Genomic DNA, 57,671 nt, shown 5'->3' with positions numbered 1-57,671 from the left:
TGGTTGCTCACGCAACGCGATCTGAAGGTTCGGTATTCGACCTCGGCGCTCGGCTACCTCTGGTCGATCCTCGATCCGCTCATCATGGCGGGCATCTACTGGTTCGTGTTCACGGTCGTGTTCCAGCGCCTCGTGGGAACCGAGCCGTACATCGTCTTCCTTCTCTCCGCGCTCCTGCCGTGGATGTGGTTCAACAGTGCGATCTCCGACTGCACGCGCGCCTTCCTCCGCGAGGCCAAGCTCATCCGCTCGACCAAGATCCCGCGCACGATCTGGGTCAACCGGCTCGTGCTCTCGAAGGGCATCGAGTTCCTCCTCGCCCTGCCCGTCCTCGCGCTCTTCGCGGTGATCTTCGGCGCCGAGGTCAACATCGAGATCCTGTACTTCCCGCTCGCGATCATCCTGCAGACGATCCTGCTCGTGGGCCTCGGGCTCATCGTCGCGCCGCTCGTCGTGTTCTTCCGCGACCTCGAGCGGGCGACGAAGCTCGTCCTCCGCTTCCTCTTCTACGCCTCCCCCGTCGTCTACGGCACGACGAACCTGCCCGAGAGCCTGCACTTCTGGGCCGCGTTCAATCCCCTGACGGGTATCTTCAGCCTGTATCGCGCCGGCTTCTTCCCGGGCGAGCTCGACCTCTTCAGCGTCGTGGTCGCCGCCGTCATGTCGGTCGGTTTCCTGTTCGTCGGCCTGTGGGTGTTCCGCACCTCGATCCGCAGCGTGCTGAAGGAGATCTGATGACGGATGTCACGCAGGGCGACGTCGCGATCCGGGCCGAGGGTCTCGGCATCCGGTTCCGACGCAACCGTCGCGGTCGCCGTTCCTTCAAGGACCTGCTCTCCGGAGCAGCCGCACGCCGATCGCGCCCCGACGAGTTCTGGGCGCTCCGCGACGTGTCGATGGTGGTCCACGCGGGCGAGGCGATCGGCGTCGTCGGCCGGAACGGCCAGGGCAAGTCGACCCTCCTGAAGCTCGTCGCGGGCGTGATGATCCCCGACACCGGAAGCGTCACGGTGCACGGCGGCGTCGCCCCGCTCATCGAGATCACCGGCGGATTCGTCGATGACCTCACCGTGCGCGACAACGTGTACCTCACGGCGGGGCTCCACGGCATGACCCGCGGGCAGATCGATGCGAAGTTCGCCGAGATCATCGCGTTCGCCGAGATCGGCGACTTCCTCGACACCCCCTACAAGCACCTCTCGAGCGGCATGAAGGTGCGCATCGCGTTCTCGGTCATCGCGCAGCTCGACGAGCCGATCGTGCTCGTCGACGAAGTGCTCGCGGTCGGCGACAAGCGATTCCGCGAGAAGTGCTACGCGCGCATCGAAGAGATGCTCGCCGCGGGGCGCACGCTCTTCTTCGTCTCGCACAACGAACGCGACCTGCGTCGCTTCTGCACGCGTGGCCTCTACCTCGAGGGCGGTAGCCTCGTGCTCGACGGCCCCATCACCGAGGTGCTCGACCGATACAACGGAGATCACGGCTGATGACGATCCTGCCCGACGGCTACTTCGCTCCCGACGTCTTCGACGTGCCGAAGCGACGCCGCCCGAAGGCGCGGGGCATCGCGTTCGCCGGAATCCTCATCGGGCTCGCGATCATCGTCATCGCGATCGTGCTCCTGAACGTCGTGCGTGACGATTCGCACCGCGTCATCCCCTCGCTCGTGCTCATCGTCGGGCTCGTGCTCGCCCTGTCGTCGAGCGCTCTCCTCGCCTGGGCGCGTCCGGCGCTCACGAGCGAGCCGACGGATGACCCGCGCGTCGCGGCCCTCACCGGGTGGGCGTCGACACGCTACGGGGTCGACGTGTCGCGACGGAGCGCCCTCGTGCTGCTCGGCGAGATCCCCGAGGGCAACACGATCGAGGTCGACGGGCACGACGTGATGCTCGGTACACCGGCGTCGCTCCGCCCTTCCGAGCGCTTCGCACTCATTCGCGTGGTCGACGGCAGCGAGCTTCCCCGATCGGGCGCAGCGGGATGACCCGCACGGGATCGTCGCGACTCTGACAGTCTGGTGGGATGAGCGAGCCGAACCCTACGCCGGAGAATGTCATCCACCCGGGTAGTCCCCTGTCGCCGACGCGCACGGTCTGGGACTACGTGAAGCCGACCGTCTCGCCCACTCCCTCGGCACCGATCAGCGCCGGCAACAGCCCCGCGCCGATCACCCAGGTCGTCTCGTCCCTGCCCGGCCTGACGACCGAACCGGCGCAGCAGCCCGACACCCCGCAGCTCGGCCAGTCGCTCGCCGCCTCGGTCGCAGCGGTCGCGGGAAGCGAGGCGACGGCAGCGATCGCTGATGCACACAACGAGGCATCGACCGCCCTCCGCGCCGAGGTCGCCGAACGTGCGACGTCGACCATCGGCCGCGTGCCCGAACCCGTTCGACAGCAGGCGCAGAACGCGTACGCCGCACTGCCCGACGAGCACAAGGCACGCCTCGCCGACGTCGCGCGTGTCGCGACGGAACGCGTGCAGGCCGCGGTTCCTGCGGCCGCAGCACCCATCGCTGCCGCTCGACAGGCCGTGCCGGCGCCGGCGCCCGGCACTGCGCAGACGGGCGTGCCGCACTACGCGACACTCTCCGGCCCCGGAGTGAGTGCGCCGAACGGACGCCGCCAAGGCGGCACCTCTCTCGCACTCGCCATCATCGCGGGCGTCTTCTCGTTCATCCCATTCCTGTCGTATGCCGCGATCGGCATGTCGATCGGCGGATGGGTGCTCGGCAGTCGCGCACGGAAGAACGGATCGGCCGGGCTCGGCACGACGGGGCTCATCCTGTCGATCTTCGCCTTCGTCGGCAGTGTGTTCTTCTCCTTCATCTATACGATCGCCTTCATCTTCATCCGCTGAGTTCGGGGCCGCACCCGGTCGCCGACGCGCGCACTGTCAACCCCCGACGTTTCGCCAGCCTCGCCGCCTACACTCTCCTTCATGGCAGAGCCCGTGCACAGCATCACGTCGATGACGACGGACTCGTACACCGCATACCCCGGCCCCGGGACGGTGAACGACGAGTCCCGCGAGAACGCCGGCGCGCGCGTCGACGGCGCCGACCCGGCATTGCTGCGCGGCATCGATCGTGTGCTCGCCGTTCAGCGTCCCGTCGTACTCGCGCACCTCCGCAGCATCCGCCGTCGGCATCCCTCGGCGACTCCCGCTGAGCTCACGCGCATCCTCGAGAGGCGATACCTCACCGCCGTGACGACGGGCGGCGCAGCGGTCGGCGCGACCGCCGTCATCCCGGGAATCGGCACGGGCGTCACACTCGCCCTCTCGGGGGTGGAGACCGCGGGCTTCCTCGAGGCGACGGCCCTGTTCGCGCAATCGGTGTCGGAGGTGCACGGCATCGCGATCGAGAACCCCGAGCGCGCCCGCGCACTCGTGATGACTCTCATTCTCGGGCGCGAGGGCAGCGACCTCGTGCGCCAGTTCGCCGGTCAGGCCGTCGGCAACGGCGCCGCGCGCAACGCCTACTGGGGCGAGCTCATCACGAACACGCTGCCGAAGGCGCTCATGTCGACGGTGACCGACCGGTTGAAGAGCGTCTTCCTCAAGCAGTTCGCCGTGCGCGGCGGCGCGAGCATCGTCGGCAAGGCGATCCCGTTCGGCATCGGCGCCGCGATCGGCGGAACGGGCAACCACATCCTCGGGCGACGCGTACTGACCCAGGCACGACTCGCCTTCGGCACTCCGCCGGCCGTGCTGCCCACGGAACTCGAGCCGACCGGGCTCTCCTCGGTGGATGCCGCGAGCCAGGGCATCACACGACTCGGCGTCGCGTTCGGTGGAGCGATCGTGCGCGCGGCAGGGTCGACAGGGCACGCGATCTCGGGAGCGGCCGGCTCGACGGCGCGCGCTGCGAGGAAGGCACTTCCGAAGGGTAAGCGCGATCGAACGACGGATGACGCGGGCAGCGACGTCGCGGAGGAGTGAGGTCGCTTCGTCGCGCTGATGGGTTGTCGGAGGTAGTCGTGTCTCTCGTGAAGCGGCGTGCGCGATTCTGATCTTCGATACTGAACTGTGGATAACTCGGTCAGTGTCGTACCTGTCTTCTACAATATGAGTATGGCCATCACCGCTCCCGCTGCCGCTCTCTGCGGCATCGACGAGGCGCTCACCGCGCTCGTCGCGGAGTGGGACGGTGCGCTCGTCGGGGTCGTGCGCGGTGCTGTCTCGGGTTCGGGTTCGGGTGCTGCGTCGATGGATGTGCGGTCGATGAGTGACGCCGGGCTGGTGCGGGTCAACGACGCGATCGCGTCGGCGCGGCGTTCTCTGGCGACGGTGCATGCGCGGGTCGCGGCCGAGCTCGCCGAGCGCTCCACGACGGTGGGTGAGGAGAACATCGCGAAGACGCAGGGGTTCGCCTCGGTCGAACGGTTGATCGCGCACTCCACCGGTGACGGGTTCTCTGCCGCGAGTCGCCTCGTCTCGGTCGGGCGCGCGACCGCCCCCCGTGCGTCGTTCACCGGCGAAGTGTTGCCCGCCCGCTACCCGCACATCGCGGCCGCGCTCGACGCGGGCACGATCAGCATCGACGCGGCCGCCGCGATCACCAGCTTCCTCGACAGCGTCCGGGTGAAGGCCACCCCGAACGATCTCGACGACGCCGAACGATTCCTCATCGACCGCGCCCCGCACGTCGGCGTCGACGGCCTCACCCGCCTCACGAAACGACTCACCGCGCACCTCGACCCCGACGGAGTGAAACCCCGCGAAGACGAACTCCGCGCCGGCCGCAACCTCCACATCTGGGAAGACCACCGCGGCTATATCCGCATGAAAGGCGCCCTCGACCCCGCCACCGGCGCCCCGATCAAGATCGCCATCGACGCCCTCGTCACCGCCGAACTCCACCGCACCCGCGGCACCTGGACACCCACACCCGACCACACCACGCCCGACAGCACCACGCCCGACAGCACCACGCGCGGCACCGCCCGCCCCACACCCGACCCCGCGACTGCCGAGACCCGGTCGATCCCGCAACTCAACGCCGACGCCCTCGCCGACATCGCCCGCCTCGCCCTCGGCTCGGCCGACTCCCCGCCCGCACTCCGCACCACCACCGTCGTCGCCCGTATCCACCTCGACGACCTCCTCGAACGCGCCAGCGCCTCAGACTCCGGCGACGGTGCACACTCCGCCGCCGCCTCCGGCACTGCCTCGACCTCCGGCACTGCCTCGAACTCGGGCGCTGCCTCGAACTCCGCCTCTGGCTCCGACTCTGGCTTCCGGTCCGGGTTTGAACGCACCAGCACGCCCGCCGGGTGGGGCACGATCGACGGCATCGACCACCCCGTCAGCGCCGCGACGATCCGTCAACTCGCCGCAGCCGCGGGCGTCATCCCGATGATCCTCGGCGGCCCCAGCGAAGTCCTCGACCTCGGACGCACCACCCGACTCTTCACCACCGCACAAAAACTCGCCCTCACCGAACGCGACGGCGGCTGCGCCTTCCCCGGATGCACCCGACCACCCGGCTACACCCAAACACACCACATCCACTGGTGGAAACGCGACACCGGCCCCACCGACCTCACCAACGGCATCCTCCTCTGCGCCTTCCACCACCACCGCATCCACGACGACGGCTGGACCATCACCATCCACAACAACCACACCTGGTTCACCCCACCCCCACACATCGACCCCACCCAAACACCACGCCCCGGCAACACCAACCCCACACTCAACCCACCCACGCCCACGCCCGCACCCGCGCCTGCACCTAAACCCGCGCCCGCACCCGCACTCGCACTCGCACCCGCACCCGCGCCTGCACCCCCGCACGCGCCTAAACCCGCGCGCACACCCGCGCCACCGCCACCCCTCACGCCACCCCGCCCGCCCCGGCACGAATCACCACCACGACCAGTCGACGACACCCCGACACGCCCCCGGCACGGCACCCCACAGCGCCCGCAGCGGGCACGCAGAGACACAATCACCGCCGCGGCACGATTATGCGTCGGCACGCTGATGTGACCACCGAGCGGAGCCTTGAAACCGCGCGACACGGGGCTGGCGGCGCGGAAGTCCCGCGGCGACACATACGCGCGCATCGCCTCGGGTGACGAGGAGATCCTCGGCAACCGACCTCCACGCGGCTGACGACGCACGGAGAAGTTCAGTGCAGAGCTGACACAGAGCCGAGTAGCGAGGGACCCAGCGGATCACTCGGGAGCGGGCAGGTGCTCCTCTTCGGCCTCGCCGTCGGCATCGTGGTCATCGATCTCGGGGTCGGCCGCGTGGATCGCGGCAAAGCGATCCCACTCATCCATGAGGTGCGACACGGCCTCGTGGAAGCGGCGTGTGGCCGCGCCCGGAGTCGGATCACCGAAGTAACGCTCAACCCAGAAGTCGAGACGGGCCCGCGCGTCGTCGTCGTGCGCGAGGCCGTCGACGAGGTCGACGATCGACCCGGCTTCGTCGACGGTCAACCACTCGCAGGCGGAGAGGTAACCGCTCGTGTCGATCTCGGCCGCGGGGTTGGCGGGTCGCGTGATCATGAGCGGCTTGCCCGATGCCAACCGGTCGTAGACCATCGCCGAGATGTCGACGATCGCGACATCCGCCGCCGACAGCTGCCAGCCGAGTTCGCCACCGGTGTCGTGCACGTGCTGAGCACGCGGATCGCTCGCATTCGCCGCAGCGAGCAGACGCACGATCTCCGCATTGGCCGCTCCGTACGCGTCGTCGACGACTCCCGACCGCGGGTGCGGCCGGTAGATCACGCGGTGCCGCCCCGTCGCGAGCAACGCCTGTACGAGCGGCACGCCATGCGATGCGATCGAGCCGTACGCCGCGGCGGCGCGGTCGCCCTCCCACGTCGGCGCGTAGAGCACGACGGTGCGCTCGTCGGGAACGTAGGGCACCTCACCCGAGTAGTGATCGGCCTGCGGGCGTCCGATGGGGATCGCGCGCTTGTCGAAGTCGTAGTCCCAGAGCACCTTGTCGAGTCGCGACCGTGCCGCATCTCCGGCGATGAGCGCGTAGTCGTACGCCTTGAACTGGTTCGTCGTCATGTACATCTTGTCGGACTCGCCGTGGTTGATGAAGACGTGCCAACGCCGGCCATACCGCATCATCTGGAAGTTCTTCGCGTTCTGGTTCACGTAGAAGATGATCTGCAGATCCTGCTCGTGGATGATGCGCTCGAGGTCGACGACCTTGCGCACATAGGCGACGGGCAACGGCGCCTCGTTCAGCAGGGTGATCGCCGAGCCCGACGCACGGCTCAACAGGAGCACAGGCCACGTCTTCGAGAGTTCGGCGAGCGGCTTGTACCACTGGCGCATCTGGTAGATGTTGACCTTCGGGTCGGCGAAGTAGACGCCGATACGGAAGCGGTGCGGTTCGAGGGGGCCCTGCTCGAGGAGCTTCGCGGCGAGGGACGACTGCGCACGGCGCGAGTTCGCGACCTCGCGCAGCATTCGAAGTCCGAGCTTGATGTCGCGCTTGATTCCCACGACTCCAGGCTAACCAGGGCTCGACGCCATCGGGCGACGATCTCGGGAGATCGAAACGATCTTGATACCTGCGTCAGACGACGGGAGGGCGGCCCGCGAGCGTCATCCGTGCGATCGTCCGCCACCGCAGCGGCACACGCCCGCCGGGGTCGACCTGCCAGCCCTCGCGCCATCCGCCGAACCATGCACGGAGGACGGCGGGCTGGCGCGCCCACCGCAGCACCTGGATGCCCGTCCACGATGCGACGTAGGCGAGGGCGAACGGCGCAGGCAGATTGCGTCGCGCGAGCCACACGCGATTGCGCGCGTTCAGCCGGTAGTAGTAGTCGTGGCGCGTCGGCTCGATCACGGGGTGCGCCGCGCGCAGGTCGCCCGCGTACCAGGCGCGGTGGCCGGTGTTCCACACCCGCCACGCGAGCTCGATGCCCTCATGCGCGTAGAAGAACGGGTCGGCCCAGCCGCCGGCTCGCTCGAAGACGGCGCGGGGCAGCACCACGGCACCCTCCCAGCACGAGAAGACGTCGCTCGAATCGGTCGCCTCGCCCTTGCGGATGCGCGGAATCCAGCGCCGCGGCGACTCCTGCCCCGTCGGGTCCTCGACGCGCGGTTGGATGAGCCCGATCGTGAAGTCGGCACGCAGCTTCGCCACCGCCGATGCGAGGAAGTCGTCGTCGGGCAGGAACGCGTCGTCGTCGAGGAAGAACAGGTACTCGCCGCCGACATGCGGCACACCGCGGTTACGGCCCGCCGGAATACCGAGGTTCTCGGGCAGCGCGACGAACGTCACGCCGTCGGGCAGCGCGGGGTCGGCGGTCGCCGGGTCCCAGCCGTTTCCGACGACGGCGACATCGACGTCGACGTCCCGTTGGGCGAGCACGGAACGGATGCCGCGGACGAGGTCATCCGGCCGCGTGCCCTGCGTGAGCACGACGACACCGACCACGGGCCGCTCAGGCACGTACCCGCCGGGAGGCCATGATCGCGACGAAGTGGCCGACGAGGGCGAGGAACGCGAGCGGCACGAGGGCGATGAGCACGAACCGGTCGACGAACGGCTGCCCGACGAAGAGACCGACGACGGCCGCAGCGAGCATGATGAGCGTCAATTCGACCGAGTGGTACAGGCGGTGGAACGGCACGAAACGCGCGGCACGGCGGAGCTTCGCGACGAGGCCGCCGCGCGGAGCCGACTCGCCCTCGGTATCGGCGAGCTTCGACAGTCCGGCGTTCGCGCGAGCGACGTGCACCATGTCGTTGAGCGCCTTGTTGAGCACGATGAGGAGTGCGAGCAGCATCGCGAGCGTCGTCCAGAGGAAGTCCTCGGGGAATTCGAGCGGGTACGCGGCGGCGCGGATTCCGATCGCGATCGGGATGAGCGCTTCGGTCGTGTAGTGGCCGACCTTGTCGAGGAAGACGCCGGCGGGCGACGACGTGCGACGCCAGCGCGCGACCTCGCCGTCGCAGCAGTCGATGAGCATCTGCAGCTGACCGAGCACGACCGCGAGGAGCGCACCCCAGATGCCCGGGATGAGGAGCGCGGCCGCCGTCGACCAGCCGACGAGGATCATGAGACCCGTGACGCCGTTCGCGGAGATCCGCGTGCGGAGGAGCAGCCACGTCAGGTAGGGCGAGAGGTCGCGGAGATAGAGCGACGCGACCCAGTGCTCGGCGTTCCGACGCAGTCGCACCTCGGGGGGCTGTGCGACCGCTCGGAGCTCGGCGATGCTCGACGGCGGTCGACCGGGTCCCGCCGTTGCGTCAGCCTGTGGCATCCACTGCCTACCTTCCCGTGTGTGCCGCGATGTTGCGGGTGAGCGAGAGGTAACCGAGCACGAAGCCCGTGCCCCAACTCACGTGTATGCACGGCAAGACTACGAGAAAGCGACCGCGAGTTCGCGCGCCGCGGGCGTACACGACGTACGCGGCGACGACGAAGAGCGCGTAGACGAGGGGAACCACGAAGCCGACGAGTAGCCAGGGAGTCGCCCCCGCGATGGCCTGCACGACCCCGATGAGGCCGAGGATGAGGCCGAGGGCGACGCCGACGACCATGGCCGGCGGGATGAGATAACGGATGCCGGTCGCCGACGGGAAGCGCCGAGCGAGCTCACCACGCCAGAGCCCCGTCGAGAGCATCTGCCGCGCGAGCCGCGAGAGGTTCGCGCGCGGGCGATACGTGACGCGGAGGTCGGGCGTGAACCAGATGAGCCCGCCGCTCTCGCGGATGCGGAGGTTCAGCTCCCAGTCCTGACCGCGCTTGATGTCTTCGTCGAAGAGGCCGACGCGCTCGAGCGCCGTGCGGCGGAACACGCCGAGGTACACGGTCTCGGCCGGGCCCTCGCCGCCGCCGACGTGGAATGCGGAACCGCCGAGACCGACCTTCGTCGTGTAGGCGAGAGCGACGGCGCGTTCGAAGGGCGTCGTGCCGCGGGCATCCATGATTCCGCCGACGTTGTCGGCGCCCGTCCGCTCCATCGTCTCGACCGCGATCCGCGTGTAGTCGACGGGGAGGATCGAGTGCGCGTCGACGCGCACGACGACGGGGTGGGATGACGCACGGATCGCGAGGTTCAGGCCCGACGGGGTCGACCCGACCTCGTTGACGATGACGTGGATGCGGTCATCCGTTCGTGCGAGGTCTTCGACGAGCTCGAGCGTGCCGTCGATGCTCGGACCGACAGCGATCGTGATGTCGAAGGGGCCGGAGTACGACTGCGCGAGGATCGAATCGACGGCGTTCCTGACGTTCGACACGTCGTTCAGAACGGGCATCACGTACGAGACGCCGCCCAGGGCCGGAGCGTCGCTCCCGGCGTGCAGATCTGCCATCATCCCCGCTTGTTTCCAGTCGTCCGAGCCTAGCAGCGAAGCGCCGCCGATCCGTGGATCGACGGCGCTTCGAGGCCGGGAAGGAGGCGGGGTCAGAGCGTGCCGAGCTCCACCGTCGCGGTGGCGGCCTTGCCGTCGCGCACGAAGCTGAGTTCAGCCTTCGCGCCGCCGGCGAGGAAGCGCACCTGCGCGGTCAGATCGGTCGCATCGGTGATGCGCACGCCGTTGAACTCGGTGACGACGTCGCCGGCCTGGAGGCCGGCGGCCTCGGCTGCACCGCCGGCGGTCACGTCGGAGATGAGTGCGCCGACCGTGTCGCTCGAGGCATCCGCTGCCGCGTCGGAGACCATCGCGCCGAGGAGGCCGTGGGTGGCCTTGCCGTTGTCGATGAGCTCCTGCGCGACGCGCTCGGCGAGGTTCGCCGGAACCGCGAAGCCGACGCCGATGTTGCCGGCCTCGGTCGTGGAGCCGCCCGCGCTCAGGATCGCGACGTTGATGCCGATGAGGTTGCCGTCGCCGTCGAGCAGCGCACCGCCCGAGTTACCCGGGTTGATCGCCGCGTCGGTCTGGATGACGGAGAGCGAGATCGAGCTCGACGCCTGGCTCTGGCCCTGGCCCTGCGAGCCCTGGTCCTCGGTGCCGCCCTCGTTCGGGAAGTTCCAGAAGTCGAAGGGATCGGTGGGCTGCTCGCCCTGGTTCTCCTGCTGCTGCTGGTCTTCCTCAGGGACGGCCGACGACGCGACCGTGATGCTGCGGTTGAGCGCGCTCACGATGCCGTTGGTCACGGTGCCCGAGAGGCCGAGGGGTGCGCCGATCGCGATCGCCGTGTCACCGACGTTGAGCTTCGACGAGTCGGCGAACTCGAGCGGGGTCAGACCGCTCGCGTCGTCGAGCTTGATGACGGCGAGGTCGGAGTACGGGTCGGTGCCGACGATGGTCGCCGTGAACAGACGCCCGTCGTCGAGCTTGACCGAGATCGTGGGGCTCGCGGTGCTGCCGTCGAGCGTCACGACGTGGGTGTTGGTCAGCACGTAGCCGTCTTCGCTGAGGATGACGCCCGAGCCGGTTCCGCCGCTCGCCGAGCCGGTGACCGAGATCGTGACGACGCTCGGCGAGGCCTTCGCCGCGACGGCGGCGATGCGGTTGACGTCATCGGTGTCGTTGATGACGATGTTCTGCGCGCTGCCTTCGCTGACCGGCACGGATGACGGCTGGTTAGCACCGGCGAGAGCGAATGCACCCGCGCCGGAGACGCCGCCGATGATCGCTGCCGCGACGGCGACACCCGCGAGGAGGAGGCCCGTGTTGGACTTCTTCGTCTTCGTCGCGGTGTCGACGCCCGCGAGGGGAACGGTCGGCTGCGTGTGGTGCTGCGAGTAGGGGTTCTGGGTGCCCGAGGGGCCGCCGAACGCGGGAGGCACGGCCGAACCCGGCGCCGGGGGCGCGTAGGAGTTCTGCTGGCCGTAGGCCGACGTGGTGTTCTGGCCGGAGCCGTAGGGAGCGGTAACGCCCGTGTAGGCGGGCTGCTGCGGGGCGGTGTGCTGGCTCGCGGACTGCGGGGCCGTGGCCTGCGGGGTCGTGGCCGTCGGCACAGCGGGGGTGGCGGGCTGGCCGTAGGCGTGGGGAGCCTGACCGGGCTCGTACACCGTCGCCTGCGGGGCGGGCGGGGCCACGGCGGGCGGCGGCGTCACGGGGGCGACGGGTGCGACGACGTCGGTGTCGGCTTCCGGCGTGTTCGCCGCGGGCGCGTTCGGCGCTTCGGTCTCGCTACGCGTCTCGGTCGCACCGGACGCGTCGTGCGCCTGTGCGTCGGCCGGTGCCGTGTTCGCTGCGGGGGCTGCACTGCTCGCGGCATCCGTTGCGGGGGTCTCGACGGCGTGGTTCTCGGGTGCCGATGCGGCGGACTCCGGATCCTGCTCCGGTGCGGCGCCGTTGATGTTCTCTGTCATGGTGCTCCTTCCAAGCACGCTCAGCCTGACCCCTCAAGCTGTGCGGCCAATCGACGGAACCTATGAACTTACTATCGCTCAGCCGAATTCTCGTTGAGAACTCTCAGCAACCGGGCCCGCCGGGCGAGGAATCGCAATCGCGATCGACCAAAACGGTCTTCGCGCTCCGCACGATGACGGTGTGGGTGTCGCTCCGGACCTCCAGGCTACCGAGGATGGGCACCCACGCTCCGCCGTAGCGGTACTGCGCGGAGTACTCGACGAAGACGTCGACCGTGTAGCGGCCGCGCTCCTCGAAGGTGCGACTCGTCGGAGTCGTCGAGAAGTCGGAGAGGCCGAGCGACGCCCACGTCGCTCCCCCGTTCGATGAGGTGATCGTCGGGCCGTCGCTGTGCGCCCAGCGGTACCCGATCGGCGTGAAGCGCACGGTCGCCGGGGCACCGAGGAGCGTTCCGGTCACGTCGTCGACTCCCGCATCGGCGACGAAGTTCGCCGGGAGGCCGGTGACAGCCCACCCGTTCGGTTCCATGCGCGCCGAGCCGGTGTCGGGGCGGAACGAGGCTATGTCGCTGAGCGTGATCGGCGCGGAACCCCCGCAGTCAGGGTTGTCGGGCGGACACGGACCGAGGTCGTACCGGTACTCCCCCGAACACACATCGGAATCGCACGGATCTGGCTCGGACTCCCCGCCGCCGACGCTCGGCCCGCCGGTCGCGTCGTCGCCGTTACCTCCGCCCGCGTCTTGCCCTCCACCGAGAGTCACCTCATCGTCACCGATGCTAGATCCGCAGTCACCTGTCCGAATACCGGATGCACTGCAAGCAAGCGCGGCACTAGTAGCTGGGAGGACTAAGGCTGCGACGAATGCGAAAAGACCAATGCTCAGCAGGAGTCGGCGCCGTCCCAACGTTCACTCCCCCCAACGATGAGCCGATTGGAACCGGCTGTATCCGACTGAAAGTTGACGACGAGCGGCACTCGCGTGGGACGGTCTTTGGGAGTCTGGTCGCGGCCTTCCGAATCCAGAACTCGAGAGTCGCCGACGTCCGCGCAAAGGTAAATCTCGACGACCTCCATCAATATTGGGTCTGTGTAGCGGTCGAGCAAACGTGCCGAATCGAATGTCGTTGCGCCTGAGCCGCGGAAGCCCTGGAGCCGGAACGACTCGAACTCTTTTAGTAGCTGCTCTCCATATTGTTCGCTCACTAGGCGCAGAACACGTTTGGGGTCCTTCCCGCCTTCGTTGAAGATCACGTTGGAAGCGGCGTTGTACGCCTCGTAAGCCTCAATGGCCGCGGCGAGCGCGTCGGCGTCGGAGTCGAACACCGAATCGGGCGCGGGGGTCGCGGATGACGTGCGCGGCGGCGGCTCGGGCTCGGTCACGCAGGCACTGAGGCTCACGGCGACCGCGAGCGACAGGGCGGCGGCGATCCATCGCGACGTTCGGGGCGTGCGTTTCACGCTAAGACACCGCGAACGCGCAGAGACGGTTATCCACAGACATCCTTCGGCGCCGCTCGCGAGGCGATACGCGCCCGTGGACCGTTCCGGCGGAACTCCGCGCGACACACCGCCTATGGGCGCCCGTTCCGCGGCGAGTCACCGCGACATCCGCCGGAACGGTCACCGCGCCCACCCGTGCCCACCCACGTCCACCCGATAGCGTGAGGACACGAGGGAAGGACGACGATGACTCGACACGAGCCGTGGCAGCGCGCCGCTGACGGAGCCGGACTGCTCGCCCCCGACGGGTCGGTCGCACCGACGATCTTCGCCGAGATGAGCGCGATCGCGGTGCAGACCGGTGCTCTCAATCTCGGTCAGGGCTTCCCCGACGAGGACGGCCCCGCCGAGGTGCTCGAGGCCGCGCGGCACGCGATCGCGACGGGCGTGAACCAGTACCCGCCCGGCCTCGGCATGCCCGTGCTGCGCGAGGCGATCGCTCGGCACCAGAAGCGCTTCTACGGCCTCACCGTCGACCCGGCGACCCAGGTGCTCGTCACCGCGGGCGCGACGGAGGCCCTCGCCGCCACACTTCTGGCGCTCGTCGACCACGGCGACGAGGTCGTGACGTTCGAGCCGTTCTACGACGCGTACGGAGCGCTCACCGCCCTTGCTCGCGGCACCCTCCGCACGGTTCCGCTGCGCTTTCCCGACTTCACGCCCGACCACGACGCACTTCGCGCAGCCGTCGGGCCGCGCACCCGCGTCATCCTCGTCAACACCCCGCACAATCCGACCGGCGCCGTCTTCGACCGCGAGACGCTCGAGCTCATCGTCGAGCTCGCGCACCTGCACGACGCGATCATCGTGACCGACGAGGTCTACGAGCACCTGACGTTCGGGCAGACGCACATCCCGATCGCGAGCATCGCGGGCGGCTTCGAACGCACCGTCACGATCTCGTCGGGCGGCAAGACGTTCAGCACGACCGGTTGGAAGATCGGCTGGATCACCGCGCCCGCCTTCTACATCACGCGCATCCTCGCGGTGAAGCAGTACCTGACCTTCGTGAACGGTGCTCCCTTCCAGCCCGCCATCGCCGTCGGCCTCGACCTGCCCGGCGAACGCTTCGCCGAGATCAGCGCGACGCTCGAGTCGAAGCGCGACCTCCTCGTCGCCGGGCTCGAATCGGCCGGTTTCGCCGTCTCGATACCGGATGCCGGGTACTTCGTCGTCGCCGACGCCCGGGAGCTCGGGGTCACCGACGCCACGGACTTCTGCCGCGAGCTCCCCGCGCGTGCGGGCGTCGTCGGCATCCCGCTGACCGCGTTCGTACGCGCGGAGGCCCGGCCGGAGTACTCGACGCTCGTGCGGTTCGCCTTCTGCAAGCGACGCGACGTGCTGGATGACGCGGTCACGCGTCTCGCGAAACTGGGCGTGTGAGCGCGAGCGAACCGACGGGGCTCGAGCTCGCGCGCCTCTACGTGCTCGGCCTCGACGACGTGATGTCGCGCGATCACGATTGTGGTCTGCGGCTCAGCCTCTTCGTTCCCGCCGACGCCGTGACGGCCGTCGGCTGAGCTCCGAGCGCTACCGCGGGACGACGGCAAAGCGACGAAGCGCGAGGGCGGGATTGACGACGCGCACCGCATCGATACGTTCGCGCGAGACCCACGCGAGGGCGACGTCCTCGGTCTCGCCGAGCGCCGCGAGTTCCACGCCCATGGGGTCGACGATGAGGCTCGTGCCGACGCCGATCGGCGGAGTGTGGTCGGCCGCGGCGACGAAGATGGTGTTCTCGAGCGCTCGCGCTGTGACGAGCGTGCGCCAGTGGTGTTCCTTGAGCGGGCCGCGCACCCACTCCGCGGGGATGCACACGACGTCCGCGCCCGCGTCGACGAGACGGCGGGTGACCTCGGGGAAGCGCACGTCGTAGCACGTCTGCAGTCCGATGCGGAGCCCGTCGACGTCGAACGTCTCGGGCTCGTCGATGTCGCCCGGCAGCACCCACTCCGACTCCTTCTGGCCGAACGCGTCGTAGAGGTGGAGCTTGCGGTACGTCGCGACGACACCGCGCTCGGGTGCGATCGCGACGAGGGTGTTCGAGACCCGCTCGCCGTCGGCCTTCTCGACGAAGCCCGCGACGAGGTGCACGCCGATCTCGTCGGCGAGGCTCGAGAGCGCCGTGACGAAGGGCCCGTCGAGGCTCTCGGCGTGCTCGAGCCACAGCGGGCCGGGCTCGGGCGTGAACCGGCTCGAGTACTCGGGGAAGACGACGAGTGACGCGCCGCGCTCGGCGGCCCGGCGCGCGAGGGCGCCGATCGTGCTGAGGTTCTCGTCGCGGTCGGCCGTCGGCGCGAACTGCGCGACAGCGATGGCCAGTGCGCGTGCCGTGTCATCCGTCATCCGCCCAGCCTAGGGGCGGGCCGCACCGAACGGGGCTCGAACGACGACGGCCCCTCCCTCCGCGATCAGTTCGCGGAGGGAGGGGCCGTTCGTGTCTCCCTGCTAGGCGCGCGTCTCCGTCGATCCCCGACGACGGCGACGCAGCACGAGGAACGCTCCGGCGAGCAGCAGGATGCCGGCCGCCGTCACGAACCCTCCGATCGCGATACCCGTGTTCGCGAGGGGATCTCCGGGACCACCCGAGCCCGGCGCGGCCGGGGCGGCCACGACCGTGACGTCGACCTCGGCGGTGATGCCCGAGTCGGCGCCCGCGGCGCGCAGCGTGTGCTCGCCCGCCGCGACGGATGCCGGTACGAGGAGCGTCGCCGTGAACGAGCCCGAGGCGTCCGTCTGGACTCCGCCGAGGTGCGTCGGCGTCGAGAAGAGCGTGAACTCGACCCGCTCGTCGGCGCCGAACCCGCTGCCGCGGACGGTGAACGACTCGCCCGCCGTGAGGGTCGTCGACTCGAGCTCGAGCGTGCCCACGGTGCCGTCGGCGGCGATCGTCACGACCACGGAGCGCGCGGTCTCGACGTTGCCGGCAAGGTCGGTCGAGCGGTACGACACGACCGTCGCGCCGACCTCGGTGAACTCGAGCCCGTCGGTCGGGAATACCGCCCACTCGCCGTCGCCGAGACGGTACTCGACCGTCGCGACTCCCGACGTGGCATCCGTCGCCGTCGCGGTGACCGTCACCGGCTCGTCCGCCGACCCGAGGCCGTCCTCGGGGCTCAGCGCGATCGTCGAGACCGGGGCGATCGCGTCGATGCGCACGGTCGCGCTGCCGCGGGTGCCCTCGACGGCGTCGCCGCCTCGCGTCGCACGGTACTCGACGAGCGTCGAGCCGTCCTCACTCAGGGTGACGGGCTCGCCGTACGCGACCCACTCCCCCTCGTCGAGGCGGTACTCGGCGGCATCGTCGTCGCCGCCCGTGAGGGTGAGCGAGACCGTGACCGGTCCGTTCCGCCAGCCCGCGGCGTTCTCGGCCGGGCCGTCGATGGTGATCGCGACCGTCGGGTCGACGTCGCCCTCGGCGGGGAGGACCGGTCCGACCGCTGCACTGTCGGTCGCGTCGCTCCAGAGCGGCTTCGACGCGGAGACCTCGACCGAGATCGTCGCGCCGACATCGGCCGCGGTGAGCGCGTAGGTGCTCGCCGTCGCGCCCTCGATGACCGAGTCGTCGCGCGACCAGACGAAGCCGGTCGCCTCCCACGGCTCGGACGCCGCCGCGGTGAGCGTCTCGCCCTCGCGAGCGGTACCCGAGATCGATGCGGCGAGCGGTTCGTCGTCGACGATCGCCTGCGGCGACACGCTCTCGAGCGTCGGGGTCACGGGGTTCATGAGTCCCGTCTGCTCGTTGAACGTCACACGGTCGATCGTCGATTCGCGGTGCTGGCCGTCGCCGCCGGGGATCGCGAAACGGTGGTACGCGATGTACCAGTCATCCGTTCCCGGCACGTTGAGGATCGAGCTGTGCCCCGTCGCGAGGATGCCGAGCGAGGTGTCCTTCTCGAGGATCACGCCGCGGTAGGTCCACGGTCCGTCGACGCTCGTCGACGTCGCGTAGCCGACACGGTAGTTCGTCGAGCCGGTGTCGTCGATCGAGTAGGTCAGGTGGTACAGACCGTCGCGGTAGTTGAGGAACAGTCCCTCGCGGAAATCGGTCAGACCGTTGATCCGGCGCAGGGTGTCCTGCTTGATCGACCGCATGTCGTCGGAGAGCTCCGCATAGACGGGCGATCCATTGCCCCAGAACAGGTAGTGCTTGCCCGTCTTCGGGTCGACGAAGGTCGCGGGGTCGATGGCCTGACCCGACGTCACCGACTCGTTGTTGAGGATCATCGCGGTCGGGTCGGCCGTGAACGGTCCTTCCGGGTGGTCGGCGACGGCGACGCCGATCGTCTTCCTGTCGTAGGTCGGGTTGTGACCGCTGAAGTAGAAGTAGTACTTCCCGTCCTTCTCGGCGATCGTCGGAGCCCACGCGTTGCCCGTCGCCCACGGCACGTTGCCGTTGGAGCCGTCGAGGGTGAGGAACGGCTCGGCCGCGCGCTCCCAGTCGACGAGGTTCTTCGACGACCAGACGTAGAAGTCCTTGCCGCCCCATCCGGGGTAGCCGTCGGACGTCGCGTAGACGTAGTACGTGTCACCGTAGGCGACGATGTTCGGGTCGGCGTAGAGACCCGGGATCGACGGGCTGCCCATGACGACGGCGCGGAGCGTCCAGACGACGGGGTCGCCGGTCGCGGACGCGAGGCTCACCTCGACGGGAGCGCTCAGATCGCGCGTCGTGCCCGATGCCGGGGTCGCCGTGACGGCCGACGACGTCGTGTAGACGGGCGTGAGAGCGGTCAGGTCGGTGCCGCGCTCGACGGGGAAGACGATCTCGCGGGTCGAGGCGTCGACGATCGGAGCCGTCTTCAGCACGTCCTCGGCGAGCGACACGTCGGCGAGCGCCTGCGTGTTGCCCGACGACTCGAGCACCTCGGCCGAGGAGAGCGCGCGGTTGAAGATCGCGAACTCACGGAACTGACCACGGAACCGGTTGTCGGCGTCGTAGTTCGAGCGGCCGAGATAATTGGCCGTCGTCGTGCCGCCGCCGATGTCGCCGGGGTTCGTCGTCACGGTGCTCGTCGCCACGGCCACACCATCGAGGTAGATGGTCGCCGTCGTGCCCTCGAGCGTGTACGTGAGGTGCGCCCAGCGGCCACGAGCGAGGTTCGAGCCCTGCGAGACGGTCTGCTCCGTCGTCCAGTTGCCCGTCGCGAGGCTCGTGCGGTACGCATTGCCCGTCGTGAACAGGTAGCCGTTACCGGCTCCCGACACCGTGTTGCCGAGACCGTAGATGAAGTACGCACCGGTCTGGGCCGAATCGATCCAGACATCCGCCTCGATCGTGATGTCGTCGAGCCCCGCGAGCAGGTTGTCGGGGAGGTCGACGTAGCCGGTCGCGCCGTCGAGACGGAGCGCGCCGTCCTGCCACGTCGCGCCGCCGACGATCGCGCCGTCCTGGCCGTTGCCCGAGACGTCGGCGACGGTCGAGCCCGAGCCGCCGTCGAACGAGTAGCGCAGCAGTTCGCCGGCCTCGTTGACCGGGGCGGGCTGCGGGCCGGTCGGCTCGTTCTCGACGAGCGCCTCGAGCTCGGCGGCGGTCACCGGGATGACGGTGCCGTGGCGCGGGCTCGCGGGCAGGTCGTAGTTCGCCGAGACCGTCCAGTCGGGGTTCTCGATGTCCTCCGTCTCGAGCGGGATGTAGCCGCGTCCGCCGTACTCGTCGACGAAGAGGTAGAACTTCTCGCCGTTGACGTCGCCGGGGTTCGCCGGGAAGACCGTCGGGCCCTCGACGGCGCTCGTGCCGGCATCCCGACCGATGCAGCTCGTCACCATCGACCACGAGTCGAGGGCCGCGCGCAGGTCGGTCGACTTCTCCTGGATGATGTCGCTGCAGCCCGTGCCGCCCGCTCCCTCGTCCTTCGTGAAGCGGTGGTAGGTGCCGTCGACCTCGAGGACGGTCGAGTCGATGCGCGAGAGGCCCTGGTCCTGCCAGATCTCGGGCTCGGTGAAGGTGACGAAGTCACGCGTCGTGACGTACATCATGCGGTGGTACGAGTTGCCCACGTGACCGGGGTCGTCGTCGGCGTAGAGCGAGGAGGCCCAGAACACGACGTAGGCGCCGATCGACTCGTCGTAGTACGCCTCGGGCGCCCACGTGTTGCCGGCGTTGTCGGGCGCGACCTTGAGGTGGCGCTGCTCCGACCAGTTCACGAGGTCGTGCGATTCCCACACCTCGATGTAGTGGCTGCCCTGACGCACGGATTCGCCCCACGAGGTGCCGCCGCCGATCGAGAGGTCGGTCGCGATGAGGTAGAACGTGTCGCCCTCGGGAGAGCGGATGAGGAACGGGTCGCGGAGGCCCTTCGTGCCCTCGGTCGAACGGAGGGTCGGCTGACCGCCGTTGAGCTCCCGCCACTGGAGGGCGTTGTTGCCCTCGCTCGCCGCGAAGTAGATGTTCTCGCCCTCGAGCGAGTTACCGGTGAAGTAGGCGAAGGCGTAGCCCTCGTACTCGGTGTCCTCGACCGCGGCACGCACGGTCGCGGTGAAGTCGCGGGTCGTCTCGGCGGCGTTCTTCGTGAGGCGCGCGGTGACGATGACCTCGGTGTCGACGGCCGGGCGCGTGACGACGCCGTCGCTCGCGATGATGCCCGGCTCGGAGGTCTTCCACTCGATGCCCATGCCCTCGGGCGCACCGGGCAGCGTGATGTTCCCGCGCACGTCGTCGAGGCCGTTGACGACGAGCTCCGCGGCTGCCGCTTCGACGTCGGACTGGTCGTCACGGAGCGCCGGGACGGTCACCGTGAACGGCTTCGAGTCGCTCGCCGCGCCGCGCGTGATCGTCGCGGTCAGCGTGACGACGGCGTCGCCCGAACCCGCGGCCGGTCGCGTGACCGCGCCCGAGTTCGAGACGACGGCGGGAGTGTCGGACGACCACGTGATGGCCGAGCCGTTGACGCCCGTCGCCGGGAGCGAGAGGTTCGCGGTGACGGCCGACAGGTCGCCGAGGCCGAGCGCTGCGGCGTCACGGGCGGCCCGCGTCGCATCGCTCGGGTGCAGCGCCGCGACGGCGGTCGCGTCGAGGGCCGAGTCGTAGATGCGGAAGTCACGGACGCTGCCCGAGAGGTACCGGTCCGTCGCGTAGTTCGAGCGACCGATGTAGTTCGAGGTCGTCGTACCGCCGCCGAGCGCACCCGGCCTGATCGTCACGCCGGTCTTCGTCGCGACGACGGCGCCGTCGAGGTAGATCGTCGCCGTGTCGGTCGCGTCGTCGAGCGTGTAGGTGAGCGTCTTCCAGACACCCCGCTCGACGTTCGCGCCCGACGTGAGCGACTGCTCGCCGCTCCAGTTGCCCGTCGTGATGGCGGCCTTGTAGGCGTTGCCCGTCACGAACAGGTAACCGGTGCCCGAACCGCTCGTCGCGGGGTTGCCGAGACCGAAGATGAAGTACGGCGTCGCCTGCGTCGGCCTGATGAGCACCTCGGTGCTCACCGTGATGGAGTCGAGCCCCGAGAGGATGTCGTTCGGCAGCGTGACATGGCCGTTGACGCCGTCGAGAGCGACGCCCTCGCTGCCGGCGAGCGTGACGCCGCCGACGTAGGCGCCGTCATGGCCGTTGCCCGAGGAGTCGACGGCGGTCGTGCCGCTCGACTCGTCGAGCGCATAGTGCAGGACCAGTCCGTCGTCGGCGGCGACGGCGGGCATCGCGCCGACGAGCGGGATCGTCAGTGACATCGCCAGTGCGGCGACCACCGTTCTGACAGGGGTGGGCTTCATGGCGCGATTCCTCCGGGGTTCGGCTTCGTTGTCGAGCGAGGGGGTGAAACGTGAGGGGGTGATCAGGTCTTGCGTTTGCGTGAGACGACGAGTCGCTGCAGGAGAACGAAGACGAGCAGGATGCCGCCGGTGATGATCGTCGTCGCCTCCGGCGGGATGCTGCCGTCGCGCGTGATGAGCACGTTCATGAGTCCGAGCACGAGCGCGCCGACGACCGAGCCGAGCACGAAGCCCGCGCCTCCCGTGAGGAGCGTGCCGCCGATGATGACCGCCGCGATCGCGTCGAGCTCCCACCCGACGCCCGTGATGTTCTGGGCGATGCCGAGCTTCGAGGTGTAGACGACGGCCGCGAGTCCGGCGAGCGTGCCGCTGATGATGTAGATCGCGAGTTTCGTGCGGACGACGGGCAGACCCATGAGGAGGGCCGACTGCTCGGAGCCGCCGATCGCGTAGACCGTGCGTCCGAGTCGCGTGCGGTGCAGCACGAAGAAGGCGATGATGACGACGAGCACCGCGATGAGCACGTTCGGCGTGACGACGAGGTCGTTGATCTTCGGCCCGTCGATGATCTTCCACTCGGTCGAGAGGGAGCGGATGGGCGAGTCGTCGTCGAGACGCTCGGGCGTCGTGCTGAGGATCGACGCGAGACCGCGGGCGAGGAACATCATCGCGAGCGTCGCGATGAACGGTTGCACGTTGAAGTACTGGATGAGGATGCCCGAGGCCAGACCGAACACCGATCCGATGAGGATCATGAGCACGATGACGACGAGCGGGTTCCAGCCGGCGTTGGCGAGCATGACGCCCACGAGACTCGAGATCGCGATGACGGCGCCGACCGAGAGGTCGATTCCGCCGGTGAGGATGACGAAGGTCAGACCCACCGCGAGGATGATGAGGTACGCGTTGTTGATGAAGAGGTTCGAGATCGTGCTGAACTGCACGATGCGGCCGTACGCCACCTCGCCGTAGATGATCATGGCGACGAAGATCACCATGGCCGCGAGGGTGGGAAGCGTCTCGAGCTTCGGTCGGAATCGCGACACGAGCGAGCGCTCGGTCGGTCGTTCGATGAGCGTGGAGGTCATGCCGACACCGCTCCCTTCGTCGTCCGGGTGGTACTGGATCGTCGTTGACTGAAGAACGCCCGCACCCTCTGCGACTGCAGGAGACAGACGATGACGATGACGACGGCCTTGAAGGCGGGCGTCGCCGACGACGGGATCGAGAGGTACACGATCGTCTTGTCGAGCGTCGCGATGAGGAGCGCGCCGATGACGCTTCCCGTGAGCGAGAACTTGCCTCCCGCGAGCGACGTGCCGCCGATGACGACGGCGAGGATGGCGTCCATCTCGGCGGTCATGCCGGTCTTCGCGACCTCGACCGTCATGACGCTCGCCGTCGCGAAGATGCCCGCGACACCCGCGAGCACGGCGCTCACGATGTAGACGGAGATGAGGATGCCGATGGGGCGGATGCCGGCCATACGGGCGGCCTTCGGGTTGATGCCGATCGCCTCGATCATGAGGCCGAGCGCCGTGCGGCGGACGAGGACGGCGATGATCGCGACGATCGCCGCGGCGATGATGAAGACGACGGGGAAGCCGAGGATCGTGCCGTTCGCGATCCAGCGGAACGCGTCGTTGGTCGCTGACGTGTTCTGACCGGCCGTGATGACCTTCGCGAGTCCGCGCCCCGCGAGCATCATGACGAGCGTCGTGATGAAGGGCTGGAGGCCGACGACCGAGACGAGGATTCCGTTGACGGTTCCGAGCAGCGCGCTGATGCCGAGCGCGAGCGCCCCGGCGAGCACGGCCGATCCGAGATCGTTCGATCCCGAGCTCTGCATGAACTCCATCGAGACGGCGCCCGAGACGGCCATGACCGAGCCGACCGAGAGGTCGATGCCGCGGGTGGCGATGACGAGCGTCATCCCCACGGCGATCATCATGACGGGTGCGCTCGCGCGCAGGATGTCGATGACGTTGCCCGAGAGGTCGCCCGTCGCCGGGTTGACCGAGACGGCGAGGTAGGCCGGGTTCTTCGTGAGATTGATGATGAGGAGCAGCGCGAGCGCCACGATCGCCCAGATGTAGGGCTGGTGCACGAGAGCGGAGACGGCTCTCGCCGCCGCGGAGCGCTCGGTCGGTGCGGCGTTCATTCGCTGGTCCCTTCTGCGGCGATGACGTCGACGACGGTCTCCGCGGTGATGTCCGGTCCGTTCATGATCTCGCCGATCTTGCGGTGATCCTTCAGCACGACGATCCTCTCGCTGAGCCGGACGACCTCTTCGAGCTCGGAGGAGATGAAGACGACGGCCATGCCGTCCTCCGCGAGCGTCGCGATCGTCTCCTGGATCTCGGCCTTCGCGCCGATGTCGATGCCGCGTGTGGGCTCGTCGAGGATGAGCAGTTCGGGGTTCGTCGCGAGCCAGCGCCCGAGGAGCACCTTCTGCTGGTTTCCGCCCGAGAGGTTCTTGATGGGGCGCTCGGGGTCGGCCGGGCGCACGTTGAGTTCGGTGAGGTACTTGGCGCAGAGCGCCGACTGCTCGCGTCGCGACAGGGGGCGGGCCCAGCCCCGCCGCGCCTGCACGGCGAGGATGAGGTTCTCGCGCACGGTGAGGTCTCCGATGATGCCCTCGTCGCGGCGGTTCTCGGTCGAGAAGGCGATCTTGCGGGCGAGGCCGGCGACGGGGGTGTGCACGTCGCTGCGCTTGCCGCCGATCGTGACCTCGCCGGAGTCGGGGCGGTCGGCGCCGTACATGAGGCGGCCGAGCTCGGTGCGGCCCGAGCCGAGGAGGCCGGCGAGACCGACGACCTCGCCGGGGTGCACCTCGATGTCGACGGGCTCGATGGAGCCCTTGCGGCCGAGGTTCGTCGCGCTGTAGAAGGCGGCGCTGCTCGAGTGGTCGGCGCGGCCGCGGTTCGATCCGAGCGAGGCGAGCGCGTCGAAGTCCTTGCCGATCATCTTCGAGATGAGCTGTGCGCGCGTGAGGTCGGCGGTGAGGTACTCCCCCACGAACTCGCCGTTGCGGAGCACGGTGAGCCGGTCGCTGATCGCGTAGACCTGGTCGAGGAAGTGGGAGACGAAGAGGATCGCGACACCCTGGTCGCGCAGGTGACGGATGACGGTGAAGAGGCCCTCGACCTCGTGGGCGTCGAGGCTCGAGGTGGGCTCGTCGAGGATGAGCACCTTCGAGTCGGAGACCATCGCGCGGCTGATGGCGACGAGCTGCTGCAGCGCGAGCGAGATGCTCGAGAGCTGCTGCTGCGGGTCGAGCGCACCGAGGCCGAGCTTCACGAGGGCGTCGTGCGCAGCCTCGTGGGTCTTCCGCCAGTTGATGCCGAAGGGGCCACGGACCTCGTGGCCGAGCATGACGTTCTCACCGATGGTGAGGTTGTCGCAGAGATTGACCTCCTGGTACACGGTCGAGATGCCGGCGTTCTGCGCCTCGGCCGTTCCGGAGAAGTTGATCGGGGAGCCCGACACGCTGATCGTGCCCGAGTCGATCGAGTAGACGCCGGTGAGGGCCTTGATGAGCGTCGACTTTCCGGCGCCGTTCTCCCCCATGAGAGTGTGGACCTCGCCGGGGAACAGGCGGAAGTTCACGTCTTGGAGTGCTTTGACCCCGGGGAATTCGATCGAGATGTCCTCCATCTCGACGATCGGCGCTGTCGCTGCCATGGCTGCCTCATCGTCCTGCCGGTACCGGCGTCGTCGGGCCGCGCGGCCGGGCCGCGCGTTCCACGCGCCCGTTCCCGGGGGTGTCGCCCCGGGAACGGACACGTGTGGTGGAAAGGAACTAGAACTTGCGGTCGGGGAGCGCGGTCTGCGCTGCCTCGGGCGAGTCGAAGGTCGTGGACGCCACGACGATGCTCGACTCGACCGTGTCGCCCGCAAGGGCCTTGTTGACGACCGAGACCGCGTCTTCACCGAAGAGCGGGTTGTACTCGGCGACGAAGCTCAGGCGACCGGCGGCGAGCGCCTCGAGGGCGGCCTTCGTTCCGTCGATCGTGATGATCTTCACGTCGGTGCCGGGCTTGAGGCCCGCCTCTTCGACGGCGAGCGCGGCGCCGAGCCCCATCTCGTCGTTCTGTGCGAAGACGAGCTGGATGTCGTTGTTGTTCGCCTTGAGGATCGTCTCGAAGACGCTCTTCGCCTCTTCCGTCGACCAGTTCGCGGACTGGCTCTCGACCTTGGTGAAGTTGTCGGCGATCGATGCGTCCCAGCCCTTGTTGCGGTCGTTGACGACCGAGAGTCCGGGAGGTCCTTCGAGGACGACGTACTTGGCGCCGTCGGGGAACTGCTCGTTCGCCCACTCGGCGGCCGACGTGCTGATGCCGACGTTGTCGGGTGCGATACGGCTCGTGTAGAGGCTCGTGTCGTCCGGCTCGATGCCGCGGTCGAGGAGCACGACGGGGATCTCGGCCTCCTGAGCACGCTTGAGCACGTCCTCCCAGCCAGTGGCCTCGGTCGCCGAGAGCAGGATCGCGTCGACGCCCTCGTCGATGAACGACGTGAACGCGGTGATCTGCGAGTTCTGGTCGCCGTTCGTGGCGGGGGCGTACTTGAGCGTGAAGCCGTTCTCGGTCGAGAAGGCGTCCTGGATGTTCTGCTCGTTGGCGGTGCGCCATCCGCCCTCGGGGCCGACCGCGACGAAGCCGACGGTGACGAGGCCTTCGCCGTCGCCTCCGCCCGCGTCACCCGAGTCGCCCGACGAGCATGCGGTGATTCCGAGTGCCATGGCTCCGGCGAGTGCGATACCCGCAATCGACCGGAAGCGTGCTGACCTAGCCATTGATCTCCTCCTTGAGCTCTGCCGCGACGCGTGGTCCGGCAGCGTGAATGCGTCCAACTGGACGGGGTTCGGTGCATGACAGGTGTGATCGCTAACAACTCGCCGTGGCGTGAACCCTCAATCAACTCTGAGAGGAGCCTCGGACCGAATTGTTAGCCTTCACATTTCCGTCAGACGCGACGATAATGGTGCCCACACCGGTTGTCAAGAGCGTGTCGGCGGCGACTCCCGCTGATCGGTCTCCCCCGCGGCGCACCGGGCGGGGAGCGGCCCTACCGGTCGCGACGAGCCGACTACGCTGGTTGCCATCGGAAGATGTGAACCCTAACATTCTCACGGACAAGGAGGTTCGTCGAGTGGATGAGAGCCACGGCATGACGCCCCCGCGCCCCGCGCAGCGGCGGAGCATCGGGTGAGCGCCGCGCGACCCCTCGTGTCGATGACGGGGATCGGAGTCGAGTTCCCCGGAGTCGTCGCGCTCGACGGAGTCGACTTCCGGATGTTCCCCGGCGAGGTCCACTCGCTCATGGGAGAGAACGGCGCCGGCAAGTCGACGCTCATCAAGGCGCTCACAGGCGTGCACCGCATCGACCACGGCACGATCGAGATCGACGGCACCGCCGTCGACTTCCACACGCCGTCGGACGCCCAGGACGCCGGAATCTCGACCGTCTACCAGGAGGTCAACCTCCTCCCGAACCTCACCGTCGCCGAGAACGTCATGCTCGGCCGAGAGGCGCGACACCGCTTCACGGGGATCGACTGGAAGGAGACCCGCCGCCTCGCCGCCGAGAGCCTCGCCGCCCTCGGACTCGACATCGATCCCGCATCGTCGCTCGGCGACCACTCCCCCGCCGTCCAGCAGCTCGTCGCCATCGCCCGCGCGACGGCGGTCAACGCCCGCGTGCTCATCCTCGACGAGCCCACGTCGAGCCTCGACAACGACGAGGTCACCGAGCTCTTTCGCGCGATCACACGCCTCAAGAAGGCCGGCGTCGCGATCCTCTTCATCTCGCATTTCCTCGACCAGGTCTACGAGATCTCCGATCGCCTGACCGTGCTCCGCGACGGCCGCCTCGTCGGCGAGTACCTGACCGATGAGCTCCTGCGGATCGACCTCGTGCAGAAGATGGTCGGCAACAAGCTCTCGATGCTCGACGAGCTGCACGCGCACACGGAAGAGAGCGGCCTCGAGGACGACCTCGGCGACGAGACGCCACTCGTGCAGGCGATCGGCCTGAGTCGCGCGGGCGGCATCGAACCCTTCGACCTCTCGGTCTACGAGGGTGAGATCGTGGGCATCGCGGGCCTCCTCGGTTCGGGTCGCACGGAGCTCGCACGCCTCATCGCCGGCACCGACACCCCCGACTCGGGGTCACTCCTCATCGACGGCATCCGTCGCCGCCTCGGCAGCCCCCACGGCGCGCTCAAGAACCGCATCGCCTATGCGTCCGAGGACCGCCGAACGGAAGGGATCATCGGCGACCTGAGCGTGCGGGAGAACATCACCCTGGCGCTGCAGGCCGACCTCGGCTGGTTCCGGCCGATCCCCCGCCGGAGGCAGGACGAGCTCGCCGCGAGCTACATCCAGGCGATGAACATCCGGCCGACCGACCCCGAGACGCTCGTACGGAACCTCTCGGGCGGCAACCAGCAGAAGGTCCTGCTCTCGCGCTGGCTCGCGACGGCCCCGCGACTCATCGTGCTCGACGAGCCGACACGCGGCATCGACATCGGTGCGAAGGCCGAGATCCAGAAGCTCGTCTCCGACCTCGCCGAGAACGGGCTCGCGGTGATCTTCATCTCGGCCGAGCTCGAGGAGGTGCTGCGCATCAGCAACCGCGTCGCGATCCTCCGGGAACGCGTCAAGGTCGGCGATATCGCCAACCACGACCTCACGGTCGACCGGCTCCTCGCCGTCATCGCCGGAGTCGACGATGCGCCCGATCGGGGGGATGCCCTCTGACGCGGCGGGCCGTGCGCGTGAAACACCATAGAGCGCTCCCTCGACTACAGTTCGATTCGATGCACGATTCGGCACCGGGGGCCGCTCGACGCGCGGTGACCGTCGTCGGCGACGTATGTGGCGGATCGCCGAACGAGGGGACACCGTGACCGAGGAGACGCCGCGTCAGTCGACGATCTTCGATGTCGCGCGCCTCGCCGGCGTCTCGCACCAGACCGTCTCGCGGGTGCTCAACAACCTGCCGAACGTGCGCCCGTCGACGCGGCAGCGCGTCGAAGACGCGATCAAGAAGCTCCGCTACGTGCCCTCACCGGCCGCTCGCGCGCTCGTCACGCGCCGTTCGCGCACGATCGGGCTCATCGCGACCGGCGGGCCGGAGTTCGGACCGTCGACGACGCTCCTCTACTTCAACGCCGCCGCCCGCCACGCCTCGTGGTCGGTGTTCACGGCGAACATGATCGACAGCGAGCCCAACTCGATCCGCACGGCGATCGGGGCGTTCCTCCGCCAGAACGTCGAGGGCATCGCCGTCATCACGGCTCACCAGGGCACCGTCGACATCGTCGCCGGCATGGAGCTCACGATCCCCCTCGTGGCCCTCGAAGCGACATCCCGCCCCGGAATCACGACCGTGGGAGCCGACCAGTACGCGGGAGCCCGCCGCGCCGTCGCCCACCTCGCCGAACTCGGCCACCGCGACATCGCCCACCTCGCCGGCCCGAGCGATTCGGTCGATTCGCGCGAACGCTCCCGGGGCTGGCGCGACGAGCTGTCGGAGCGCGGCCTCTCGGGTCAGATCATCGGCGACGGCGACTGGACCCCGTCGTCGGGCTACCGCTTCGGCGCCGAGTGCGACCTCGACCGCCTCACCGCGGTGTTCGTCTCGAACGACCAGATGTCGGTCGGCCTCATCCACGCGCTCACGGAACGCGGCCGCACGGTTCCCGGCGACGTGAGCATCGTCGGCTTCGACGACATCCCCGAGTCGGCCTACCTCGCGCCGCCCCTCACGACGATGCGTCAGGACTTCCAGCAGATCGGCGAGGGCATGCTCGCCGCCCTCCTCGCGCGCATCAACGGCGAGAGCCCGACGATCGCACCCTCGATCCCCCAGCTCATCGAGCGGGCGTCGACGAGGCGCATCGGCTGAGACCGGCGACGGATGCCGGTGGGCGACGTCACACGCCGGCGACGGCCTCCGGTGCGGGTTCGTCCGACGCCACGGGCAGGCGGATCTCGAACGTCGTGCCCTCGCCCTCGATGCTCGAGGCTCCGAGCGTGCCGCGGTGAGCCGCGACGATGGCCTTCGTGATGTTGAGGCCGAGACCGACGCCCTGCACGGCCTGACGCGTCGAGGTCGTCGACCGGAAGAAACGCGTGAAGAGCTTGTCCATCTCGTCGGCGGGGATGCCCATGCCGGTGTCGACGATCTCGACGACGATCTCCGAGTGCTCGCGTACCGCGCGGATCGTCACGGAGCCGCCGGCCGGGGTGAACTTGATCGCATTCGAGAGCAGGTTGTCGTACGCCTGGCCGAGGCGCGTCGCATCGCCGTGGACGTCGAGATCGGAATCGTCGATCTCGACGTGGACGGCGATGTTCGAGCGCTGCGCGACGGGAACGGCGGACTCCGCCGAGGCGGTGACGATCGCGCCGACATCCACGGTCGTCAGTTCGAGGGGGAACTTGCCCGCCTCGACCTGCGCGGCAAAGAGCAGGTCGCCGACGAGGTCGAGCAGGCGGTGGGCGTTCCGCTCCGCGACGCCGAGGTAGTGGAGCTGCTCGTCGGTGAGCGGGGCCTCATCGTCGCGGACGAGCTCGATGTAGCCGAGGATCGAGCTGAGCGGCGTGCGCAGCTCGTGCGAGATCATGCCGACGAACTCGTCCTTGAGGCGCGCGACCTCGTTCGCCTGGGTGATGTCGGCCGCGATGAAGATGTGACCGACCTGCGTGCCGTCGCCCGAGCGACGCGGTGAGCACGAGATGTGGACGGGCACGACGACGCCGTCGACGGTGACGAGTCCGAGCTCCGACGTCGACCCGCCCGATCGCTCGGTGGCCTCGACGAAGCGCGTGAAGATCGTCTCCGAGTCCTGCTCGTCAGGACAATCGGTGAGGCCGTGCGCCGCGAGCAGTCGCTCTCGGTCGATGAAGTCGACGAGCGAGCGCGTGCCCTCCGTCGACTCGGCGACGGGCCCGAGCATCGCCGCTGCTCCCGGGCCCCACGCGACGATGCCGCCGCTCAGGTCGGTCACGATGACGGCTTCGTGGATCGCCGCCGCCCAGACGCTCTTGTTGAAGTCCTCTGACGCCCGCAGCCGCTCTTGCGTTCGGCGCAGCACTCCCGCACTCTTCTCGCTCTCGAGCAGGCGCCGTGACCGCTCCTCGGCGAGCTGGCGCATCGCGGCGAGCTGCACGCGCGCCCGGTGGGCGAGCTCGTTGATGACGGCGGCCACGACGAGATAGACGATCGGTGCGAAGTACCCGCGGATGACCTGACCGTCGTACCACGACGCCTCACCGACGAAATAGGGCAGGAGGAGCGCCGCATTCGTCGCGAGCGCCGCGATCCAGATGTAGCGGCGGCCCTCCTCGGCCGCGATCCAGACGACGGGCAGGATGATGAGCGCGCCGAACATCGACGTCGCACCGCCCGTGCCTGTGCGGAAGAGGCCGAAGCCGAGCATCGTGCCGAGGGGGATGACGAGCACCCAGGTCGACGCGATGCGATCCCACGGCACGAGGTAGGCCACGACACCGAGCACGAGCACGAGCGCGACACCCGACCACGCGTAGAACGGCGCACTGATGCGCGCGGACGGCACGACGAGGATCGCGAGGAGCGACAGCAGGATCCCGAGGACGGAAGCGAGCTGACGGATGCCTGGCTTGTTCGAGTCGAACGTGACGACCCGGCTCAGCCAGTCGGACGGGCTCACTCGTCCGCAACGATCGATTTCAGGCGTTCGACGAGGACGCGAAGGCTGAACGGCTTCATAACGTAATCATCTGCGCCAGCGGCGACGCCGGCAGCCTGGGAGGTGGCATCGACGCTCGCCGAGACCATGAGCACGCGAGGGCGGCCGTCGTCTCGTGCGGAGCGGAGCTCACGAGCGACGTCGACACCGTTCATCTCGGGCATCGCGACGTCGAGGAGCATGAGGTCGGGATCGTTCGCGAGCGCCGAGGCGAGGGCGCTCGCTCCGTCGCCGTGGGAACTGACGATCTCGAGTCCCGCCTTGCGGGCTGCGATCTCGAGGAGCCCGCGGATGTCGGGATCGTCGTCGGCGATGATGACACGCGCCGCGGTCACGAGGCCTCCCCTTCTCGCCGGGTGGCGAGGGTCGACACGAGGCGCTTCACTTCGGCTCCCGTGAATGGTTTGGGAAGGACGCCGTCGGCCTTCGGGTAGTCGGACTGGTCGAGGACGGAGGCGATGACGATGTCGGTCGTCGGCGACAGCTCACGGATGCGTTCGGCGATGGCCCAGCCGTCGACGCCGGGGAAGAGGAGGTCGATGACGGCGATATCGAACCGTTCGGCGCGGACGAGCCGCTCGGCCTCGAACGAGTCGACAGCAGTGCTGACGTCGCACCCCGCTCGTGCGAACTGCGTCCGCAGCAGCTCTCGCTGGTCGTCGCTGTCGTCGACCACGACGACCTGTAACGCTCTGTCACCGCTCATCTGGCAACGCTCCCCGATCCTGCCGGGCTGCACACGTAGGGGTGCGCTCTCGTGCCCGTCTACGAAGAGTACCGCGCCGCCGAACACCGAACGGTGTTCGGGTGCCTCCAGAACGGGGTGTGCGCCTCGGACAGACGGCACCGAACGGGCCGGTTATACGCCGAAGGCCGGTAGCGAATGTCTTCGCTACCGGCCTTCTCGACTCGATCTCAGATCGAGCTTTTGTTGCGGGGACAGGATTTGAACCTGCGACCTCTGGGTTATGAGCCCAGCGAGCTACCGAACTGCTCCACCCCGCGGCACAAGAGATAACACTAGCACGGGTTTCGAGGGCCGTCCAATCGGCGCGGAAGCGGCTAGCTTTCGGGTGCGGTCGCGGTGAGCGAGAGGGAGAGCGGAAGCCACTTCTCGGCCGGCCATCCCCACATTCCGTTCGCCTGGGGCTCGGTCGCGGGGAAGATGCGCCACGGAACCTCGTAGTGCTCGTCGAGGCGCTCGATGCGGAGGCCCGCGGCGGTGATCGCCCCGAAGATCTCGCCGACCGGGTGCATCCACTCGAACGTCCGCGAGTTCGCGAGCGCCGCATCGGCGTCGGCGTAGTCGGACGGGTCGTCGACGACGTCGGGCTCGGTGTTTCCGTACGGGTACGCGAAGACCGGCAGGCCGCCGGGGCCGGCGTCGCCGTCGAAGACGTACGAGCTCGGATGCCCGTCGGCGAAGTAGAACACTCCCCCGGGCTTCAGGTACCAGGCGACGATGCGCGCCCACTCGGCGACATCCGGAAGCCAGCCGATCGTGCCCCACGTCGTGAAGACGACGTCGAACGATTCCGGCTCGGGCAGCAGGTGCCGCGCGTCGTAGATGTTGCCCTCGATGAAGCGTGCGCGATCGGCGACGCCGAGCTCGGTGGCGAGCCGCCGGGCCTCGGTCACCGCGGGTCGCGAGAAGTCGAGGCCGACGACGGTCGCGCCCGCGTGCACGAGCGAGAGCGAGTCGGCGCCGAAGTGGCACTGGAGGTGCAGGATGCGGAGCCCCGCGAGACCGTCGGGGAACCGCTCGGCGAGCTCGCGAGTCACGAGCGGGTCGAGCACGCTGCCCCCTCGCCGCAACGGCTCCTGATCGTAGAAGTCCGTTGCGGCGAGGTGCACGGGTACCCGTTCGTCCCAATTGGCGCGATTGGCGTCGAGCCACTCGCCGCCGCTCAGTTCGACGGATGCCACGAGCTATCCCGTGATGGAGAGCATCTGAGCGACGAGCTCGGCGAGCTTCGCGTCGGCGACACCGTAGGCGGCGAAGTCGCCGTCCTGCAGTGCGGCCTGCTTGTCCTTGAGGGCCTGGTTGGCCTGGTTCAAGAGCGAGCGCAGCTCGGCGTTGTCGGTCGCGGTGTCGGTCGGCGGAACCACCGGGGTGTCTCCGCTGTCGTCGTCGGTGTCGCCCGGCTCGGCCGGAGCGTCATCGGGAGAGCCATCTCCCTCTTGGCCGACCGGGAGCTCTCCGTCACCCGCACTCGCACCCGAGTCTCCACCGAAGAGCGCGTCGAGCGCCGCATCGAGGGTGTCCTCGAAGGCGAGCTGGTCGCCGAAGGCGACGAGCACCTTCTGGAGCAGCGGGTAGCTCGTGTCACCCGAGGACTTCACGTAGACGGGCTGCACGTAGAGGAGACCGCCACCGACGGGAACCGTCAGCAGGTTTCCGTTGATGACCTCCGACTGTCCCTGCTTCAGGATGTTGAGCTGCGCCGAGACACTCGGGTCGGAGTTGAACACGTTCTGCACCTGACCGGGGCCGGGCACCGTGGGTGCCTGGGGCAGGGTCAGCAGGCGCAGAGTGCCGTAGCCCTCGGCCCTCGTGCCGTCTTCCGAACCGGCATCCGCGTCGACGGCGAGGTAGCCCTTCAGGACGTTACGGCTCTGAGCACCGCTCGCGTCGGGGATGAAGGTCGAGTACAGGGAGTAGCTCGGCACGTCCTGGCCGGGCATCTGCATCGTGAGGTAGTACGGCGGCTGGAGGATGTTGCTCGCCGACGGCTGGGTCGGGTCCTTCGGCGTCGTCCAGGCGTCGTCACGCGAGTAGAAGGAGCCCGCCTCGGTCACGTGGTACGTGCCGAGCACCGTGCGCTGCATCTTGAACAGGTCGGCCGGGTAGCGGACGTGACTCATGAGGTCGCCCGACATCTCGCTCATGGGCTTGAGCGTCGACGGGAAGATCTTCTGCCAGCTGGCGAGGATCGGCTCGTCTTCGTCCCACGCGTAGAGCGTGACCGAACCGTCGTACGCGTCGACGGTGGCCTTGACCGAGTTGCGGATGTAGTTGACCTCGTCGAAGGCGAGCGTCGGCGACAGGTTCTGCGAGTCGGCGATCGCGTCGCTCATGCTGAGCTTCTTCGAGTACGGGAAGGCGTCGCTCGTCGTGTAGCCGTCGATGATCCAGACGATCTTGCCGTCCACCACCGAGGGGTAGGGGTCGGTGTCGAGCGTCAGGTACGGGGCGACCTTCTGCACACGCTGGAGCGGGTCACGGTCGTAGAGGATCTGCGAGTCGTTCGTCACCTGGTCGGAGAGGAAGATCTGCTCCGACTGGAACTTGAGCGCGTAGATGAGCTTCTTGAAGACGTTGTCGAGCTTCGGGCCGCCGTCGCCGTCGAAGGTGTTGTAGACCTGCTCGTTGTCGTCGCCGCCGGCCGGGTAGTCGAGCTCGATCGGGTTGCCGCCCTCGGGGGCGCCGACGATCGAGTACTGCGGCGAGGTCTCACCGAAGTAGATGCGCGGCTCGAAGTCGCCGAGCACACCGGTCGAGGGGATGCCCGACTGGATGAACACGGGGTTGCCGTCGACCGATCGCTGGTTGCCCGCCGCCGCGACGAGGCCGTAGCCGTGCGTGTAGACGAGGTGCGAGTTGTACCAGGTCTCACCGCCGCCGAGTCCGGCGAGGTTCAGGTCGCGCACGGCGACCACGGTGTCCTGGGTCTTGCCGTCGACCTGGTAGCGGTCGACGTTCAGCTGCTCGGGGAACTGGTAGTACTGACGGAACTGCTCGAGCTGCTCGAAGGCCGGCCCGATCTGCGCCGGGTCCATGAGACGGATGTTGGCAGTCGTCTCGGCGTCTTCACGGAGCGCGCCCGGCTCGGCGTCGGTCGACGCCGTGTAGGGGATCTCTTCGAGGTCGGCGATGCCGTAGGCCTCTCGCGTGCTGTCGATCGCGTTCTGGATGTAGGGCGCCTCGAGCGTGCGCTCGCTCGGGTCGACCTGGAAGCGCTGCACGACCCACGGGTAGAGCGAGCCGATGAGGAGGCTCGAGATGACGAGGAGCGCCGTTCCGATGAGCGGGAGCCGCCAGCGGCCGATGATCGCGGTCACGAAGAAGAGGACGGCGACGACGGCGGCGATCGCGGCGAGGATCGCACGACCCGGGATCACGGCGTTCGCGTCGGTGTAGATCGCACCCGTGATGAGGTCGTTCGACTCGGTGAGCGTCGCGTACTGGTCGAGCCAGATGCTGACCGCCTGCAGGAGCAGGTAGATGCCCGCCATGATGGCGATCTGGATGCGCGCCGACTTCGAGATGACGACCTCACGGCCGTTCACCCGGATCGCGCCGTAGAGGTAGTTCGTCGCGATGACGAGCAGGGTGGCGATGAAGAACACGGCCGACGCGAAGCCGACGACGGACCGGTAGAACGGCAGCTCGAACATGAAGAACGAGATGTCGAAGCCGAAGATCGGGTCGGTGTCGCCGTAGGGCGTGCGGTTCAGCCAGAGCAGCGGCATCTGCCAGCGCGCCTGCGCCGAGACGCCGGCGAAGATGCCGAGGAGGATCGGGACGCCGTACATCGCGAGGCGACGGAGCGGCTCGAAGACCTCCTGGTAGCGGTCGAGCTGCGAGTTGAGCTTCGCGTAGACCGGCCGAGAGCGGTAGGCGATCTGCACGGCCGCCCAGACGGGCAGGGCCATGGCGACGAAGCCGATGAGGAAGAGCACGCCTCGCGCGATCCACTCGGTCGTGAGCACACTCACGAACCCGACCTGGTCGTACCAGAGGATGTCGGCGTAGAGCCCCGCGAAGATGAAGAAGCCCACCACCAAAGCGGCAACGATGCCGATCGTGATTGCGATCGGCGCGCGAGAGCGCCGTGGACTTTGTTCGGTTTGAGCGGTCACACTCGTCCTCTGCCTCGGGGGAACGGGTCAGTTGTCCATCCTAGGCGGGCCCCACTGAGAGGTTCCCGTCAGTTCGCCCGCGGCAGAACGGGTCAGCCCGTCGTGCACTCGGCGAACTCCGCGGCATCCGCGCCCTCGCCGATCTGCTCGACCACGCCGCGCGCTTCGTCGAGGGTCTCGACGGGGATCACGCGGAGACCGACGGGAATATGTCCGACGACCTCGTTGCAGTTGGATGCCGGTGCGAGCATCCACGCCGCGCCGGCGTCTCGTGCGCCGTACATCTTCTGACGGATTCCGCCGATGCCGCCGACGACTCCCGACGAATCGATCGTGCCCGTCCCCGCGATGGACTCGCCGCCCGTGAGGGCACCCGGAGTGAGCTTGTCGATGATGCCGAGCGAGAACATCATGCCCGCGCTCGGGCCGCCGACGTTGTTCAGCTGGATCTCGACGTCGATGGGGAACTCGTAGTCCATCGCGACGCCGACACCGAGGATCCAGGCGCCGCCGGAGCTCTGGACGGGCTCGACCGAGACATCCGTCGTCGTCCCTCCGCGCAGGATCGTGACGTCGACGGGGGCGCCCTCCGACAGTTGCACGGCCGCGCGGAGCTGGCCCACGTCGAGGGTGGGCTCGCCGTTGACGGACGTCACGATGTCGCCCTGCTCGAAGACCCCCTCCGCGGGAGACCCCTCGGCGACACTCTGCACGACGACGTCGCGCTCGACGTCGTAGTCGAGCTCGACGAGGGCCGCCGCGATGGCGTCGAGCTGGGAGTCGAGCATCGCCGCCTGGTTCTGGGCGTCGCGCTCCTCGCGCGTGACGTTGCTCGGGAAGACCTGCTCGATGGGGATGACGGCCTTCGACGAGTCCACCCAGGCGAGGGCGACGTCGGCCCACGTGGGGCGCCGCTCGGGGGTGCCGACGATCGAGACGGTGAGGAGGTCGAGGGTTCCCTCGGTGTCGAAGGTCTCCTCGTCCGGGATGGAGATGAGAGGCACCTCCTCGTCGTCGCTCGTCGTGGTCGTGCCGAGGGTGTTGTAGACCGGGCCGGGCTGCTCGATGACGTAGGGCGACGGCGCGAACGCGAAGACGCCGATGATGGCGATCGCGACGAGCACGAGGATCCAGCCGAGTCCGCGTCGACGCTGCTCGCGACGTGTCTCGGGGTCGTCGTCGATCGCGGGCTCTCCCAGCGATCCCTCGAACAGGGCCATGTGCGTCCTCTCGCCTCGGCGTCGGCACGGTCTGTTCGCGATGAGCGGAAGGTCTCGCGCCCGGCTTCGGGCGTTTTCCCGGCGCGGCCGATGTCTCTCGGGTTAGCGTAGAGGAACGCGACTGGAAGGTGGCTGAAGTGGCCGATCACGACGATTCGGGCGAGGAACGAAGCCCCGAAGAAGAACTCCGCGCGATGCTCGAGAACCTGCTCTCCGGCCAGGCCGGAGTCGACCCGACGGCCCTCGCCGGTGCGGCGGGCCTGCCGAACGATCCGGCGAGCGTGCAAGCGCTCTTCAGCCAGTTGCAGAGCGCGATGGCCGGGGCGGGAACCGAGGGCATCGACCCGCAGGTCGCCCTCAAGCAGGGGCGCGAACGCACGGCCGCCGGTCAGCTCTCGGTGACCGATGACGAGCGCGCCGTCTACGACCAGGCCCTCCACGTCGCCGGGCTCTGGCTCGACGAGGCCGTCTCGGTCTCCACCCTCGGGTCCGAACCGCGCCTGCTCACCCGCACCGAGTGGCTCGAGCAGACGATGCCCCTCTGGATCCAGCTCGCCGAGCCCGTCTCGTCGAGCATCGCCGATTCGCTCACGCGCGCCCTCACCGAGCAGGCGCCCGAAGAGATGCAGTCGATGGTGCAGGGCGCGAGCCGCATGCTCCGCGGAGTCGGCGGAACGCTCTTCTCCATGCAGCTCGGCCAGGTCGTCGGGCAGCTCGCGACGGAGGTCGTCTCGGGCGGCGACGTCGGGATCCCGCTCCTCGACGACGGCCAGGCGGCCCTCCTCCCCCAGAACATCCGAGAGTTCGGCGCCGACCTCGACATCCCCGTCGACCAGGTCCAGCTCTACCTCGCCGTGCGCGAGCTCGCGCACGCGAGGCTCTTCCGGCACGCCCGGTGGCTTCGTCTGCACCTCATCACGTCGATCACCGAGTACGCCCGCGGCATCTCGATCGACACCGAGCGCATCGAACGGCTCGCCGAGGACTTCGATCCGTCGAACACCGAGTCGTTGCGGAACGCCGTCGCGAACGGCTCGCTCATCGCGACCCAGAGCGACGCGCAGAAGGCGGCCCTCGGCCGACTCGAGACGATCCTCGCCCTCGTCGAGGGCTGGGTCGACGTCGTGACCTCCGCGGCGACCTCGCGACTCCCGAAGGCCGAGCAGATCAACGAGACGATCCGTCGCCGCCGCGCGACGGGCGGTCCTGCCGAGTCGGCGTTCGCGACCCTCGTCGGCCTCGAACTCCGCCCGCGCCGTCTCCGCGAGGCATCGGCGTTGTGGGCGGCGGTCACCGAGGCCGTCGGAATCGACGAGCGCGACGCGCTCTGGGCCCACCCCGACCTGCTCCCCACCTCCGAGGATCTCGACGACCCGAGCCGCTTGGTGGCGCGCGTCAGCGGCACACCGAGCGAGACGGATGCCGCGGACGACGAGTTCGACCAGGCGCTCGAGGCGCTCCTCCGCGGCGACGTCGGCGAGGCCCCGAAGCCCGAGGACGACTCCACGCCCTGACTCCATGCCCTGACTTCGGGCTGTGGATAGCGGGCGTCCGGGCGTCGCCGCGCGGCATGCTCGTGGGATGGCCCTCCGCATCGATCCCCGGATTCCCGTCGTGTGGCGTTCGCCCGAGACCATCCAGCTCGGCGTCCGGCGCCGCGTGGCGACCGTCGAACACGCTGACGCGGTGGACGCCGTGCTCATCGACGCCCTCCGCATCGGCACGGTCCGCTCCGCGCTCGACGTGCTGGCGCATGAGCTCGGCGGAGATGCGCGTCAGGTCGACATCCTGCTCGCGAGCGTCGAACGCGCCCTCCTCGACGATGCCCCGACGACCCGCCGACGCGTCGTCGTCGACCCTCAGAGCCCGGCATCCCCGTGCATCGCCGAGTCGATCGAGGCCGCCGGCTTCGAGGTCGCCGGGGCCCTCGCCGACGACACCGACGCGGTCGTGCTCGCCGCCGACTACGTCGTCGATCCGCGCACGGCGGCGCGGCTGCAGAGCCGCGACATCCCGCACCTCCCGGTCGTCTTCGACGACGCCGGCGCGCACATCGGCCCGCTCGTCGTCCCGGGTGCCGCGCCCTGCCTCGCGTGCATCGAGCTCGGGCGTACACACGTCGACGAGGCCTGGCCCGCGATCGCCGCGCAACTGATGGGTCGAGTAGCGGCCCACACGCCGACTCGCATCCAGTACGCCGCCGCAGCCGAGGTGGCTTCGGCCCTCGCGGTGTTCCTCGGCTCCGGGGAGAACCCGCTCGCGGAGGCCATCCTGACGATCGACGGCCGCACGGGCAGGACGAGCCTCGGCGCGGTCAGCGCGAACGCGGAGTGCGCGTGCCGATCTCTGTCAGGAAGCGTGACGACTCTCGTACTCCGCGCTGACGATCGCCCTGCTCGGCCCAGCTCACCACGAGTCGCCGCCGTGCCCGCGTGATGCCGACGTAGAGCAGACGGCGTTCCTCGTCGATCGCCTCGAACCCCGTCGCGTAAGAGATGGGTACGAGGCCCTCGCTCACTCCGGCGATGAAGACGCTCTCCCACTCGAGGCCCTTCGCCGAGTGCAGGGTCGCCAGCGTCACAGCCTCGACCGTCGGTTCGTGCTGCGTCGCCTGGCGCGACATGAGGTCGTCGGTGAACTGCCGGAAGGTCATCTCGGGCGGTGCGTCGTCGACGAGTCGGGCGATGGCGTTGAGCGACTCCCACCGGGCGCGCACGGCACCGGGGCCCTCGGGAGCTTCGTGGCTCCAGCCGAGCGAGCGGAGCACGTCGGAGACCGACTTGAAGAGGGGCTCACCCGAGATGGTGAGGGATGCCGCGCGCAGGGTCATGACGGCCTGTTTGACCTCGGGCTGCTCGAAGAAGCGCGCGCCTCCGCGCACTCGCGAACTCACGCCGACGTCGTCGAGGGCACGTTCGATGACGGCCGACTGCGAGTTCACGCGGTAGAGGATCGCGATCGACTCGGGCCGCTCCCCCGCGTTGATGAGTTCGAGCACACGCTGGGCGATGCCTCGGGCTTCCGCGACGTCGGAGGGGTAGCGCAGGATCACCGGATCGTCGGCCGGGGCCGTCGTGGCGGCGTGCAGGGTGAGCGCGCCGGAGCGACCGCGCATCAACCGGTTGGCGGCGTCGATGATCGGGGCGGTCGAGCGGTAGTTCTGCTCGAGCCGCACGACGGCGGCGTCGTCGTACCGGCGCTCGAAGTCGAGGAGGTACTCGGCACGGGCGCCCGCGAACGAGTAGATCGTCTGCGACGCGTCGCCGACGACGCAGAGCTCGCGGCGATCTCCGAGCCACAGTTCGAGGAGCCGCTGCTGGAGCGGCGAGACGTCCTGGTACTCGTCGACGACGAAGAAGCGGTACTGCTCGCGCACGTGCATCGCGACCGACGGCTCCGACTCGATCATGCCGGCCATGACGAGCAGCACGTCCTCGAAGTCGAACTGACGGCGCTCGTCCTTCAGGGATTCGTAGGCGGCGTGCAGTTCGACGACCTGCTCGGTCGTGAGCGACCCGGGGGTGGGCCGGCCCGCGAGGGCGTAACCGTCGAGCCCGAGACCCGACACCTTCCGCCATTCGATCTCGGCCGCGACATCCCGCAGCGTCGCCGTGTCGACCTTGAGCCGGGCACGCTCGGCGGCCTGCCCGAGCAGTCGGCCCTTCGCCGGGAGGATCTCGGGCGCGTTGCCCCCGACGACGAGCGGCCAGAAGTAGCCGAGCTGCGAGAGCGCCGCCGCGTGGAACGTGCGAGCGGCGACCCCGCCGGCCCCGAGCGCCCGCAACCGGCCGCGCAGCTCGGCGGCGGCGCGGCTCGTGAACGTGAGCGCCATCACGCGCGTCGGCGTGTAGGCCCCCGTCGCGACGCCGTAGGCGATGCGGTGCGTGATGGCGCGCGTCTTACCGGTACCGGCTCCCGCGAGAACGCAGACCGGACCGAGCAGTGTCTCGGCGGCGACCCGCTGATCGTCGTCGAGTGCCGTCAGGAGGCTCTCGGGCGAGTTCACCAGCGATCGTCCTCGATCGGAGCGCCGTACCAGTCCTCGAGAATCCATCGCGCGATCGACGACGACCCCGGCAGGACGACGTCGTCGCCCGCCTCACGGATGTCGTCGCGGCTGAACCACCGGAGGTGGAGGATCTCGACACCGTCGGGCGTCGCGCTCTCGGGCACAGTTCCCGCGGCGATGCGCGCCTCGAAGCCGAGCATGATCGACGCGGGGAACGGCCACGGCTGAGATCCGAGGTAGCGCACGTCGCCGACGACGACGCCCGCCTCTTCGGCGATCTCGCGCACGACGGCGGCCTCGAGCGACTCACCGGGCTCGACGAAGCCGGCGAGCAGCGAGTAGCGGTTGGCCGCCCAGAGCGCATTCGACCCGAGGAGCACGCGGCCCGCGTCATCCATCACCCGCACGATCACGGCGGGGTCGGTGCGAGGGAAGTGCTGGGAGTCGTCGGCCGGGCATCGGCGCACCCACCCGCCCTGGATGACGTCGGTCGGGGTGCCGCACCGCGGGCAGTGCGTGTGGGTCGAATGCCAGTTCGCGAGCGCGAGCGCCTCGGTGACGAGACCCGCGTCGCGATCGCTCAGTTCGGACGCGATGGCTCGGAGACCCGCCCACCGCAGCTCTTCGGGCTCGATCGCCTCGGCGTCGTCGTCACTCACGATGCGCGCCTCGATCGGAGAACCGTCGGCATCGCGACCGAGATAGAGGCGCAGAGCGGATGACGGCAGGTCGCCGACAGGAAGGAGGGCGAGACGCGGTGCGGTGTCCTCGGTGCGCTCCGTGAGGAGCGCCCGACCGCGCGAGAGCAGCATGACCCGGGTCGACGCGTCGGCGTCGAGATCACTCCAGAGACTTTCGCTCTCACGACGCGCGGCGTCTCGGTCGATCGCTGCCCTCGAGAGCGGAGGCGGAGTGGTCACGCAGAAAGCCTCTCGTCGAGCGGAAATCGGGTTCGCGCAGATGTCGGGAACGCGTGGCGGTCGGCCATGCTGAGCGGTGCCGACCTATGCTGAGAGGCATGGCCAGACCCACTCTCACTCTAGCCGCGTTGGCCACGGCGGCCGTCTCCGGCCTCGAGATCACCTCGGCCCAGCGGCACTCCCGCGGATCGCACGGCGACTACGACGCGGTCGATCTGCAGAGCGCCGATGGACGACGCCTCCTCGTCCGCGTGCCGAACTCGGTGAGCGCCGAGACCGAGCAATCCGCCGACCTCGTGGCGCTCCGCGCGCTCACGACCGGAGTACGCGGCCGACTCGACTTCCGCGTTCCCACCTACATCGGACAGGTTCCCTTCAGCGGCACCCGGGCGATCGTCTCCGACCTCATCCCGGGCGACGTGTACTCGGCCGACGAGCTGACCCGCGATGCGGATGTGGCCGACGCCGTCGGGCGCGCTATCGCCGCGATCCACTCGCTGCCGACGGCGTTCGTCGGTGAGGCCGGCCTCCCGCAGGCCTCCGCCGCCGACAGCCGCACCGCCGCCCTCGCACTCATCGGGCGCGCGGCCGATACCGGGCGCCTGCCCGCGGCCCTCGTGCGCCGATGGGAGAACGCCACCGACGACGACGCGCTCTGGCAGTTCCCGGCCCTCGTCATCAACGGCGGACTCTCGGCCGACTCGTTCCTCATCGAGGGCGACCGCGTCTCCGGCGTCATCGGCTGGGCCGGACTCGCCGTCGGCGACCCGGCGAAGGACCTGCACTGGCTGCTCGGTGCCCGCGGGGCGAACGCCGAGGTCGCACTCGCCGCGTATACGTCAGCACGCTCGGGCGGCATCGATCGCCTCATCGCGCAGCGCGCGCTGCTCTACGGCGAGCTCGAGCTCGTCAAGTGGCTGCTGCACGGCATCGACGCCCGGGACTCGGCGATCGTCGACGACGCGGTCTCGATGCTCGACGGACTCGTCGAAGGCGTTCACGCCGAGCACGTGAGCCCCTTGTCGCCCGAGACCGGCCCGATCATGACCGTCAACGATGTCGAGCGCATGCTCGACCGCACGCCGCGCGAGAGCGCTCGGCGCGACCCCGGAGCGCACCTCCTCACCGACAGCTACGACCAGTCGGAGTTCGAGCGCTACCGGGAAGGCGAAGCCGCCGGGCCCGACGCGGACGCGACCGGACCGATCGCACTCGACCTCACCGGATTCGGTGACTCGTCGGCGCCGTCGGGAACCTCGGAGCCGGATGCCGACACCGACGCGACGACTCCCGACCAGGATGCACGCAACTCCGATTCGTCGTAGAGGCGCTCGGGTCGGATGACCCGGTCGTCGTCGACGAAGTAGAAGACCGCGTCGATCGTCTCGGGATCGATGCCCGCCCAGGTCGCGTACGCGAGCCGGTAGAGGGCGAGCTGCGTCTGCTTGAGCTCGAGGTCGCGTTCGTCACGCGGTGCCTTGCCCGTCTTCCAGTCGACGACCTGGTACCGGTAGCCGGCGGCGTAGAGCTCGGAGCCGTCGTCGACCGAGTACACGGCGTCGAGCTTGCAGATGAAGACCGTCTCACCGATGGGCAGGTGGATCTCGACCTCGACCTCGGTGGGCTTCCGGTGCCCCCAGGGCGACGCCTCGAAGGTCTGCTTGAGCTTCTCGAACCGGGCGGACTCGACCGTGTCGCCCGGGCTGTCGAGCTCGAAGAGGTCGGCGTCGACGGCATCGATCGCGCCGAGGGAGCGATGCTCGACCCACGAGTGGAACAGGGTACCCAGGCGGGTCGCACGGTACGGCCGCTGCGGCATGGGCCTCCGCACCTGAGCCGAGACCGCCCGAGGGTCGTCGACGTAGTCCTTGAAACGGGAGGCGGGCACTCGGGTGGGGATGACGGTCAGGTCGTCGTTCTCGCTGCGTCGGCGTCGCTCTTCGAGGAGCAGCGCGACGTCGCGGCGGAGCGTCGCATCGGCGATCGGTGACTCGTCGTCGATCGCCCTCTCGACGGCGGCCGCGGCTGCCGTGATGCGCGCGCGCCGCGTTCCGAGCGGATCGAGCGGCCAGACGGAGCGCTCGGCGACCTCGATACGCGGGTTCTCGTCGTACGTCGATGCGGGCGGAAGGACGTCGACCGGCAGGATGCCCGCCACGACGAGTTCGCGGAGGTAGTCGCTCGGGCCGCGCGGAGCCTTCTGCGTCGACCACCACGAACCGCTGAGGAGCAGCTCCTGGCGGGCGCGCGTGACGGCGACGTAGGCGAGTCGGCGCTGTTCGTCAGCGTGCTGTGCGGCGACCTCGTCGCCGAACGCCGCGAACGACTCGGCGAACTCGGTCTGGTCGTGCACGCCGCGCCACACGAGGTCGGGGAGCTCAGCGGCATCGCCCTTGAACTCGAACGGCAGCCCGCCGAAGACGACCCAGCCGCGTTTGCTGAGCGGCTCGCCGGGCATCTCCTTCTCGACGAACCGCGGCACGGCGACGCAATCCCATTCGAGACCCTTCGAGCCGTGGATCGTGAGCACCTGGACGGTTCCCGGTTCGGGGGCGTCCTGACGCGGAGCGAGGCGGTCGCGCTGCTCGGCCTCGTCGAGCCAGCCGAGGAAGGAACCGAGCGTGGCGTGGTCGCTCACCCCGAGGAACCCGCCGAGGAGCTCGTGGAACGCGTCGAGGCTCGGCCGACCGAGCGGTTGCGACTCGTTGGCCGCGACCTCGATGTCGAGGAGGAGTTCTTGCTGCACGAGACCGACGAAGTCGATGAGGTCAAGACCCGTGCGCCGGCGGAGCGCCTGGAGCTCGCCGCCCGCTCGTCGGAGGCGATCGAGGCCGAGCTCGCTAAAGTCGGCGAGCCACCCGTGGTCGGCGCGAGTGGTGACGAGGAAGTCGAGCGCATCGACGATCGAGACGCTCTCGTCGGCATCGACGCTCGCTCGCAGGCCCCGCCTCACCTCGGGATCGAGCGGCGCGAGGGTGTGGTCGCGATCGGCGAGTCGACGGGCGAGCTCGCGGAGTGCCCTGATGTCGCGCGGGCCGATGTTCCACCGTGCGCCGACGAGGAGACGGAGGAGTTCGGACCCGGCCGTCGGATCGTCGATGACGCGGAGCGCGGAGACGAGGTCGGCGATGACCGGCTGATCGAGCAGGCCCGCGAGCCCGAGGACGTGGAAGCGCACGCCGCGCTCGTGGAGCGCCGACGTGAAGATGTCGACGTTCTTGAGCGTGCGGCAAAGGATCGCGGCCGAGGGAGCCGCATCGGGCGGGCCGACGAGCCGCCCGGCGAACCACTCGGCGACGCGAGCGGCCTCTTCCTCGACGGTCTCGCCCCACACGACCTCGAGAGAGCCGTCGGGCGCGACGGGCGACGGCACGAGTGCCTCCTTCTCGACGACGCCTCCCTCACGGAACGGCTGGACGAGACGGTTGGCGGCATCGAGGACAATCCGCGGGTTCCGCCAACTCGTCGAGAGCGGGAACGCGAGCGACGACGAGTCGGGCGAACGCGAGAAGTCGTCGGCGAATCGCGCGAGGTTCGCGGCACTCGCGCCGCGCCACCCGTAGATCGACTGGTCGGGATCGCCGACCGCCATCACCGAGTGGTCGTGGAAGAGCGTGGAGAGCAGCCGCGTCTGCACGACGCTCGTGTCCTGGTACTCGTCGAGCAGCACCGCGCGGAACCGTGATCGATAGTCGTCGACGACGTCGGGGTGCGACTCGCAGATCTCGAGTGCCAGGGCGATCTGATCGGAGAACTCGACGAAGCCGCGCTCGCGCTTCGCGGCCTGGTACTCGACCGCGAGCTCGATGAGCGGAGGGAGCGAGTCGACGGCCGTGAGCGCCGCGGTGAACTCGGCGAACGGCGTCTTCTTGCGCCCCGTACCCCCGATCGGCAGATCGGAGAGCATCAGGAAGTCGCGGGCGAACCGCTGCACGTCGGCCGCGTCGACGACGTTGTCGGCGAGGGCACGGCTGAGGTCGAGCACGGCGGCCGTGACCTGATCGAGAGACTTGTCGAGCTCGGCGAGGCGGTGGTCGCCGCGCGAGACGACGACCTGCCGAGCGAGCTGCCAGGCCGAGGCCTCGCTCAGGATCGCGGCGTCGGGCTCGCGGCCGATGAGGAGGGCCTTCTCGCGATAGATCGTGCTAGCGAACGAGTTGTACGTCGAGACCTCGGCCGACTCGAGCGGATCGACGTCGATGTCGGCGATGCCCGTCGCGACGAGCTGATCGACGCGGCGGCCGATGCGTTCGGCGAGCTCGCCCGCGGCCTTGCGGGTGAAGGTCAGGCCGAGCACCTCCGAGACGTCGACGTGGCCGTTCGCGAGCAACCAGACGACTCGAGCCGCCATCGTCTCGGTCTTGCCGCTCCCGGCGCCCGCGACGACGAGGCTCTGCGCGTGCGGGTCGGCCTCGATGACGGCCGCCTGCTCGATCGTCGGTCGGTGCTGCCCGAGGTGATCGGCGATGCTCTCGGCCGACAACCCGGTGGTGATGCTCGTATCCGTGTTCGCGCTCATGCCGACACCGCCTTCACGAGGTGCACGCGGATCTGCCAGGCGCTCAGATGCGGCTTCGCCCCCGAGGGCTCGTGTGCCTCGAAGTGCGATGCGGCCATCGTGCGGCCGATGCCGCGGACCCGCTCGCGGAACGCATCGAGCTCCTCGTCGCTGAAGGCCTGCTGGGCACGCTCGGTATACGCCATCCCCTTGTCGGGTCGAGCGAGGAAGACGAGCTTGGCACCGCCCGGCTGCGCGCCCTCGCCTCCGACGTCGATGACCCCGTCACGTTCGGCGAGCTGGTAGGCACCGAGCTGCGCGTTCTCCGACATCCCCTTGATCGCGGGCACACTCTTTCCTGTCTTGAGGTCGACGATGACGAGGGTGCCATCGCCCGAACGCTCGACGCGGTCGATCGTTCCGCGTACGACGAACTGATCGAACTCGATCGTGAACGAGCTCTCGCTCGAGACGAGCACCTTCGTGTCGTCGGCGAACTGCGCGAGGTACTCGGCTGCTCCCCGCGTCATGCGCCGCACCTTCTCGCGCTCGCGCTCCGCGAGCCAGTCGGCCTCGAATCGCAGCTCGCCCCAGCGGTCGTCGACGTGACGATCGAGTGTCTCGGCATCGATGTCGCCCGAGTCGGCCGCGGACTCGACGACGGCGTGCACGAGGGTTCCGAGCGATGCGGCCACGCCGCGCGGCGGCGACGCCATCTGGTCGACGAACCACGCGAGCGGCGACTCCTCGGCCTTCTCGATCTGCGACGGCGAGATCGAGACCTTCGCCTCGGGGTCGCCGTCGAGATCGACGAGCGGCGCGGTCGTCGACGGTGCTGCGAGCCCGTACCACTCGGCCGGATCTGCGCCGGCGACGTTCTCGCGTGCGAGCGTGCCGAGAGCGGATGCCGCCGACCGATCACCGGTCGCCGCGAGTTCACGTCGGAGAGCCCCGACGAGACCGCGCAGGTGGAGGGGCCGCGACCGGGCGAACGGGGCGTCGACGGGGGCGAATCGCATGAGCGGCGACGGCTGCTCGTCGTCGTTGCTCGTGCACGTGAGCACGAGCAGGCGTTCGGCACGCGATGCCGCGAGGGCGAAGAGCCGCAGTTCGTCGGCGCGCACCCGGGCTCGCTCGTCGACCGGGCGGACGACGTCGGGAAGCGGCGCTCTCTCGCGCAGTGCGTGGACGACGTCGGGCAGCAGATCGGCGTGCAGGAGCGACCCCCGAGGACGGAGGTTCGGCCACACACCCGATTGCAGTCCAGCGATGACGACCGTGTCGAACGAGCGCCCGATGAGGCCGGGAGGCGTCGTGACGAAGACGTGTTCGCCGCCGCGCTGCGGAGCGAGGGAGTCCTCGGGCACGTCGGCGCCGAGCACGTCGTCGACGAAACGCCGTGCGGGGGCGTCGGGGGTGCGCTCGACGAATCGCTGCGCCGAGGAGAAGAGCGCGACGGCACCGTCGAGAGCACGGTTCGCCTCTTCGGCGAGCACTCCGTGACCGGCGGCCTGCGTGCCCCACGCCTCGGCGAGACCGCTGCCCTCCCACAGGGCCCAGAGCACGTCCTCGATCGACCCGGATGCCGCAGCGACGGCTGACGCCGAGCGCAGCGTGCGGGCGAGACGTGCCGCCCGACGCGCACTCGGGGCGTCGATCTCGGCGAGCTGATCGGGGTCGGCGAGGCCGAGCACGAGGAGCTCGTCGCTCGTGCGCGTACCCCCGGCTCCCAGTTCCCGCTGGCGGAGAGCGAGCCGCAGGCGGCGGAGACCGACGCCGTCGAGCGAGCCGAGCGGTCCGAGCAGCAGTTCGGCGGCGAGGGGAGCGTCGAGCTCGTTCCGACCGAGCACGAGGGCCGCTGCGGTGAGGAGCGGCCGGGCTCCCGGCTCGTCGCGGAGCGCCGAGCGCGCGACCGAACCGCGCGTCGGGACGTCGACGAGCGCGAGCGCCCTCTCGATGCCCGCGATGTCGGCGCCGGAGCGCGCGACGACAGTCATCTGCGACCACGGCACGTCGCCGAGGAGGTGTCGCTCGCGGAGCAGCGCGGCGATGCGGCCGCACTCGGCGGCGTGCGAAGGTGCGTCGATGCGGACGACCGCGGCACCCGGCTCGTCGGAGGGAGAGACGAGGGTCGCGCGGCGTTGGGGCCCGGCGAGGGATGCACCGATGTGACCACTGACCTCGGCGACGACCGCGCGGATGGCGGGGCGACCGCGATAGATATGGTCGAGGACGAAGCGATCGGCGTCGCCCAGCCCGAGGGTCGTGGCGAGCGAGCCGAGGAGGTCGGCCCGACCGCCGCGGAAGCCGTTGACGCCGACGTCGGGGTCACCGAATGCGACGATCGCCGCACCGCGAGCGGCGAAACCACGGAGGAGCGCGATGACCGACTCCGTCGCCTCTTGCGCGTCGTCGACGACGATGAGGCGCACGCGCGCGAGCCCGCCGAGGACGCGGGGGGCATCATCGGGAGTCGTGTCGAGGAGCAGTCGGGCGGCGAACGCCGAGAGCTCGGCCGAGTCGAAGCGGCCCACGAGCGCTTGGTCCTTCACGTCGGAGTACTCGACGAGGAACTCGGCGGCGGCCGACCACTCGGGTCGCTCCGTCGCCCGAGCGGCGCGCGCGAGCTCTGCAGGATCGATGCCGAACTCCGCCGTGCGCATCACGAGGTCACGGAGCTCGGTGCGGAACCCGCGGAGTCGACGCACCTCGGGCGACAGGTGCTCGGGCCACGCGGGACCGCGCCCCTCGTCGAGCGCTCCCTCGAGGAGGTCGTCGATCACGCGGTCGTGCTCGGCGCCCGTGAGGAGAGCGACATCGCCCTCGGACGCCTGCCGCACGAGCTGGAAGGCGATGGAGTTGGCGGTGCGCGCGATCGGACCGTTCGTCGGTCGGCCGATGCGCACGGCGAGCCGATCGCGCAGCGCCGTCGCCGTCGCACGGTTCGGCGCGAGCACGAGCACGTCTTCCGGATCGACGCCGTGCCGTGCGACCTGCTCGGCGACGAACTCGACCGCTGTCGTCGTCTTCCCGCTGCCGGGCGCACCGAGCACGGCAGCCGACCGGCCGGCCGCGAGGGCGAGGACGGCGTGCTGCGACGGGTCGAGGGAGACGTACTCGGACATGCTGCACAACCTAGCCCGTTGCGCCGACAGTGAACGCGTCCGACCCCCTCCGGGTTGTGTCATAGTCTGGGCGAGTGGTCGTTCGCGGCCCCATCAGGCAGCAGAGGAAAGGCGCATCGTGGACATTCGTATCGGCATCCAGAACTCCCCCCGAGAGATCGGCTTCGAGAGCGCTCAGACCGCCGCCGAGATCGAGTCGGCCGTCGCCGACGTCGTGTCCGGCTCGAGCCCCGTCCTGAAGCTCAAGGACGCCAAGGGTGCCGTCTACCTCGTACCCGCGGCGACTCTCGCCTACGTCGAGATCGGCACCGAAGAGTCCCGCCGCATCGGCTTCGTCGCCTGAGCATGGAGCTCCTCTTCGTCGCGCTCGGCGGCGCACTGCTCGGCATCGCGGCCCGCTACACGGTTCCGCGTCGTTCGACACACGGGGTGCTCGTCATTCCCGCCGTCGGCGCCCTCGCGGCATCCGTCGTCTGGGTGGGGCTCACGTGGCTCGGCTGGGCGTGGGACGGCGGATGGATCTGGGTGGCGTCACTCGTCATCGGCGGACTCGTCGCCGCAGCGATCGCCTGGTACGTCGGAGTGCGCCGCACGGCGGCGGACGACGCCTTCCTCGCGTCGGCCGTCAAGAACGGCGTGCCCGCCCGCGCCTGACCTCGGCGGCGCCACGCAGGCGCGTCAGGCCGTGAGGCCGAGGCCGTCCATGCGGCGGGTGTGCGCGGCGATCAGCTCCGTGAACACGGGCTCGATACGGGCATCCGCCGCAGCGCTCGACCCCGAGCGCAGCGCCGACCGCGCGACGAGCAGTGTGTCGCCGACGAGACGACGGCCCCACAGGGCGAGTCGGTCGGCGAGACCCGGAATCTCGGCGATGCCGGTCGCCAGTTCGCGGACGAGTGCGGCTGCGCCGCCATCCTCCGCGAGGATGTGCACGACGCGCGACCGTGCGTCCGGCGAGAGGCCGCTCGCGAGTGCGGTGAAGTAGTCGTCGAGCATTCCGGCGGTGATGTAGCTGCTCAGCAGCAGCTCCCACCAGTCGGAGCCTGCGGTTGCGCGCCGGAAGGCGTCGAGGGCGGGAGCGAACGGAGCCATTACCTCGGCGGGTTCGGCGCCGAGCCGCCGCAGCTGCTCGATGAGCGCGTGGTGCTTACGGAGGGCGACGCCCGCCGACGCGCTCAGACGCTCCTTGGCGCCGAGGTCGGGGGCGAGTGCTACCGCTCGTGACAGGTTCTCGAACATCTCGAGCTGGATGTACGCGGCCTGGCCGAGGAACGGCACGAGATCGGGCGTCAGTTCGGTGAAATCGATGCGGGTCGACGGCGCCGACGCGCCACGCGGGCGCACCGATGCACCCTCGGCGCGTCGGGAGTCCGCCTCGGGGCGACGACGAGCGAACCACGAAACCACGGTGACAGCCTAGTGTCTCGCGGCTCTCGCGCAGTCTCACCGGGTAGGCTGGCGTGAGCCGGAGGCGTTGGACCCCCGGCCTGCGCCTGAGGACAGTCAACGAGGCGCACTCGCATACGTCGACAGGCATTCATCAGTGACCACTTTCTCCGATCTCAATATCGAACCCGACATGGTCGAGGCTCTCGCCTCGAAGGGCATCGAATCGCCCTTCCCCATCCAGGAGCAGACGATCCCCCTGGCCCTCACCGGCCAGGACATCATCGGCCAGGCCAAGACCGGCACCGGCAAGACCTTCGGCTTCGGCCTCCCGCTCATCCAGCGGCTCGGCCTGAACCCCGAACCCGGCGTGCAGGCGCTCGTCGTCGTCCCGACGCGTGAGCTCGCCGTGCAGGTGAGCGAAGACCTCGTCCTCGCGACCTCGAACCGGTCGACGACGATCGTGTCGATCTACGGCGGCAAGGCGTACGAGGGGCAGATCGAGCAGATCAAGGCCGGCGCGCAGATCGTCGTCGGCACCCCGGGCCGTCTTCTCGACCTCGCGTCGCAGCGACTCCTGAACCTCGGCAACGTCCGCGAGATGGTTCTCGACGAGGCCGACAAGATGCTCGACCTCGGCTTCCTCGCCGACATCGAGAAGCTCTTCTCGCAGACCCCCGCCGGCCGCCACACCATGCTCTTCTCGGCGACCATGCCCGGCCCGATCGTCGCGCTCGCGCGACGCTTCATGAGCCGTCCGATCCACATCCGTGCGACCGACCCCGACGAGGGCCTCACGCAGGCGAACATCAAGCACCTCATCTACCGCGCGCACTCGCTCGACAAAGATGAGGTCATCGCCCGCATCCTCCAGGCCGAGGGCCGCGGCAAGACGATCATCTTCACGCGTACGAAGCGCGCCGCCGCGAAGCTCGTCGAAGAGCTGAACGACCGCGGCTTCAACGCTGCCGCCGTGCACGGCGACCTGAACCAGGATCAGCGCGAACGCGCCATGGCCGCGTTCAAGGCGGGCAAGAAGGACGTCTTGATCGCCACCGACGTCGCCGCGCGCGGCATCGACGTCGACGACGTCACCCACGTCATCAACCACACCATCCCCGACGAAGACAAGACGTACCTCCACCGCGCGGGTCGCACCGGGCGTGCCGGAAAGACGGGCATCGCGGTAACCTTCGTGGACTGGGACGACCTGCACAAGTGGGCGCTCATCAACCGGGCGCTCGAGTTCGGCCAGCCCGAGCCGACCGAGACCTACTCGTCGAGCCCGCACCTCTTCTCCGACCTCAACATCCCCGCCGGAACCAAGGGCCGCCTGAAGCCGTCGGCCGTCGCCGCCGCTCCCCCGCGTGCGAGCACTGCCGGCCAGACGGGCGAGAAGGTCCAGGACGCCTCGAGCCGCCCGCCGCGCTCACGCAACCGTCGCCGCACGCGCGGCGGTGAGGGCGGCGAGGCTCCTGCCGGAGCCCCCGCGACCGCCGAGGCGAGCGAGTCGAGCGAGACGCGCGAACACGGAACGGGGACGCACGACGGCGGCGGACACGAGCACCACGACGGCAACGCGGCACCTCAGCGACGTCGCCGCCGCCGCGGATCGCGGTCGGGCGGCGGATCGCCCGCGCCCACCGCGTAGTCACCGCGTTTCGACGACGCCCCTCCTCGCCCGCGAGGAGGGGCGTTCTCGATGCGCCCGGTGCACGATTCCGCTAGGGTCGGCGGGTGACTCTCGCATCCAGCGGTACGCCCGCCCTGTCCCTTCCCCTGCCCGGCGCATCCTTCGGCCAGGCCATCTCCCGCTTCTACGCGAAGTACGCGGTCTTCAGCGGTCGCGCGAGTCGGTCGGAGTACTGGTGGATCGCCCTCTTCCAGGCGATCGTGTACTCGGTGCTCGGAATCCTGGCCCTGCTCGGCGGCCAGAACGGTGAGCCCGGCCCGCTGTCGATCATCGCGCTCGTCGTCATGGGCGTCTTCTGGCTCGGCAACATCCTCCCCGCCATCGCGCTCTCGGTGCGCCGCTTCCACGACGGCGGCTACTCGGGATGGCTCTACCTGCTGAACCTCATCCCGTCGCTCGGAGGCGTCATCGTCTTCGTCTTCATGCTGCTTCCCTCGAACCCCCAGGGCGCTCGATACGACGCATGAGCCTCGCTGCCTGTTTGCAATTCAGGTCGACAGACGTGTCGCACCCGGCTCCGGCCATTCAACGGGGCAACACGCCGGGTGACTACCTGAATTGCGAATAGGAGAAATGGGGGCAGGCACTCAGCCGATGGGCGCCGAACCGGTGCCCTGGGCGATGATCTCGGCGACGACCTCGGGCGACGTCGTGTACTCGCCGAGGCGATTGGGCTTGCCGTCGCCGTGGTAGTCGCTCGAACCGGTGATCGCGAGGCCGTACTTCGCGGCGAGCGCGCGGAGCGGCCCCTTCGATTCCTCGCGGTTCTCGGGGTGGTCGATCTCGATGCCGAAGAGCCCGGCGTCGACGAGGGCTTTCAGTCGCGACTCGGGGATGACGTCCTCGGCGCCGCGCGTGCCGGGGTGTGCGAGCACGGGCACGCCGCCCGCGGCTCGGATCGTGCGGATACCCGTGAGCGGGTCGGGTGCGTAGTGGGGGCTCGCGTAGCCGCGACGCCAGTGCAGGATTCCGGCGAAGGCCGCCGAGCGCGTGTCGGCGAGACCGCGCGCGACGAGCGCATCGGCGATGTGCGGTCGTCCGATCGTCGCGCCCTCCGCCGTCTGGGCGAGCACGTCGTCCCAGGACAGGTCGTAGTCGGCCGAGATACGACGCACGATCTCCTCGGCCCTCGTCAGTCGCGCCTCGCGGATGCGCGCCGTCTCGGCGAGGAGCCCCTCGTCGAACGGGTCGATGAGGTAGCCGAGCATGTGCACGCTCGCGAACGAGACGCGGGTCGAGAGCTCCATGCCGGGGATGAGCACGATTCCGTGCTCGATCGCCGCCGCACCCGCTTCCTCCCAGCCGGCCGTCGAGTCGTGGTCGGTGAGGGCGAGGGCGCTGAGGCCGGCGGCAGCGGCCGACGCGATGAGCTCCGCGGGCGACTCCGTGCCGTCGGAGACCGTCGAGTGGGTGTGCAGATCGGCCCCACCACGGAACCGCTCGGCATTCAGCATCCCTCCATCGTAAGGCGAGGCGTTCATGGGGGCGGCTACCGGCACCTCCTCAGAATCGTCTCGTACGCTCTGGAGGATGCTTGCCCGCCTGCTCAGCGCCCTCGTGGTGCTCGTCGTCGCCGCTCTGGCCGTCGTCTTCACGTGGCCGCAGGCCTTCGGCCTCCAGAACGAGTGGGTCATCTCCCACGTCGTCGCACTCCGCGGCGCCGCCGTCGTCTGCGCGCTCATCGCCGCCGTCGTCTTCGGCCTCCTCTCGTTCGCGAAACCCCTCCGCGGGTTCACGATCGGGCTCGTCGTCATCCTTCTCGTCTACGCGGGCGCGAACGTCGCGATCCTCTCGGCGCGCGGATTCGGCGGTGAGGCGGCCCCGGCCGACGAGACGTCGGAATCGATCACGGTGCTCTCGTGGAACACGCTCGGCGAAGTGCCCGAGGCGTCGACGATCGCCGAACTCGCCCTCGAGCGCGGGGCGGACATCGTGTCGCTCCCCGAGACGACCGAGCCCCTCGGCGAGGAGGTCGCGATCGCGATGCGTGAGGGCGGTCGGCCCATGTGGGTGAAGACGATCGCCTTCGACCAGATCGCGAAGGCACGCTCGACGACGCTCCTCATCAGCCCCGACCTCGGCGACTACGAGGTCGTCTCGGCCGAGGGCTCCGGGCCGCCCGGCAACACGAACACGCTGCCGACGGTCGTCGCCGCGCCCGTGAACGGCGAGGGACCGACGATCGTCGCGGTGCACGCCGTCGCGCCCATCCGGTGGGAGATGCGCAACTGGCGCAGCGACCTCGACTGGCTCGCCGAGCAGTGCGCGGGCGACGACGTCATCATGGCCGGCGACTTCAACGCCACGGTCGACCACTTCGCGGGGCGCGGCGCCGCCGACCTCGGCAACTGCGCCGACGCCGCCGTGGCCGCGGGCTCGGCGGGGCTCGGAACCTGGCCGACCGATCTGCCCGCTCTTCTCGGCAGCCCGATCGACCACGTCCTGGCCACCCCGAACTGGACGGTCACGTCGTTCGACGTCCTCGACGAGTACGACGACTCGGGCAGCGACCACCGTCCGGTCGTCGCGACGCTCGAACGCGCGGGCTGAGTCCGCCCCCTTCCGTTCGACGAGAGCGGTGGAAGAATGGGGGGATGTCCGACACGACCGACACCGAGACCACCGCCTCCCACGACGAGGCCGGCCGCAACGCCAACCGTTCGACGACCCCCGGGTCCGAGGGATTCAAGGAGTTCATCGGAACGGGCTGGGCCGAACGCACCGACGTGCTCCCGCCGCTCCGCGCCCAGGCGCCGTACGCGGCCGAGCGCCGCGCACGCCTCTCCGCCCTGCACCGCGGCACCCGCCTCATCGTTCCCGCGGGTGATGTGAAGCAGCGCTCGAACGACACCGACTACGCCTTCCGCGCGCACTCGGCCTTCGCCCACCTCACCGGCTGGGAGTCCGACTCCGAGCCGGGCGCCGTGCTCGTGCTCGAGCCGACCGCCGACGGGCACGACGCCACCGTCTACTTCCGCGAGCGCGCTGGGCGCGACTCGGAGGAGTTCTACGCGAACCCCGCGATCGGCGAGTTCTGGATCGGCGCACGCCCCTCGCTCGAGCAGGTCGCGTCCGAGCTCGGTCTCGCCGCGCGTGACCTGTCGGAGTTCGGCGACGTCATCGCGGCGGTCGACACCGAGACGCTCGTCGTGCGCGAGGCCGACCCCGCGATCACCGAGAAGGTCGACCACGCCCGCATCCGTTTCGCCGCCGAGCGCGCGCTCTCGACGAACGCGAGCGACGGTGCGTTCAGCGTCGAGTTCGGCTCCGACCACGAACCGGATGCCGCTCTCGCGCGCGACCTCTCCGAGCTGCGTCTCGTGAAGGACGAGTTCGAGATCGCCGAGATGCGCGCGGCGATCGAGGCCACGCGACGCGGCTTCGGCGACGTGCTCTCCGAGCTCCCCCGCATCATCGCCGAGGAGCGCGGCGAGCGCCTCATCGAGGGCGTCTTCTTCACGCGTGCGCGCCTCGACGGCAACGACGTCGGCTACGGCTCGATCGCCGCGGCCGGCCCGCACGCGACCATCCTGCACTGGACCCGCAACGACGGCCCCGTCGTGCCCGGAGACCTCGTGCTGCTCGATGCCGGCGTCGAGCTCGACAGCTACTACACGGCCGACATCACCCGCACGTTCCCGGTGAACGGCACGTTCTCCCCCGTGCAGCGCGCCGTGTACGAAGCCGTCCGCGAAGCAGCCGACGCCGCGTTCGCCGTGGCCCGACCGGGTGCGATCTTCCGCGAGGTGCACGCCGCCGCGATGACCGTGATCGCGGCGAAGACCGCGGAGTGGGGCTTCCTGCCCGTCTCGGCCGAGGAGTCGCTGCGACCCGAGAACCAGTTCCACCGCCGCTACATGGTGCACGGCACGAGCCACCACCTCGGCATCGACGTGCACGACTGCGCGCAGGCGCGTCGCGACTTCTACCTCGACGGCGTGCTGGAACCCGGCATGGTCTTCACGATCGAACCCGGACTCTACTTCCAGCCCGACGACCTCTCGGTGCCCGCGGAGTTCCGCGGCATCGGCGTGCGCATCGAGGACGACGTGCTCGTGACGGCCGACGGCGTCGAGAACCTCTCGGCCGCGTTCCCCCGCACGGCCGACGAGGTCGAGGCGTGGGTGCGGTCAGCCCTCTGACGTCGGCGTGAGGCTCAGGCGCGCGCGGCTCGACGCGCGCGCCACCATGCCCAGAAACGGGCCAGCTGGCGCTTCACGAAGAGCGCGAGTCGCCGGGCCCAGGAGAACTCGGTGCCGAGGATCGCGAGTCCGAGGAAGACGATGAGCCACCCCGGCCCGGGCAGCGGAACGAGGATGAGGCCGACGATCGCGACGATCGATCCGAGCACGGCGACGCCGACGCGGTAGACGGCGCGCAGCCCGGGCGACCGGTCGATGCGCGCGCGCATCCGGCGGAGGAAGCGACGCACGGGCCGCTCGGGCGATTCGGCGCGCACGATCTCTTGCGCGATCTCGCGCTCGAGGGTCGTCTGGTCGGTCATGGGATGACGATAATCGCGCTACCTGAAAGGTCGCGCCACACGCCGTGGGAGAGCGCCTCAGGCCTCCGAGGCCGGTGTCTCGGCGGCATCCGGTCGGTTCAGGATGTTCCGCGCGCGGTTGCCGAGCTCGGTCTCGACGACGAGCGAGTAGCTGCCGGCGACGACCTGCATGACCGAGGTGAAGTCGCGACGGCGGCGACGGATCGAGTACGAGACGATGCCGAAGAGCATGCCGAAGCCGGCTC

General features: G+C 69.3%; 44 protein-coding genes, 1 tRNA gene and 2 pseudogenes (2 of these 47 cut by a window edge). 19 read left to right on the top strand and 28 right to left on the bottom strand.

Translation table 11 applies throughout. The features are described from left to right. The 6 genes from BJ972_RS00730 to BJ972_RS00705 form a co-directional block, all read left to right on the top strand. Window positions 1-735: the 3' portion of an ABC transporter permease gene (locus BJ972_RS00730; RefSeq protein WP_129176467.1), read on the top strand. The gene continues 63 nt to the left of window position 1, outside the view; the window shows 735 of its 798 coding nt (coding positions 64-798); the start codon falls outside the window, past its left edge; its stop codon occupies window positions 733-735. Beyond that, window positions 735-1,487 (top strand): ABC transporter ATP-binding protein, encoded by a 753-nt coding sequence (locus tag BJ972_RS00725; RefSeq protein WP_129176465.1) that lies wholly within the window; start codon window positions 735-737, stop codon window positions 1,485-1,487. The genes BJ972_RS00730 and BJ972_RS00725 overlap by 1 nt, the downstream gene beginning before the upstream one ends. Next, window positions 1,487-1,984 carry a hypothetical protein gene (locus BJ972_RS00720; RefSeq protein WP_129176463.1) on the top strand — a complete coding sequence of 166 codons (498 nt, stop codon included), beginning with the start codon at window positions 1,487-1,489 and terminating at the stop codon, window positions 1,982-1,984. Before BJ972_RS00725 ends, BJ972_RS00720 begins: the two co-directional genes overlap by 1 nt. Before the next feature lie 38 nt (window positions 1,985-2,022). Continuing rightward, a complete protein-coding gene (locus BJ972_RS00715; protein ID WP_129176461.1) occupies window positions 2,023-2,856 on the top strand; it encodes a hypothetical protein in 834 nt (277 codons plus the stop codon). Between the two features lie 81 nt (window positions 2,857-2,937). Further along, window positions 2,938-3,939 carry a hypothetical protein gene (locus tag BJ972_RS00710; RefSeq protein ID WP_179419906.1) on the top strand — a complete coding sequence of 334 codons (1,002 nt, stop codon included), beginning with the start codon at window positions 2,938-2,940 and terminating at the stop codon, window positions 3,937-3,939. Between the two features lie 132 nt (window positions 3,940-4,071). After that, a complete protein-coding gene (locus tag BJ972_RS00705) occupies window positions 4,072-5,991 on the top strand; it encodes an HNH endonuclease signature motif containing protein (RefSeq protein ID WP_179419905.1) in 1,920 nt (639 codons plus the stop codon). Window positions 5,992-6,179: 188 nt separating this feature from the next. Here the strand turns inward: BJ972_RS00705 and BJ972_RS00700 are convergent, their stop codons facing one another. From BJ972_RS00700 to BJ972_RS00670, 7 genes are all read right to left on the bottom strand, one after another. Further along, window positions 6,180-7,475: a CDP-glycerol glycerophosphotransferase family protein gene (locus BJ972_RS00700; protein WP_241830906.1), complete on the bottom strand. Its 1,296-nt coding sequence runs from the start codon at window positions 7,473-7,475 to the stop codon at window positions 6,180-6,182. A 73-nt stretch (window positions 7,476-7,548) separates the two neighbouring features. Then, window positions 7,549-8,433, bottom strand: a complete 885-nt coding sequence (locus BJ972_RS00695) for a glycosyltransferase family 2 protein (RefSeq protein ID WP_129177146.1) — start codon at window positions 8,431-8,433, stop codon at window positions 7,549-7,551. Beyond that, the gene (locus tag BJ972_RS17045) at window positions 8,426-9,247 is read right to left on the bottom strand and encodes a CDP-alcohol phosphatidyltransferase family protein (protein WP_129177148.1); all 822 of its coding nucleotides are present in this window, start codon (window positions 9,245-9,247) and stop codon (window positions 8,426-8,428) included. Before BJ972_RS17045 ends, BJ972_RS00695 begins: the two co-directional genes overlap by 8 nt. A 7-nt stretch (window positions 9,248-9,254) precedes the next feature. Continuing rightward, window positions 9,255-10,304, bottom strand: coding sequence for a glycosyltransferase family 2 protein (locus tag BJ972_RS00685; RefSeq protein WP_241830907.1), 1,050 nt, complete (start codon window positions 10,302-10,304; stop codon window positions 9,255-9,257). A 92-nt stretch (window positions 10,305-10,396) separates the two neighbouring features. Then, window positions 10,397-12,253: a trypsin-like peptidase domain-containing protein gene (locus BJ972_RS17500; protein ID WP_129177150.1), complete on the bottom strand. Its 1,857-nt coding sequence runs from the start codon at window positions 12,251-12,253 to the stop codon at window positions 10,397-10,399. 103 nt (window positions 12,254-12,356) lie between these two features. Continuing rightward, window positions 12,357-12,782: a hypothetical protein gene (locus BJ972_RS00675; protein WP_129177152.1), complete on the bottom strand. Its 426-nt coding sequence runs from the start codon at window positions 12,780-12,782 to the stop codon at window positions 12,357-12,359. A gap of 353 nt (window positions 12,783-13,135) precedes the next feature. After that, window positions 13,136-13,714, bottom strand: a complete 579-nt coding sequence (locus BJ972_RS00670) for a hypothetical protein (protein ID WP_129177154.1) — start codon at window positions 13,712-13,714, stop codon at window positions 13,136-13,138. Window positions 13,715-13,942: 228 nt separating this feature from the next. Between BJ972_RS00670 and BJ972_RS00665 the strand changes: the two genes are divergently transcribed. Together BJ972_RS00665 and BJ972_RS00660 are read left to right on the top strand one after the other, a co-directional pair. Further along, the gene (locus BJ972_RS00665; RefSeq protein ID WP_129177156.1) at window positions 13,943-15,139 is read left to right on the top strand and encodes an aminotransferase class I/II-fold pyridoxal phosphate-dependent enzyme; all 1,197 of its coding nucleotides are present in this window, start codon (window positions 13,943-13,945) and stop codon (window positions 15,137-15,139) included. Further along, window positions 15,136-15,276: a hypothetical protein gene (locus BJ972_RS00660; RefSeq protein ID WP_164989997.1), complete on the top strand. Its 141-nt coding sequence runs from the start codon at window positions 15,136-15,138 to the stop codon at window positions 15,274-15,276. Before BJ972_RS00665 ends, BJ972_RS00660 begins: the two co-directional genes overlap by 4 nt. A 10-nt stretch (window positions 15,277-15,286) precedes the next feature. Here BJ972_RS00660 and BJ972_RS00655 read toward each other — a convergent pair whose 3' ends face one another. The 6 genes from BJ972_RS00655 to BJ972_RS00630 form a co-directional block, all read right to left on the bottom strand. After that, window positions 15,287-16,102 (bottom strand): carbon-nitrogen hydrolase family protein, encoded by an 816-nt coding sequence (locus BJ972_RS00655; protein WP_129177158.1) that lies wholly within the window; start codon window positions 16,100-16,102, stop codon window positions 15,287-15,289. 102 nt (window positions 16,103-16,204) lie between these two features. After that, window positions 16,205-21,466, bottom strand: a complete 5,262-nt coding sequence (locus BJ972_RS00650; RefSeq protein ID WP_129177239.1) for a family 43 glycosylhydrolase — start codon at window positions 21,464-21,466, stop codon at window positions 16,205-16,207. A gap of 62 nt (window positions 21,467-21,528) precedes the next feature. Further along, window positions 21,529-22,554: an ABC transporter permease subunit gene (locus BJ972_RS00645; protein ID WP_129177160.1), complete on the bottom strand. Its 1,026-nt coding sequence runs from the start codon at window positions 22,552-22,554 to the stop codon at window positions 21,529-21,531. Continuing rightward, on the bottom strand, window positions 22,551-23,627 hold the full coding sequence (locus tag BJ972_RS00640) for an ABC transporter permease (protein WP_129177161.1): 1,077 nt from the start codon (window positions 23,625-23,627) through the stop codon (window positions 22,551-22,553). The genes BJ972_RS00645 and BJ972_RS00640 overlap by 4 nt, the downstream gene beginning before the upstream one ends. Further along, window positions 23,624-25,150 carry a sugar ABC transporter ATP-binding protein gene (locus BJ972_RS00635; RefSeq protein ID WP_129177163.1) on the bottom strand — a complete coding sequence of 509 codons (1,527 nt, stop codon included), beginning with the start codon at window positions 25,148-25,150 and terminating at the stop codon, window positions 23,624-23,626. The genes BJ972_RS00640 and BJ972_RS00635 overlap by 4 nt, the downstream gene beginning before the upstream one ends. A 118-nt stretch (window positions 25,151-25,268) precedes the next feature. Continuing rightward, on the bottom strand, window positions 25,269-26,264 hold the full coding sequence (locus BJ972_RS00630; protein ID WP_129177165.1) for an ABC transporter substrate-binding protein: 996 nt from the start codon (window positions 26,262-26,264) through the stop codon (window positions 25,269-25,271). A gap of 439 nt (window positions 26,265-26,703) precedes the next feature. On the opposite strand from BJ972_RS00630, the gene BJ972_RS00625 reads away from it, so the two are divergent. Beyond that, window positions 26,704-28,230 (top strand): sugar ABC transporter ATP-binding protein, encoded by a 1,527-nt coding sequence (locus BJ972_RS00625; protein ID WP_129177242.1) that lies wholly within the window; start codon window positions 26,704-26,706, stop codon window positions 28,228-28,230. Window positions 28,231-28,375: 145 nt separating this feature from the next. Further along, window positions 28,376-29,380, top strand: a complete 1,005-nt coding sequence (locus BJ972_RS00620; RefSeq protein ID WP_206736554.1) for a LacI family DNA-binding transcriptional regulator — start codon at window positions 28,376-28,378, stop codon at window positions 29,378-29,380. A 28-nt stretch (window positions 29,381-29,408) separates the two neighbouring features. On the opposite strand, the gene BJ972_RS00615 is transcribed toward BJ972_RS00620, so the two are convergent. From BJ972_RS00615 to BJ972_RS00585, 7 genes are all read right to left on the bottom strand, one after another. Then, entirely contained in the window at window positions 29,409-31,169 is a 1,761-nt protein-coding gene (locus BJ972_RS00615) for a PAS domain-containing sensor histidine kinase (protein ID WP_129177169.1), read from the bottom strand. Continuing rightward, complete coding sequence (locus tag BJ972_RS00610; protein WP_164989998.1) at window positions 31,166-31,543, bottom strand: response regulator; 378 nt, start codon at window positions 31,541-31,543, stop codon at window positions 31,166-31,168. The genes BJ972_RS00615 and BJ972_RS00610 overlap by 4 nt, the downstream gene beginning before the upstream one ends. Then, window positions 31,540-31,914: a response regulator transcription factor gene (locus tag BJ972_RS00605; protein WP_129177173.1), complete on the bottom strand. Its 375-nt coding sequence runs from the start codon at window positions 31,912-31,914 to the stop codon at window positions 31,540-31,542. Before BJ972_RS00605 ends, BJ972_RS00610 begins: the two co-directional genes overlap by 4 nt. A gap of 225 nt (window positions 31,915-32,139) precedes the next feature. Continuing rightward, window positions 32,140-32,213: transfer RNA gene (locus BJ972_RS00600), tRNA-Met, on the bottom strand. Between the two features lie 57 nt (window positions 32,214-32,270). After that, window positions 32,271-33,134, bottom strand: a complete 864-nt coding sequence (locus BJ972_RS00595; RefSeq protein ID WP_129177175.1) for a class I SAM-dependent methyltransferase — start codon at window positions 33,132-33,134, stop codon at window positions 32,271-32,273. A gap of 3 nt (window positions 33,135-33,137) precedes the next feature. After that, the gene (locus tag BJ972_RS00590; RefSeq protein WP_179419904.1) at window positions 33,138-36,071 is read right to left on the bottom strand and encodes a UPF0182 family membrane protein; all 2,934 of its coding nucleotides are present in this window, start codon (window positions 36,069-36,071) and stop codon (window positions 33,138-33,140) included. 92 nt (window positions 36,072-36,163) lie between these two features. Beyond that, window positions 36,164-37,291 carry a YlbL family protein gene (locus BJ972_RS00585; protein ID WP_129177177.1) on the bottom strand — a complete coding sequence of 376 codons (1,128 nt, stop codon included), beginning with the start codon at window positions 37,289-37,291 and terminating at the stop codon, window positions 36,164-36,166. A gap of 194 nt (window positions 37,292-37,485) precedes the next feature. Between BJ972_RS00585 and BJ972_RS00580 the strand changes: the two genes are divergently transcribed. Both BJ972_RS00580 and BJ972_RS17035 read left to right on the top strand, forming a co-directional pair. Beyond that, a complete protein-coding gene (locus BJ972_RS00580) occupies window positions 37,486-38,805 on the top strand; it encodes a zinc-dependent metalloprotease (RefSeq protein WP_129177246.1) in 1,320 nt (439 codons plus the stop codon). Window positions 38,806-38,872: 67 nt separating this feature from the next. Continuing rightward, a pseudogene (locus tag BJ972_RS17035) lies at window positions 38,873-39,592 on the top strand (hypothetical protein); the annotation flags it as partial. A 13-nt stretch (window positions 39,593-39,605) separates the two neighbouring features. Here BJ972_RS17035 and BJ972_RS00575 read toward each other — a convergent pair. Together BJ972_RS00575 and nudC are read right to left on the bottom strand one after the other, a co-directional pair. Continuing rightward, window positions 39,606-41,345, bottom strand: a complete 1,740-nt coding sequence (locus BJ972_RS00575) for an ATP-dependent helicase (RefSeq protein ID WP_129177181.1) — start codon at window positions 41,343-41,345, stop codon at window positions 39,606-39,608. Beyond that, on the bottom strand, window positions 41,294-42,220 hold the full coding sequence (gene nudC / locus BJ972_RS00570) for an NAD(+) diphosphatase (RefSeq protein ID WP_179419903.1): 927 nt from the start codon (window positions 42,218-42,220) through the stop codon (window positions 41,294-41,296). Before nudC ends, BJ972_RS00575 begins: the two co-directional genes overlap by 52 nt. An 86-nt stretch (window positions 42,221-42,306) precedes the next feature. On the opposite strand from nudC, the pseudogene BJ972_RS17030 reads away from it, so the two are divergent. Next, a pseudogene (locus BJ972_RS17030) lies at window positions 42,307-43,050 on the top strand (phosphotransferase); the annotation flags it as partial. Between the two features lie 326 nt (window positions 43,051-43,376). Here BJ972_RS17030 and BJ972_RS00565 read toward each other — a convergent pair. Beyond that, on the bottom strand, window positions 43,377-46,739 hold the full coding sequence (locus tag BJ972_RS00565; RefSeq protein ID WP_129177187.1) for an ATP-dependent helicase: 3,363 nt from the start codon (window positions 46,737-46,739) through the stop codon (window positions 43,377-43,379). Further along, window positions 46,736-49,843 carry an ATP-dependent DNA helicase gene (locus BJ972_RS00560; protein WP_129177189.1) on the bottom strand — a complete coding sequence of 1,036 codons (3,108 nt, stop codon included), beginning with the start codon at window positions 49,841-49,843 and terminating at the stop codon, window positions 46,736-46,738. Before BJ972_RS00560 ends, BJ972_RS00565 begins: the two co-directional genes overlap by 4 nt. Before the next feature lie 118 nt (window positions 49,844-49,961). Between BJ972_RS00560 and BJ972_RS00555 the strand changes: the two genes are divergently transcribed. Continuing rightward, window positions 49,962-50,186 carry a DUF3107 domain-containing protein gene (locus BJ972_RS00555; protein ID WP_129177191.1) on the top strand — a complete coding sequence of 75 codons (225 nt, stop codon included), beginning with the start codon at window positions 49,962-49,964 and terminating at the stop codon, window positions 50,184-50,186. Between the two features lie 2 nt (window positions 50,187-50,188). After that, window positions 50,189-50,497 carry a hypothetical protein gene (locus BJ972_RS00550; protein ID WP_129177192.1) on the top strand — a complete coding sequence of 103 codons (309 nt, stop codon included), beginning with the start codon at window positions 50,189-50,191 and terminating at the stop codon, window positions 50,495-50,497. Window positions 50,498-50,521: 24 nt separating this feature from the next. Here BJ972_RS00550 and BJ972_RS00545 read toward each other — a convergent pair whose 3' ends face one another. After that, window positions 50,522-51,250 (bottom strand): ferritin-like fold-containing protein, encoded by a 729-nt coding sequence (locus tag BJ972_RS00545; protein WP_241830908.1) that lies wholly within the window; start codon window positions 51,248-51,250, stop codon window positions 50,522-50,524. 136 nt (window positions 51,251-51,386) lie between these two features. On the opposite strand from BJ972_RS00545, the gene BJ972_RS00540 reads away from it, so the two are divergent. Together BJ972_RS00540 and BJ972_RS00535 are read left to right on the top strand one after the other, a co-directional pair. After that, window positions 51,387-52,880 carry a DEAD/DEAH box helicase gene (locus BJ972_RS00540; protein ID WP_179419902.1) on the top strand — a complete coding sequence of 498 codons (1,494 nt, stop codon included), beginning with the start codon at window positions 51,387-51,389 and terminating at the stop codon, window positions 52,878-52,880. Window positions 52,881-52,966: 86 nt separating this feature from the next. Further along, window positions 52,967-53,389, top strand: a complete 423-nt coding sequence (locus tag BJ972_RS00535) for a DUF805 domain-containing protein (protein WP_129177194.1) — start codon at window positions 52,967-52,969, stop codon at window positions 53,387-53,389. Window positions 53,390-53,509: 120 nt separating this feature from the next. On the opposite strand, the gene BJ972_RS00530 is transcribed toward BJ972_RS00535, so the two are convergent. Continuing rightward, window positions 53,510-54,376 carry a PHP domain-containing protein gene (locus tag BJ972_RS00530; RefSeq protein WP_129177196.1) on the bottom strand — a complete coding sequence of 289 codons (867 nt, stop codon included), beginning with the start codon at window positions 54,374-54,376 and terminating at the stop codon, window positions 53,510-53,512. 76 nt (window positions 54,377-54,452) lie between these two features. Here BJ972_RS00530 and BJ972_RS00525 point away from each other — a divergent pair, with 76 nt between their 5' ends. Next, a complete protein-coding gene (locus tag BJ972_RS00525) occupies window positions 54,453-55,472 on the top strand; it encodes an endonuclease/exonuclease/phosphatase family protein (RefSeq protein ID WP_129177198.1) in 1,020 nt (339 codons plus the stop codon). Between the two features lie 44 nt (window positions 55,473-55,516). Continuing rightward, a complete protein-coding gene (locus BJ972_RS00520; RefSeq protein ID WP_129177200.1) occupies window positions 55,517-57,064 on the top strand; it encodes an aminopeptidase P family protein in 1,548 nt (515 codons plus the stop codon). Window positions 57,065-57,078: 14 nt separating this feature from the next. On the opposite strand, the gene BJ972_RS00515 is transcribed toward BJ972_RS00520, so the two are convergent. After that, window positions 57,079-57,426 carry a TIGR02611 family protein gene (locus BJ972_RS00515; RefSeq protein WP_129177202.1) on the bottom strand — a complete coding sequence of 116 codons (348 nt, stop codon included), beginning with the start codon at window positions 57,424-57,426 and terminating at the stop codon, window positions 57,079-57,081. A gap of 57 nt (window positions 57,427-57,483) precedes the next feature. Beyond that, window positions 57,484-57,671, bottom strand: partial view of a general stress protein gene (locus tag BJ972_RS00510; RefSeq protein ID WP_218850975.1) — the end only. The gene runs 331 nt beyond the window's last position; 188 of the gene's 519 nt are visible here — the last part of the coding sequence; the start codon falls outside the window, past its right edge; the stop codon is at window positions 57,484-57,486.

It is taken from the genome of Agromyces atrinae (assembly GCF_013407835.1).
Taxonomy (GTDB): domain Bacteria; phylum Actinomycetota; class Actinomycetes; order Actinomycetales; family Microbacteriaceae; genus Agromyces; species Agromyces atrinae.
This window is presented reverse-complemented; position numbering and strand designations above follow the sequence as displayed.

Excerpts from the sequence above, each read along its gene's own strand:
- BJ972_RS00725 (WP_129176465.1), top strand. The coding sequence starts at position 735 with ATGACGGATGTCACGCAGGGCGACGTCGCGATCCGGGCCGAGGGTCTC.
- BJ972_RS00720 (WP_129176463.1), top strand. The coding sequence starts at position 1,487 with ATGACGATCCTGCCCGACGGCTACTTCGCTCCCGACGTCTTCGACGTG.
- BJ972_RS00715 (WP_129176461.1), top strand. The coding sequence starts at position 2,023 with ATGAGCGAGCCGAACCCTACGCCGGAGAATGTCATCCACCCGGGTAGT.
- BJ972_RS00710 (WP_179419906.1), top strand. The coding sequence starts at position 2,938 with ATGGCAGAGCCCGTGCACAGCATCACGTCGATGACGACGGACTCGTAC.
- BJ972_RS00705 (WP_179419905.1), top strand. The coding sequence starts at position 4,072 with ATGGCCATCACCGCTCCCGCTGCCGCTCTCTGCGGCATCGACGAGGCG.
- BJ972_RS17045 (WP_129177148.1), bottom strand. The coding sequence starts at position 9,247 with ATGCCACAGGCTGACGCAACGGCGGGACCCGGTCGACCGCCGTCGAGC.
- BJ972_RS00685 (WP_241830907.1), bottom strand. The coding sequence starts at position 10,304 with ATGGCAGATCTGCACGCCGGGAGCGACGCTCCGGCCCTGGGCGGCGTC.
- BJ972_RS17500 (WP_129177150.1), bottom strand. The coding sequence starts at position 12,253 with ATGACAGAGAACATCAACGGCGCCGCACCGGAGCAGGATCCGGAGTCC.
- BJ972_RS00675 (WP_129177152.1), bottom strand. The coding sequence starts at position 12,782 with ATGGAACCGAACGGGTGGGCTGTCACCGGCCTCCCGGCGAACTTCGTC.
- BJ972_RS00665 (WP_129177156.1), top strand. The coding sequence starts at position 13,943 with ATGACTCGACACGAGCCGTGGCAGCGCGCCGCTGACGGAGCCGGACTG.
- BJ972_RS00655 (WP_129177158.1), bottom strand. The coding sequence starts at position 16,102 with ATGACGGATGACACGGCACGCGCACTGGCCATCGCTGTCGCGCAGTTC.
- BJ972_RS00650 (WP_129177239.1), bottom strand. The coding sequence starts at position 21,466 with ATGAAGCCCACCCCTGTCAGAACGGTGGTCGCCGCACTGGCGATGTCA.
- BJ972_RS00645 (WP_129177160.1), bottom strand. The coding sequence starts at position 22,554 with ATGACCTCCACGCTCATCGAACGACCGACCGAGCGCTCGCTCGTGTCG.
- BJ972_RS00640 (WP_129177161.1), bottom strand. The coding sequence starts at position 23,627 with ATGAACGCCGCACCGACCGAGCGCTCCGCGGCGGCGAGAGCCGTCTCC.
- BJ972_RS00635 (WP_129177163.1), bottom strand. The coding sequence starts at position 25,150 with ATGGCAGCGACAGCGCCGATCGTCGAGATGGAGGACATCTCGATCGAA.
- BJ972_RS00630 (WP_129177165.1), bottom strand. The coding sequence starts at position 26,264 with ATGGCTAGGTCAGCACGCTTCCGGTCGATTGCGGGTATCGCACTCGCC.
- BJ972_RS00625 (WP_129177242.1), top strand. The coding sequence starts at position 26,704 with ATGACGGGGATCGGAGTCGAGTTCCCCGGAGTCGTCGCGCTCGACGGA.
- BJ972_RS00605 (WP_129177173.1), bottom strand. The coding sequence starts at position 31,914 with ATGAGCGGTGACAGAGCGTTACAGGTCGTCGTGGTCGACGACAGCGAC.
- BJ972_RS00585 (WP_129177177.1), bottom strand. The coding sequence starts at position 37,291 with ATGGCCCTGTTCGAGGGATCGCTGGGAGAGCCCGCGATCGACGACGAC.
- BJ972_RS00580 (WP_129177246.1), top strand. The coding sequence starts at position 37,486 with ATGCTCGAGAACCTGCTCTCCGGCCAGGCCGGAGTCGACCCGACGGCC.
- BJ972_RS00575 (WP_129177181.1), bottom strand. The coding sequence starts at position 41,345 with ATGGATTCTCGAGGACTGGTACGGCGCTCCGATCGAGGACGATCGCTG.
- BJ972_RS00565 (WP_129177187.1), bottom strand. The coding sequence starts at position 46,739 with ATGAGCGCGAACACGGATACGAGCATCACCACCGGGTTGTCGGCCGAG.
- BJ972_RS00560 (WP_129177189.1), bottom strand. The coding sequence starts at position 49,843 with ATGTCCGAGTACGTCTCCCTCGACCCGTCGCAGCACGCCGTCCTCGCC.
- BJ972_RS00550 (WP_129177192.1), top strand. The coding sequence starts at position 50,189 with ATGGAGCTCCTCTTCGTCGCGCTCGGCGGCGCACTGCTCGGCATCGCG.
- BJ972_RS00530 (WP_129177196.1), bottom strand. The coding sequence starts at position 54,376 with ATGCTGAATGCCGAGCGGTTCCGTGGTGGGGCCGATCTGCACACCCAC.
- BJ972_RS00525 (WP_129177198.1), top strand. The coding sequence starts at position 54,453 with ATGCTTGCCCGCCTGCTCAGCGCCCTCGTGGTGCTCGTCGTCGCCGCT.
- BJ972_RS00520 (WP_129177200.1), top strand. The coding sequence starts at position 55,517 with ATGTCCGACACGACCGACACCGAGACCACCGCCTCCCACGACGAGGCC.
- BJ972_RS00515 (WP_129177202.1), bottom strand. The coding sequence starts at position 57,426 with ATGACCGACCAGACGACCCTCGAGCGCGAGATCGCGCAAGAGATCGTG.